At 70.6% G+C, this 55978-nt stretch carries 54 protein-coding genes, 1 tRNA gene and 1 pseudogene (2 of these 56 only partly in view); 38 read left to right on the top strand and 18 right to left on the bottom strand.

The window, feature by feature from the left end:
* Nucleotides 1-428 carry the 5' end (the start) of an EamA family transporter gene (locus AB0E78_RS25425; RefSeq protein ID WP_361836606.1) on the bottom strand. It extends 535 nt beyond the left edge of the window, so the window shows 428 of its 963 coding nt (coding positions 1-428); the start codon lies at nucleotides 426-428; the stop codon falls past the left edge of the window.
* Nucleotides 429-564: 136 nt separating this feature from the next.
* Here AB0E78_RS25425 and AB0E78_RS25420 point away from each other — a divergent pair, with 136 nt between their 5' ends.
* The 3 genes from AB0E78_RS25420 to AB0E78_RS25410 all read left to right on the top strand — a co-directional run bounded on the left by AB0E78_RS25420 (nucleotide 565) and on the right by AB0E78_RS25410 (nucleotide 3900).
* Nucleotides 565-1104, top strand: a complete 540-nt coding sequence (locus AB0E78_RS25420; RefSeq protein WP_361836604.1) for a MarR family transcriptional regulator — start codon at nucleotides 565-567, stop codon at nucleotides 1102-1104.
* Nucleotides 1105-1258: 154 nt separating this feature from the next.
* A complete protein-coding gene (locus AB0E78_RS25415) occupies nucleotides 1259-2617 on the top strand; it encodes a nitrate/nitrite transporter (protein ID WP_361836602.1) in 1359 nt (452 codons plus the stop codon).
* Nucleotides 2618-2748: 131 nt separating this feature from the next.
* The gene (locus AB0E78_RS25410; RefSeq protein ID WP_361836599.1) at nucleotides 2749-3900 is read left to right on the top strand and encodes a uroporphyrinogen-III synthase; all 1152 of its coding nucleotides are present in this window, start codon (nucleotides 2749-2751) and stop codon (nucleotides 3898-3900) included.
* Here AB0E78_RS25410 and AB0E78_RS25405 read toward each other — a convergent pair.
* Complete coding sequence (locus AB0E78_RS25405) at nucleotides 3852-4451, bottom strand: anthrone oxygenase family protein (protein ID WP_361836597.1); 600 nt, start codon at nucleotides 4449-4451, stop codon at nucleotides 3852-3854. The genes AB0E78_RS25410 and AB0E78_RS25405 overlap by 49 nt on opposite strands.
* Nucleotides 4452-4617: 166 nt before the next feature.
* Here AB0E78_RS25405 and AB0E78_RS25400 point away from each other — a divergent pair, with 166 nt between their 5' ends.
* The 6 genes from AB0E78_RS25400 to AB0E78_RS25375 all read left to right on the top strand — a co-directional run bounded on the left by AB0E78_RS25400 (nucleotide 4618) and on the right by AB0E78_RS25375 (nucleotide 11514).
* Nucleotides 4618-5205: an ABATE domain-containing protein gene (locus AB0E78_RS25400; RefSeq protein WP_361836594.1), complete on the top strand. Its 588-nt coding sequence runs from the start codon at nucleotides 4618-4620 to the stop codon at nucleotides 5203-5205.
* A gap of 96 nt (nucleotides 5206-5301) precedes the next feature.
* Entirely contained in the window at nucleotides 5302-5886 is a 585-nt protein-coding gene (locus tag AB0E78_RS25395) for a sigma-70 family RNA polymerase sigma factor (protein WP_344521853.1), read from the top strand.
* On the top strand, nucleotides 5883-6674 hold the full coding sequence (locus tag AB0E78_RS25390) for a zf-HC2 domain-containing protein (RefSeq protein WP_361836591.1): 792 nt from the start codon (nucleotides 5883-5885) through the stop codon (nucleotides 6672-6674). Before AB0E78_RS25395 ends, AB0E78_RS25390 begins: the two co-directional genes overlap by 4 nt.
* An 82-nt stretch (nucleotides 6675-6756) precedes the next feature.
* Nucleotides 6757-9123, top strand: a complete 2367-nt coding sequence (locus AB0E78_RS25385; RefSeq protein WP_361836588.1) for a UvrD-helicase domain-containing protein — start codon at nucleotides 6757-6759, stop codon at nucleotides 9121-9123.
* Between the two features lie 379 nt (nucleotides 9124-9502).
* The gene (locus AB0E78_RS25380; protein WP_361836585.1) at nucleotides 9503-10936 is read left to right on the top strand and encodes an NAD-dependent malic enzyme; all 1434 of its coding nucleotides are present in this window, start codon (nucleotides 9503-9505) and stop codon (nucleotides 10934-10936) included.
* 296 nt (nucleotides 10937-11232) lie between these two features.
* Nucleotides 11233-11514 (top strand): HU family DNA-binding protein, encoded by a 282-nt coding sequence (locus AB0E78_RS25375; RefSeq protein WP_016645140.1) that lies wholly within the window; start codon nucleotides 11233-11235, stop codon nucleotides 11512-11514.
* A gap of 69 nt (nucleotides 11515-11583) precedes the next feature.
* Here the strand turns inward: AB0E78_RS25375 and murA are convergent, their stop codons facing one another.
* Nucleotides 11584-12927, bottom strand: a complete 1344-nt coding sequence (gene murA, locus AB0E78_RS25370; RefSeq protein ID WP_361186749.1) for a UDP-N-acetylglucosamine 1-carboxyvinyltransferase — start codon at nucleotides 12925-12927, stop codon at nucleotides 11584-11586.
* Between the two features lie 244 nt (nucleotides 12928-13171).
* On the opposite strand from murA, the gene AB0E78_RS25365 reads away from it, so the two are divergent.
* The 13 genes from AB0E78_RS25365 to AB0E78_RS25305 all read left to right on the top strand — a co-directional run bounded on the left by AB0E78_RS25365 (nucleotide 13172) and on the right by AB0E78_RS25305 (nucleotide 25558).
* A complete protein-coding gene (locus tag AB0E78_RS25365; RefSeq protein WP_361836581.1) occupies nucleotides 13172-13780 on the top strand; it encodes a YqgE/AlgH family protein in 609 nt (202 codons plus the stop codon).
* 167 nt (nucleotides 13781-13947) lie between these two features.
* A complete protein-coding gene (locus tag AB0E78_RS25360; RefSeq protein ID WP_361836579.1) occupies nucleotides 13948-14262 on the top strand; it encodes a hypothetical protein in 315 nt (104 codons plus the stop codon).
* Nucleotides 14259-15557: a putative T7SS-secreted protein gene (locus tag AB0E78_RS25355; RefSeq protein ID WP_361836576.1), complete on the top strand. Its 1299-nt coding sequence runs from the start codon at nucleotides 14259-14261 to the stop codon at nucleotides 15555-15557. Before AB0E78_RS25360 ends, AB0E78_RS25355 begins: the two co-directional genes overlap by 4 nt.
* Before the next feature lie 13 nt (nucleotides 15558-15570).
* Nucleotides 15571-16152, top strand: coding sequence for a hypothetical protein (locus AB0E78_RS25350; protein WP_361836573.1), 582 nt, complete (start codon nucleotides 15571-15573; stop codon nucleotides 16150-16152).
* 32 nt (nucleotides 16153-16184) lie between these two features.
* Complete coding sequence (locus AB0E78_RS25345; protein WP_361836570.1) at nucleotides 16185-16922, top strand: hypothetical protein; 738 nt, start codon at nucleotides 16185-16187, stop codon at nucleotides 16920-16922.
* Complete coding sequence (locus AB0E78_RS25340; RefSeq protein ID WP_361836567.1) at nucleotides 16919-17470, top strand: hypothetical protein; 552 nt, start codon at nucleotides 16919-16921, stop codon at nucleotides 17468-17470. Before AB0E78_RS25345 ends, AB0E78_RS25340 begins: the two co-directional genes overlap by 4 nt.
* A gap of 3 nt (nucleotides 17471-17473) precedes the next feature.
* Nucleotides 17474-17629: a hypothetical protein gene (locus tag AB0E78_RS25335; RefSeq protein ID WP_361836565.1), complete on the top strand. Its 156-nt coding sequence runs from the start codon at nucleotides 17474-17476 to the stop codon at nucleotides 17627-17629.
* An 86-nt stretch (nucleotides 17630-17715) separates the two neighbouring features.
* Nucleotides 17716-18015: a DUF3039 domain-containing protein gene (locus AB0E78_RS25330; RefSeq protein WP_361186746.1), complete on the top strand. Its 300-nt coding sequence runs from the start codon at nucleotides 17716-17718 to the stop codon at nucleotides 18013-18015.
* Between the two features lie 94 nt (nucleotides 18016-18109).
* Nucleotides 18110-19780 (top strand): beta-N-acetylhexosaminidase, encoded by a 1671-nt coding sequence (locus AB0E78_RS25325; RefSeq protein ID WP_361836562.1) that lies wholly within the window; start codon nucleotides 18110-18112, stop codon nucleotides 19778-19780.
* A 297-nt stretch (nucleotides 19781-20077) separates the two neighbouring features.
* Nucleotides 20078-20980, top strand: coding sequence for an FAD binding domain-containing protein (locus AB0E78_RS25320; RefSeq protein ID WP_361836560.1), 903 nt, complete (start codon nucleotides 20078-20080; stop codon nucleotides 20978-20980).
* Complete coding sequence (locus AB0E78_RS25315) at nucleotides 20977-22716, top strand: 2Fe-2S iron-sulfur cluster-binding protein (protein ID WP_361836558.1); 1740 nt, start codon at nucleotides 20977-20979, stop codon at nucleotides 22714-22716. The genes AB0E78_RS25320 and AB0E78_RS25315 overlap by 4 nt, the downstream gene beginning before the upstream one ends.
* A complete protein-coding gene (locus tag AB0E78_RS25310; protein WP_361836556.1) occupies nucleotides 22713-25025 on the top strand; it encodes a molybdopterin cofactor-binding domain-containing protein in 2313 nt (770 codons plus the stop codon). Before AB0E78_RS25315 ends, AB0E78_RS25310 begins: the two co-directional genes overlap by 4 nt.
* An 8-nt stretch (nucleotides 25026-25033) precedes the next feature.
* Nucleotides 25034-25558 (top strand): AAA family ATPase, encoded by a 525-nt coding sequence (locus AB0E78_RS25305; RefSeq protein WP_361836812.1) that lies wholly within the window; start codon nucleotides 25034-25036, stop codon nucleotides 25556-25558.
* A gap of 71 nt (nucleotides 25559-25629) precedes the next feature.
* On the opposite strand, the gene AB0E78_RS25300 is transcribed toward AB0E78_RS25305, so the two are convergent.
* The 3 genes from AB0E78_RS25300 to AB0E78_RS25290 all read right to left on the bottom strand — a co-directional run bounded on the left by AB0E78_RS25300 (nucleotide 25630) and on the right by AB0E78_RS25290 (nucleotide 29543).
* Nucleotides 25630-28965 (bottom strand): S8 family serine peptidase, encoded by a 3336-nt coding sequence (locus AB0E78_RS25300; protein WP_361836553.1) that lies wholly within the window; start codon nucleotides 28963-28965, stop codon nucleotides 25630-25632.
* 169 nt (nucleotides 28966-29134) lie between these two features.
* Nucleotides 29135-29206 (bottom strand) — tRNA-Cys (locus AB0E78_RS25295).
* 91 nt (nucleotides 29207-29297) lie between these two features.
* Nucleotides 29298-29543, bottom strand: coding sequence for a hypothetical protein (locus AB0E78_RS25290; RefSeq protein WP_361836829.1), 246 nt, complete (start codon nucleotides 29541-29543; stop codon nucleotides 29298-29300).
* On the opposite strand from AB0E78_RS25290, the pseudogene AB0E78_RS25285 reads away from it, so the two are divergent.
* From AB0E78_RS25285 to AB0E78_RS25265, 5 genes and pseudogenes are all read left to right on the top strand, one after another.
* A pseudogene (locus tag AB0E78_RS25285) lies at nucleotides 29529-29915 on the top strand (hypothetical protein); the annotation flags it as partial. The gene AB0E78_RS25290 and the pseudogene AB0E78_RS25285 sit on opposite strands and share 15 nt — an antisense overlap.
* The gene (locus AB0E78_RS25280) at nucleotides 29851-31188 is read left to right on the top strand and encodes an MFS transporter (protein WP_361836810.1); all 1338 of its coding nucleotides are present in this window, start codon (nucleotides 29851-29853) and stop codon (nucleotides 31186-31188) included. The pseudogene AB0E78_RS25285 and the gene AB0E78_RS25280, both read left to right, overlap by 65 nt.
* Before the next feature lie 144 nt (nucleotides 31189-31332).
* Nucleotides 31333-33129: a DEAD/DEAH box helicase gene (locus tag AB0E78_RS25275; RefSeq protein ID WP_361836551.1), complete on the top strand. Its 1797-nt coding sequence runs from the start codon at nucleotides 31333-31335 to the stop codon at nucleotides 33127-33129.
* A gap of 392 nt (nucleotides 33130-33521) precedes the next feature.
* A complete protein-coding gene (locus AB0E78_RS25270; RefSeq protein ID WP_190080202.1) occupies nucleotides 33522-34163 on the top strand; it encodes a helix-turn-helix domain-containing protein in 642 nt (213 codons plus the stop codon).
* 49 nt (nucleotides 34164-34212) lie between these two features.
* Nucleotides 34213-35019 (top strand): S16 family serine protease, encoded by an 807-nt coding sequence (locus tag AB0E78_RS25265; protein WP_361836548.1) that lies wholly within the window; start codon nucleotides 34213-34215, stop codon nucleotides 35017-35019.
* Here AB0E78_RS25265 and AB0E78_RS25260 read toward each other — a convergent pair.
* The 7 genes from AB0E78_RS25260 to AB0E78_RS25230 all read right to left on the bottom strand — a co-directional run bounded on the left by AB0E78_RS25260 (nucleotide 34949) and on the right by AB0E78_RS25230 (nucleotide 40292).
* A complete protein-coding gene (locus AB0E78_RS25260) occupies nucleotides 34949-35155 on the bottom strand; it encodes a hypothetical protein (protein ID WP_361836545.1) in 207 nt (68 codons plus the stop codon). The two genes, AB0E78_RS25265 and AB0E78_RS25260, sit on opposite strands and share 71 nt — an antisense overlap.
* Nucleotides 35156-35169: 14 nt before the next feature.
* Nucleotides 35170-35769, bottom strand: a complete 600-nt coding sequence (locus tag AB0E78_RS25255) for a crosslink repair DNA glycosylase YcaQ family protein (protein WP_361836542.1) — start codon at nucleotides 35767-35769, stop codon at nucleotides 35170-35172.
* A gap of 106 nt (nucleotides 35770-35875) precedes the next feature.
* Nucleotides 35876-36847: a glycine betaine ABC transporter substrate-binding protein gene (locus AB0E78_RS25250; RefSeq protein WP_361836539.1), complete on the bottom strand. Its 972-nt coding sequence runs from the start codon at nucleotides 36845-36847 to the stop codon at nucleotides 35876-35878.
* On the bottom strand, nucleotides 36844-37749 hold the full coding sequence (locus AB0E78_RS25245; RefSeq protein ID WP_361836807.1) for an ABC transporter permease: 906 nt from the start codon (nucleotides 37747-37749) through the stop codon (nucleotides 36844-36846). The genes AB0E78_RS25250 and AB0E78_RS25245 overlap by 4 nt, the downstream gene beginning before the upstream one ends.
* Nucleotides 37750-37754: 5 nt before the next feature.
* The gene (locus AB0E78_RS25240; RefSeq protein ID WP_361836805.1) at nucleotides 37755-38963 is read right to left on the bottom strand and encodes a betaine/proline/choline family ABC transporter ATP-binding protein; all 1209 of its coding nucleotides are present in this window, start codon (nucleotides 38961-38963) and stop codon (nucleotides 37755-37757) included.
* A gap of 73 nt (nucleotides 38964-39036) precedes the next feature.
* On the bottom strand, nucleotides 39037-39684 hold the full coding sequence (locus AB0E78_RS25235) for an ABC transporter permease (protein WP_361836802.1): 648 nt from the start codon (nucleotides 39682-39684) through the stop codon (nucleotides 39037-39039).
* 137 nt (nucleotides 39685-39821) lie between these two features.
* Complete coding sequence (locus AB0E78_RS25230) at nucleotides 39822-40292, bottom strand: Lrp/AsnC family transcriptional regulator (protein ID WP_160505290.1); 471 nt, start codon at nucleotides 40290-40292, stop codon at nucleotides 39822-39824.
* 133 nt (nucleotides 40293-40425) lie between these two features.
* Between AB0E78_RS25230 and hppD the strand changes: the two genes are divergently transcribed.
* From hppD to nthA, 4 genes are all read left to right on the top strand, one after another.
* A complete protein-coding gene (hppD, locus tag AB0E78_RS25225; protein ID WP_361836537.1) occupies nucleotides 40426-41595 on the top strand; it encodes a 4-hydroxyphenylpyruvate dioxygenase in 1170 nt (389 codons plus the stop codon).
* Nucleotides 41596-41667: 72 nt separating this feature from the next.
* A complete protein-coding gene (locus AB0E78_RS25220) occupies nucleotides 41668-41955 on the top strand; it encodes a hypothetical protein (RefSeq protein ID WP_361836535.1) in 288 nt (95 codons plus the stop codon).
* Nucleotides 41942-42265 (top strand): SH3-like domain-containing protein, encoded by a 324-nt coding sequence (locus tag AB0E78_RS25215; protein ID WP_361836533.1) that lies wholly within the window; start codon nucleotides 41942-41944, stop codon nucleotides 42263-42265. Before AB0E78_RS25220 ends, AB0E78_RS25215 begins: the two co-directional genes overlap by 14 nt.
* Entirely contained in the window at nucleotides 42265-42852 is a 588-nt protein-coding gene (gene nthA, locus AB0E78_RS25210; RefSeq protein WP_361836530.1) for a nitrile hydratase subunit alpha, read from the top strand. Before AB0E78_RS25215 ends, nthA begins: the two co-directional genes overlap by 1 nt.
* A 510-nt stretch (nucleotides 42853-43362) precedes the next feature.
* Here nthA and AB0E78_RS25205 read toward each other — a convergent pair.
* Nucleotides 43363-44979 carry a tetratricopeptide repeat protein gene (locus AB0E78_RS25205; protein WP_361836528.1) on the bottom strand — a complete coding sequence of 539 codons (1617 nt, stop codon included), beginning with the start codon at nucleotides 44977-44979 and terminating at the stop codon, nucleotides 43363-43365.
* Nucleotides 44980-45077: 98 nt separating this feature from the next.
* Between AB0E78_RS25205 and AB0E78_RS25200 the strand changes: the two genes are divergently transcribed.
* Nucleotides 45078-46457, top strand: a complete 1380-nt coding sequence (locus AB0E78_RS25200) for an FAD-linked oxidase C-terminal domain-containing protein (protein ID WP_361836525.1) — start codon at nucleotides 45078-45080, stop codon at nucleotides 46455-46457.
* 70 nt (nucleotides 46458-46527) lie between these two features.
* On the opposite strand, the gene AB0E78_RS25195 is transcribed toward AB0E78_RS25200, so the two are convergent.
* Nucleotides 46528-47007, bottom strand: a complete 480-nt coding sequence (locus AB0E78_RS25195; protein ID WP_361836523.1) for an SsgA family sporulation/cell division regulator — start codon at nucleotides 47005-47007, stop codon at nucleotides 46528-46530.
* Nucleotides 47008-47229: 222 nt separating this feature from the next.
* On the opposite strand from AB0E78_RS25195, the gene AB0E78_RS25190 reads away from it, so the two are divergent.
* On the top strand, nucleotides 47230-48765 hold the full coding sequence (locus AB0E78_RS25190; protein WP_361836520.1) for an RDD family protein: 1536 nt from the start codon (nucleotides 47230-47232) through the stop codon (nucleotides 48763-48765).
* A 98-nt stretch (nucleotides 48766-48863) separates the two neighbouring features.
* On the top strand, nucleotides 48864-49541 hold the full coding sequence (locus AB0E78_RS25185) for an RDD family protein (RefSeq protein ID WP_361836517.1): 678 nt from the start codon (nucleotides 48864-48866) through the stop codon (nucleotides 49539-49541).
* 101 nt (nucleotides 49542-49642) lie between these two features.
* Here the strand turns inward: AB0E78_RS25185 and AB0E78_RS25180 are convergent, their stop codons facing one another.
* Nucleotides 49643-49936 (bottom strand): hypothetical protein, encoded by a 294-nt coding sequence (locus AB0E78_RS25180; RefSeq protein ID WP_361836800.1) that lies wholly within the window; start codon nucleotides 49934-49936, stop codon nucleotides 49643-49645.
* A gap of 474 nt (nucleotides 49937-50410) precedes the next feature.
* Between AB0E78_RS25180 and AB0E78_RS25175 the strand changes: the two genes are divergently transcribed.
* Together AB0E78_RS25175 and AB0E78_RS25170 are read left to right on the top strand one after the other, a co-directional pair.
* Nucleotides 50411-52822: an immune inhibitor A domain-containing protein gene (locus AB0E78_RS25175; protein ID WP_361836514.1), complete on the top strand. Its 2412-nt coding sequence runs from the start codon at nucleotides 50411-50413 to the stop codon at nucleotides 52820-52822.
* 156 nt (nucleotides 52823-52978) lie between these two features.
* The gene (locus AB0E78_RS25170) at nucleotides 52979-53308 is read left to right on the top strand and encodes a hypothetical protein (RefSeq protein WP_361836511.1); all 330 of its coding nucleotides are present in this window, start codon (nucleotides 52979-52981) and stop codon (nucleotides 53306-53308) included.
* A gap of 16 nt (nucleotides 53309-53324) precedes the next feature.
* On the opposite strand, the gene AB0E78_RS25165 is transcribed toward AB0E78_RS25170, so the two are convergent.
* Together AB0E78_RS25165 and AB0E78_RS25160 are read right to left on the bottom strand one after the other, a co-directional pair.
* The gene (locus AB0E78_RS25165) at nucleotides 53325-53909 is read right to left on the bottom strand and encodes an isochorismatase family protein (protein ID WP_361836509.1); all 585 of its coding nucleotides are present in this window, start codon (nucleotides 53907-53909) and stop codon (nucleotides 53325-53327) included.
* A 147-nt stretch (nucleotides 53910-54056) separates the two neighbouring features.
* On the bottom strand, nucleotides 54057-55385 hold the full coding sequence (locus AB0E78_RS25160; protein WP_361836506.1) for a nicotinate phosphoribosyltransferase: 1329 nt from the start codon (nucleotides 55383-55385) through the stop codon (nucleotides 54057-54059).
* An 80-nt stretch (nucleotides 55386-55465) separates the two neighbouring features.
* On the opposite strand from AB0E78_RS25160, the gene clpS reads away from it, so the two are divergent.
* Both clpS and AB0E78_RS25150 read left to right on the top strand, forming a co-directional pair.
* Nucleotides 55466-55780: an ATP-dependent Clp protease adapter ClpS gene (gene clpS / locus AB0E78_RS25155; RefSeq protein WP_361836503.1), complete on the top strand. Its 315-nt coding sequence runs from the start codon at nucleotides 55466-55468 to the stop codon at nucleotides 55778-55780.
* An 11-nt stretch (nucleotides 55781-55791) separates the two neighbouring features.
* On the top strand, nucleotides 55792-55978 hold the beginning of the coding sequence (locus AB0E78_RS25150) for a DUF2017 domain-containing protein (protein WP_361836500.1). Its footprint extends 410 nt past the window's final position; the window shows 187 of its 597 coding nt (coding positions 1-187); the start codon lies at nucleotides 55792-55794; its stop codon lies off the right edge, out of view.

Here is a 55978-nt window from a genome sequence, read left to right as displayed (position 1 = left end):
ACCTTGAGCACGCCGATCCCGAAGCCGGCCACCAGGAGCGGCATGACGGCGCTGACCGTCGAGGCGACACCTCCGGGGAGGTGGTACGCGCCGAAGAAGAGGAGCGGGAAGAACGCCCCGAAGTTCAGCACCCCGAGTACAGCCGCCTTCCACCACCAGTCGCCGCGCGGCAGCCGCCGGGTGAGCGCGAGGAGGATAAGCCCGGCGGGCAGCGCGCGCAGGGCCGCGGCGAGCAACGGGCGGTCGGCGGGCAGGAGTTCGGTGGTCGTGACGTAGGTGGTGCCCCAGGTCGCCGGGCCGATGGCCGCGAGGCCCGCGGCGGCGAGGGCGTAGGTCCGCGGCGCCGGGGACGCCGGAACCGCGGGGACGGGGCCGCCCTGGCCGGTCGGGCGGTGGGCGGTGGTTGCTCGCGGGCTGTGGATGGACATGGTTGCTCCCCCTCGACTCCTCAACGCTGTTATTCTCAACGTTGAGATAAATATGGACCCCAGGTCTGCGAACGTCAAGTATCTGAACGTTGAGGTATTGAGCGGGGCCGGTCCTGTCGAGAGAGGAACGCGGAAAATGGCTGAGCTTGAGCCCGAGCCGTCGAAGGAAGCCGACGCCATCGACGAGCTCCGCGGCCAGTGGCGGCGCGAGCGCCCGGACCTGGACCTCGCCGCGCTGGACGCGATGGCCCTGGTGGGCCGCATCAAGCGCGCCGATCACCTGTTGAGCAAGGGCATGAAGAAGGTCTTCGTGGAGTACGGCCTGGAGTTCGCGGAGTTCGACGTCCTCGCCACGCTGCGGCGGGTCGGCGCCCCGCACGAACTGACCGCGGGCGGCCTCCTGAAGTCCGCGATGGTGACCTCCGGTGCCATCACCAACCGCCTCGACAAGCTGGAGCGCAAGGGCCTGATCGAACGCCGCCCCGACCCGGCCGACCGCAGGGCCATCCGCGTCCGGCTCACCGACGCGGGCCTGAACCTGGTCGACCGCGCGGTGGTCGACCACATCACGAACGAAGAACGCATGCTCGCGGCCCTGACCCCCGAGGACCGCGGCGCCCTCGACGGGGTGCTGCGCAGGCTGCTCGTATCCCTGGGGGACACCCACCTGGGCTGAGCCCCTTCGCCACCGCGCCCCTCACCGCCCGCCCCTCACCGCCCGCCCCGCGCCCAGGTGAGAGCGAAGTTCCCCGGTGGTCACCGCGTGCCACAGGGCTGAAATGCGGCCTCCCTACCTTCGGGCCATCAGCCATCAGCCGCCGGCTGTGGAGATGCGGAGGTCTGGCATGTGGATCCAACGGTGGGACCCGGAAGACGGGAAATTCTGGGAGGAGGAAGGGGAGCGGGTCGCCCGGCGGAACCTGGTGTTCTCGATCCTGTCGGAACACATCGGGTTCTCCATCTGGACCCTGTGGTCCGTGATGGTGCTCTTCATGGGGCCCGAGTACGGGATCGATCCCGCCGGAAAGTTCTTCCTGGTGTCCATGGCGACCCTCGTCGGCGCCGTCGCCCGCGTCCCGTACACCTTCGCCGTCGCCCGCTTCGGCGGGCGCAACTGGACGATCATCGCGGCCGGCGCGCTCCTCGTCCCGACCGTCGCGGCCTTCCTCGTCATGGAGCCCGGGACCTCGTACACCACCTTCATGCTGTGCGCCCTGCTCACCGGCGTCGGCGGCGGCAACTTCGCCTCCAGCATGACCAACATCAACTCCTTCTTCCCGCTGCGGAAGAAGGGGTGGGCGCTCGGGCTCAACGCCGGTGGCGGCAACATCGGTGTGCCCGTCGTGCAGCTCGCCGGACTCGCGGTCATCGGAGCGGGCGGCGGACCCCGCGTGCTCCTGGGGATCTACATCCCCCTCATCTTCGTCTCCGCCCTCTGCGCGGCCCTCTTCATGGACAACCTCGCCACGGTGAAGAACGACACCGGCGCCGCGAAGGAGGCCGTCCGGGACGCCCACACCTGGATCATGGCGTTCCTGTACGTCGGGACCTTCGGCTCCTTCATCGGCTACAGCTTCGCCTTCGGGCTCGTGCTCCAGACCCAGTTCGGCCGTACGCCGCTGCAGGCCGCCGCCGTCACCTTCATCGGGCCGCTGCTCGGCTCGCTGATCCGGCCCGTGGGCGGGCGGCTCGCCGACCGGTTCGGCGGGGCCCGCATCACCCTGTGGAACTTCGTCGGGATGGGCGCGGCCACCGCCGTCGTCGTCATCGCCTCCATGCGGGAGTCGCTCGCCCTCTTCATCGCCGCCTTCGTCGTGCTGTTCGTGCTCACGGGGCTCGGCAACGGGTCGACGTACAAGATGATCCCCGGCATCTTCCAGGCCAAGGCCGGGCAGAAGGGGCTCCAGGGGGAGGCCGCCGCGGCCTACGGGCGGCGGCTCTCCGGGGCCTCCATGGGGCTCATCGGCGCCGTCGGGGCGCTCGGCGGGCTCGGGATCAACCTCGCCTTCCGGCAGTCCTTCCAGACCGTGGGGTCCGGGACCGGTGCCTTCGTCGCCTTCCTGGCCTTCTACGCCGCCTGCTTCTGCGTCACGTGGGCCGTATACCTTCGCCGCCCGGCGGCGACGCCGGACTCCGGGCAGACCCCGGACGCGGAGACGAAGCCCCAGCTCACGTACGCGGAAGTCTGACGGAGGGGTGGTCGTAGGCTGGTGTAACACGTACGACATCGTGATGATCCGGGGTTGTCACGGGCCGTTGGCAGGCTCGTCCAACCCCGGCCCATCCATCACGCGGTACTAGCGGGACGAGAGCAGCTGCCATGCACGCGACCCCTCAGAACGGTCACCAGAACGCCCCACTCGCCGGATTCACCGTCGGCGTCACCGCCGCCCGGCGCGCCGACGAGCTCGGTGCGCTGCTCCAGCGGCGTGGCGCCACCGTCCAGCACGCTCCCGCACTGCGCATCGTTCCGCTCGCCGACGACAGCGAACTCCTCTCCGCCACCAAGCAGTTGCTCGACCACGCGCCCGACATCGTGGTCGCCACCACCGCCATCGGGTTCCGCGGCTGGGTCGAGGCCGCCGACGGATGGGGCTTCGGGGAGGCGCTCCTGGGATGTCTGAGGGGCGTCGAGCTGCTGGCCCGCGGGCCCAAGGTCAAAGGCGCCATTCGCGCCGCCGGGCTCACCGAGAAGTGGTCGCCCTCGTCCGAGTCGATGGCGGAGGTGCTCGACCGGCTGCTCGCGGAAGGCGTCGACGGCAGGCGCATCGCGCTCCAGCTGCACGGCGAGCCGCTGCCCGGCTTCGTCGAGTCGCTGCGCGCCGGGGGAGCGGACGTCGTGGGCGTGCCCGTCTACCGGTGGATGCCGCCCGAGGACCTCGCACCCGTCGACCGGCTCCTCGACGCCACCGTCGCCCGCGCCGTCGACGCGCTGACCTTCACCAGCGCGCCCGCCGCCGCGTCCCTGCTGGCCCGCGCCGAGGACCGCGGGATGTCCGCCGAGCTCCTCGCCGCCCTTCAGCACGACGTCCTGTCGGCTTGCGTGGGGCCGGTCACCGCGCTGCCGCTCCAGGCCCTCGGCATCGACACCGTGCAGCCCGAACGCTTCCGGCTCGGGCCCCTCGTACAGATCCTCTGCCAGGAACTGCCGTCCCGCGCCCGTACGTTGCCCCTCGCGGGGCACCGTGTCGAGATCCGCGGCCACGCCGTCCTGGTCGACGACGAGCTGCGGCCCGTGCCGCCCGCCGGTATGTCGCTGCTGCGGGCCCTCTCGCGGCGCCCGGGATGGGTGGTCTCCCGCGCCGAACTGCTTCGGGCACTGCCCGGCGCGGGGAGTGACGAGCACGCCGTGGAGACCGCGATGGCCAGGCTGCGTACGGCACTTGGCGCCCCGAAGCTCGTCCAGACGGTGGTCAAGCGTGGCTACCGGCTCGCGCTCGACCCGGTCGCCGAGTCCAAGTACGCGGACTGACCGGGACGTTCACCCCTGCCGGACCTGCCGGACCTGCCGGACCTGCCGAACAGCACCAGCGCCCGCACGAGCAGTGCGGCCGAGAGGGTGCAGAGCACGGCCCGCACGATGTTCCACGCCACCCACGCGTCCTCGAACTTCTCGCGTACGGCGGCCGGATCGGCGATCTTCGCCGGGTCGCCGGCGTCCATGAGGTCGTCGTTCAGCGGCACGTTCACGAACGACGTGAGGGCGAACGCCACGACGTAGACGACGAGCGCCGCCACGACCCAGCGGTGCGGGCCCGTCCCGCGCAACTGCCAGGCGGAGACGGCCGTGAAGAGCAGTGCCCCCATGAAGCTCGCGAAGAAGACCGGGTTCTGGATCACGTCGTTGATGTTCTGCATGACCTCGATGTAGACGCGGTCACCGCTGCGCCCGAGGGCGGGCATCACCGCGCAGGCGAAAATGTAGAAGGCTCCGGCGATCAGCCCCATGGTGACGGCGGCCGCCCCCAGCACGACTCCGGCGGTGCCCCGTCCCCGACTGTCCGTCCCACGTGTGTCTGTCATGGGACCGAGTCAAGCGGGTGGGCGCGCCCTGGACCATGGTTGTGCGGCGCATTGCCATAAGCGGGCGTCTCACCCGGGCCCGGTGGCAGGGGTTCCGCACCCGCCCGAGGCGAGGCACTGTAAGGGGGAGCACTCACCGGTAACCCCACAAGGCGGTGACAGGCGCATGGCACTGGGCATGGACCCGGCCACGTACGAGCTGCGATTCGACTCCGGGCGGAGTTGTCTGGACCTCGTGGCGACGAACCATCCCGTGGAACGGCTCGACTCCGTGGACCGGCTGCGTGCCTGGCTCGCGGGTGCCGGGCTCATCCCGGATCGCACGGCCCTGCCGGGAGCGGCCCCGGTCTGGCTCGTCGCGTTCCGTGAACTGCGGGCGCACATCGAGCAGTTGGTGCTCGCCGAACTGGCGGGGCGGCCCGCCGACACCCCGCTGGCCAGGGTCAACGCCCTCGCCGTGCCGGCCCCGCCCGCCCCGCGCGCCGTCCGCACCCCCGAGGGCGGCCTCGTCCGCATCCTCGACGGCGACCCCGGGTGTGCGGCGCTGCTCGCCGTCGTCGCCCGCGATGCCGTCGACCTGCTCACCGACCCGGCCGCGCGCGCCCTGCTGCGCCAGTGCGAGGGCGACACCTGCCCCATCGTCTACCTGGACACGTCACGCGGGCGCCGCCGCCGCTGGTGCTCCAGCGAGGTGTGCGGCAACCGGGAACGGGTGGCCAGACACCGGCGGCGGGCGGCGCTCGCGCGGGCCTGATCAAAATTCTTCCGGGCGCGGCTGAACACGGCCGCTCCCGTGTACGTACATCCCCGGTGAGCCAGCCAAGACGAAGAGCGGACACCGGAGGCAGACGTGCGCAAGGATTCCGCCGTGGCCGATGAGCGCCCGCAGGAACGCCCGCACCGACATCGTCTGGTCCCGCAACGCAACGGACCGGACGAGGAGTTGATGCGCGCCCTCTACCGCGAGCACGCGGGGCCACTTCTCGCCTATGTGCTCCGTCTGGTGGCGGGAGACCGGCAGCGCGCCGAAGATGTCGTACAGGAAACGCTCATCCGTGCCTGGAAGAACGCCGGTCAGCTCAACCGTGCGACCGGTTCGGTACGCCCCTGGCTGGTGACGGTCGCCCGGCGCATCGTCATTGACGGCCACCGCAGCCGGCAGGCCCGGCCGCAGGAGGTCGATCCGTCGCCGCTGGAGGTCATCCCCGCGGAGGACGAGATCGATAAGGCGCTGTGGCTGATGACACTCTCGGATGCGCTCGACGACCTGACTCCCGCCCACCGGGAGGTACTTGTCGAGACCTATTTCAAGGGGCGTACGGTCAATGAGGCGGCCGAGACACTGGGTATACCGAGTGGGACGGTGCGCTCGCGGGTCTTCTACGCGCTGCGTTCGATGAAGCTGGCGCTCGAGGAGCGGGGGGTGACGGCATGAACGAGTCCGACTACACCAGTCATGGCGCGCAGGGCGACGTGCACGAGACCGTCGGCGCCTACGCCCTCGGCATCCTGGACGACGCGGAGGCCACGGCCTTCGAGGCACATCTGGCGGGCTGCGAGTTCTGCGCGCACCAGCTGGAGGAGTTCTCCGGGATGGAGCCGATGCTGTCCGCGCTCGCGGACTTTCCGGAGGCACGCGGCGTACCGGCGATCGGCGAACAGCTCGCCGCGAGGCCGAGCCCGCGCCTCGCGGACCGGCTCGTGGACGAGGTCTCCGTCAGGCGCGCGCAGAAGCGCAGGCGCGGCATGTACCTGGTGGCGGCAGCGGCGGCACTGATCATCGGCGGGCCGCTCACGGTTCTCGCGGTGAGCGACGACGGCGGTTCGAAGGACGTGGCGGGCGAACCGCACCCCACGAGTCCCGCCGAGGACGCCTTCTTCAACCACATGAGCGACAAGATGAAGGCCACGGACCCGAAGACCAAGGTCAGCGCCACGGTCGGCACGGAGGAGAAGGCCTGGGGCACGCACGCGGTCCTGGAGCTGAAGAACGTGAAGGGCCCGCTCAAGTGCTCCCTCGTCGCCGTCGGCAAGAACGGCGAGAAGGAGACGGTCACCAGCTGGTCCGTCCCGAAGTGGGGCTACGGCATCAAGGACAGCCCGAACAAGTGGGCGCGCAGCCCCCTGTACGTCCACGGGGGCGCCGCGATGGACCGCAACGACATCGACCACTTCGAGGTCACCACCTTCGACGGCAAGCACCTGGTGAAGGTCGACGCGTAGGAGAAGTGCACAAGGGGTCCCCCTTTCGCGTACGGTAGACGGCTGCTCAATAGAGCAGCTGCACGTCCGGAAAGGGGCCTCGGTGGCCGACGTACGCGACCGTGAGATCAGCGTCGAACAAGAACATCTCGACCAGGTCTACCGGCGTCTCGAGGAGAAGATCCACGAGGCCGAGTTCCTCATGACCGACGCGGCCAAGCGCTCGCAGGTCGGCACGCCCGGCGCGCTCGCCGAGCGGGACGCCCAGGTGTTCCGCGCGGGAGTGCATCTGAACCGCCTCAACAGCGAGTTCGAGGACTTCCTCTTCGGGCGGATCGACCTGCTCCTCGGCAAGGACGGCAAGAAGGGCCCGGACGGGGCCTACACCTCGGTCGAGCCGGCCGAGGACGCGATCAGCGCGAACAACACCGCCGAGATCGCCGAGACCCTGCACATCGGCCGTATCGGCGTCCTGGACGCCGACTACTCCCCGCTGGTCATCGACTGGCGGGCACCGGCCGCGGCGCCCTTCTACCGCTCGACGCCGGTCGACCCGGGCCGTGTCGTGCGCCGCCGGGTCATCCGCTCCAAGGGCCGCAAGGTCCTCGGCGTCGAGGACGACCTCATGCGCCCGGAGCTCAAGGCCACCCTGAACGGCGACTCCCTCTCGGTCATCGGCGACGGCGCACTGATGGCGGCCCTCGGCCAGGCCCGCAGCCACACCATGCGCGACATCGTGGCGTCGATCCAGGCCGAGCAGGACATGGTGATCCGCGCCCCCGCCGCCTCCGTGACGTACGTCGAGGGCGGCCCCGGCACCGGCAAGACCGCCGTGGCCCTGCACCGCGCGGCCTACCTGCTCTACCAGGACCGCCGCCGGTACGCGGGCGGCATCCTCATCGTCTCGCCGACGCCGCTGCTCGTGGCCTACACCGAGGGTGTCCTTCCGTCGCTGGGCGAGGAGGGGCAGGTCGCGATCCGCGCGGTGGGCGCGCTGGCCGACGACGCCTCGGGCACGGCGGAGGCGACCGTCTACGACTCTCCCGCGGTGGCCCGGGTCAAGGGCTCGTCCCGGATGCTGCACGTCCTGCGGAAGGCCGCCCGGGGCGCCCTGGAGGGCGGCGCGGGGACGGCGCCCAAGGCCGCCTCGCAGGACGGCCAGCTCGCCTTCGGCGACGAGGACGACGAGGACTCAGCCGAACGGTCCCAGGCCCCCGCCGAGACACCCACACGGCTGCGTGTGGTCGCCTTCGGGCGCCGCCTGGAACTGGAGGCCGACGCGCTGGGCCGCATCCGCCGCAACGCGCTCAGCGGCACCGCTCCCGTCAACCTGCTGCGCCCGCGCGCCCGCAAGCTCCTCCTGGACGCCCTGTGGTCCCAGTCGGGCTCCGCGGGCCGGCACAGCGACCCGGAGCTGGCCGCCGAGCTGCGCTCGTCCTTCGACGAGGACATCACGTCCGAGGACGACTTCATCCGCTTCCTCGACGCCTGGTGGCCCGAACTCACCCCGCGGGCCGTGCTCTCCGCGATGGGCGACGAGCGGCGCCTCGGCCGCTGGTCGCGCCGCGTCCTGAACCCGGGCGAGGTCCGCAAGGTCGCCCGCTCGCTCAAGCGGGACGCCCTGTCCGTGCACGACGTGGCGCTCATCGACGAGCTCCAGTCGATCCTCGGCACGCCGCCCAAGCCCCGCAAGAAGAAGGATCTGGACCCCCTCGACCTGCTCACAGGGCTCGACGAACTGATGCCGCAGCGCGAGGAGTCCCAGCGTGAGCGCGCCGAGCGGCTCGCCGCCGAGCGCACCGAGTACGCGCACGTCATCGTCGACGAGGCGCAGGACCTGACCCCCATGCAGTGGCGCATGGTCGGGCGCAGGGGCCGGCACGCCACGTGGACGATCGTCGGCGACCCCGCCCAGTCCTCCTGGTCCGACCCGGACGAGGCCGCGGCGGCCCGTGACGAGGCCCTGGGCACCCGCCCGCGCCGCCGCTTCACCCTGACCGTCAACTACCGCAACCCCGCCGAGATCGCCGATCTCGCCGCGAAGGTGCTCGCGCTCGCGATGCCGGGCTCCGAGTCGCCATCGGCCGTCCGGTCCACCGGAGTGAAGCCCCGCTTCGCCGTCGTACGCGACAAGGACCTCGCCGCTTCCGTGCGCGAGGAGGCGGCACGGCTCCTCGACCAGGTGGACGGCACCATCGGCGTCGTCGTGGCGATGAACCGCCGCGAGCAGGCGGCGAGATGGCTCGACGGCCTGGGCGACCGCGTGGTCGCGCTCGGCAGCCTGGAGGCCAAGGGACTTGAGTACGACGCGACGGTCGTCGTCTCTCCGGCGGAGATCGCGGACGAGTCCCCGGCGGGCCTGCGCGTCCTGTACGTGGCGCTGACCAGGGCGACCCAGCAGCTCACGGTGCTGTCGGGGGAGCGCGACGAGCCCGACGCGGAGGGCGTGCCGGACCTGCTCCGCGAATGACTTGAATGACTTTGCGGTACGGGAATTGCCTTGCGGGGATCGTTTGTTACCGTTGATGTGGCACCGGCCCGATCCAAGCCCCCGGGCCCAACCTTCGTCGCTACGAGCGACCACTTGCCGCGAGGCGAGCATGGCGGGTCGGTGTCATAAGCGTCAGAGAGAGGCCCTCGTCACCACGTGACGGGGGCCTCTTCCGGTTTTCAACCACCGGTTTCCGTTTCCCCCTACCGACTGCCGCCAACTTCTCGTATGGTGGAAACTAGTTTCCGAAAACCTGGTGAACGAAAAGTTCGCAATCCGAGGCGGCTACCACGTACTCAGTGGTAGGTGCGACGATCGGACGGCAAGAGCAACACGGTGAAAGCAGAGGAAGTCGGCCATGGCAACGGCGCCCAGCGTCTCCTACTCGAACACGGTCCGGTTGGAGGTGCCCGCGAGCGGCACCGCGGTCTCCCAGATCACCACGGCCGTCGAGTCCCACGGAGGCTCGGTGACCGGCCTCGACGTCACGGCCTCCGGCCATGAGGCGCTCCGGATCGACGTCACGATCGCGGCGACCTCCACGACGCACGGCGACGAGATCGTCGCGCAGCTGCGCACCATCGAGGGTGTCACGGTCGGCAAGGTCTCCGACCGTACGTTCCTGATGCACCTCGGCGGCAAGATCGAGATGCAGTCGAAGCACCCCATCCGGAACCGCGACGACCTCTCCATGATCTACACCCCGGGCGTGGCCCGCGTGTGCATGGCGATCGCCGAGAACCCCGAGGACGCACGCCGCCTCACCATCAAGCGCAACTCCGTTGCGGTCGTAACGGACGGTTCGGCCGTTCTCGGGCTCGGCAACATCGGCCCGAAGGCCGCGCTGCCCGTCATGGAGGGCAAGGCGGCGCTCTTCAAGCGCTTCGCCGGCATCGACGCGTGGCCGCTCTGCCTGGACACCCAGGACACGGACGCGATCGTCGAGATCGTGAAGGCGATCGCCCCCGGCTTCGCGGGCATCAACCTCGAGGACATCTCGGCGCCGCGCTGCTTCGAGATCGAGGCCCGCCTTCGCGAGGCCCTGGACATCCCCGTCTTCCACGACGACCAGCACGGCACCGCCATCGTCGTACTGGCCGCTCTCACCAACGCACTTCGCGTGGTGGGCAAGGGCGTTGGTGACGTACGGGTCGTCATGTCCGGTGCGGGCGCGGCCGGTACGGCCATCCTGAAGCTGCTCATCGCGGCGGGCGTCAAGCACGCCGTCGTCGCCGACATCCACGGCGTCGTGCACGCGGACCGCGAGGACCTCGTGGACGCCGCGCCGGACTCGCCGCTGCGCTGGATCGCCGACAACACCAACCCCGAGGGCGCCCGCGGCACCCTCAAGGAAGCGGTCGTCGGCGCGGACGTCTTCATCGGCGTCTCGGCCCCGAACGTCCTGGGCGCGGACGACGTCGCGGCCATGGCCGACGGTGCCATCGTGTTCGCGCTCGCGAACCCCGACCCCGAGGTCGACCCCGCGATCGCCCGCCAGACGGCGGCGGTCGTGGCCACGGGCCGCTCGGACTTCCCGAACCAGATCAACAACGTCCTGGTCTTCCCCGGCGTCTTCCGCGGCCTGCTCGACGCCCAGTCGCGCACCGTCAACACGGAGATGATGCTGGCGGCGGCGGGCGCCCTCGCGGACGTCGTCGCCGAGGACGAGCTCAACCCGAACTACATCATCCCCAGCGTCTTCAACGACAAGGTCGCGGGCGCGGTCGCCGATGCGGTGCGCAGCGCGGCGAAGGCCGCCGGGGTGACTGTGACAGCCGCCACGGCCCAGTAGTACGGCGCGTCGCGGAACGCGGGGCCCGCGAAGGCCCTCTAGGGTGGCGTGGAAGCGCGCCCCCGACTGCCACCTTCCAAGGGGCGGTGAAGCTTTTCGTGTGACCCCAAGGGGCCCGGATTGGCTTTCCCGCCGCAGGTGGGGGCAGGATGCCTTTCTGGGCGCGAGGGTCCGGATGACCGGACCCGGGTCCGGGGCCTGACCGAGGACCCTGGCAGCATCGGCTTCGCTGTGCCCATCATGCGGCTCCGCCGCGTGGCACGCCTCAACGGCAAGAAGAACACGGGAGTACAAACATGAACCGCAGTGAGCTGGTGGCCGCGCTGGCCGACCGTGCCGAGGTGACCCGCAAGGACGCCGACGCCGTGCTGGCCGCGTTCGCCGAGACCGTCGGCGAGATCGTTGCCAAGGGCGACGAGAAGGTCACCATCCCCGGCTTCCTGACCTTCGAGCGCACCCACCGTGCCGCTCGCACCGCCCGGAACCCGCAGACCGGCGAGCCGATCAACATCCCGGCCGGCTACAGCGTCAAGGTTTCGGCGGGCTCCAAGCTCAAGGAAGCCGCCAAGGGCAAGTAGCCTGAAGCAGCTATAGAAGGGGCGGCCACCCGGTTGGGTGGCCGCCCCTTCGGCGTGCTTGGTGTGGCGTCAGCCGAGCGTCGCCCGTCCCGGCAGTTCCACCTTCGCGCCGAGCTCCACGAGCTTGTCCATGAAGTTCTCGTAGCCGCGGTTGATCAGGTCGATGCCGTGCACGCGGGACGTGCCCTGTGCCGCCAGAGCCGCGATCAGGTACGAGAAGCCGCCGCGCAGGTCGGGAATGACCAGATCGGCGCCCTGGAGCTTCGTGGGGCCGCTCACGACCGCCGAGTGGAGGAAGTTCCGCTGCCCGAACCGGCAGTCGGAGCCACCGAGGCACTCACGGTAGAGCTGGATGTGTGCGCCCATCTGGTTGAGCGCGGAGGTGAATCCGAGCCGGGACTCGTAGACCGTCTCGTGGACGATCGAGAGGCCCGCGGCCTGCGTCAGGGCCACGACGAGAGGCTGCTGCCAGTCCGTCTGGAAGCCCGGGTGCACGTCCGTCTCCAGGGCGATCGCGTTGAGCGAGCCGCCCGGGTGCCAGAAGCGGATGCCCTCGTCGTCGATCTCGAAGGCACCGCCCACCTTCCGGTAGGTGTTCAGGAACGTCATCATCGACCGCTGCTGGGCGCCGCGGACGTAGATGTTGCCTTCGGTCGCCAGGGCCGCGGAAGCCCAGGAGGCGGCCTCCAGGCGGTCCGAGAGGGCGTGGTGGTTGTAGCCGCCCAGGCTGTCGACACCGGTGACCCTTATGGTCCGGTCGGTGTCCATCGCGATGATCGCGCCCATCTTCTGCAGGACGCAGATGAGGTCCTCGATCTCGGGCTCGACGGCGGCGTTCGAGAGCTCGGTGACGCCTTCCGCGAGGACCGCGGTCAGCAGGACCTGCTCGGTGGCGCCGACGGACGGGTACGGCAGCTTGATCTTCGTGCCGCGGAGCCGCTGCGGGGCCTCCAGGTACTGGCCGCCCTCGCGCTTCTCGATGGTCGCGCCGAACTGGCGGAGCACCTCGAAGTGGAAGTCGATCGGCCGGCCGCCGATGTCGCAGCCGCCGAGGCCGGGGATGAAGGCATGGCCCAGGCGGTGCAGGAGCGGCCCGCAGAACAGGATCGGGATCCGCGAGGAGCCCGCGTGCGCGTCGATGTCCGCGACGTTGGCGCTCTCCACGTGCGAGGGGTCCATGACGAGCTCGCCCGGCTCCTCACCGGGGCGGACCGTGACGCCATGCAGCTGCAGGAGTCCGCGTACGACGCGGACGTCGCGGATGTCGGGGACATTGCGCAGCCTGCTCGGAGCGCTGCCGAGCAGCGCGGCGACCATGGCCTTGGGCACGAGGTTCTTCGCGCCGCGGACACGGATCTCGCCCTCCAGCGGGGTTCCGCCGTGGACAAGCAGTACATCGTCGGTGACGGTCATGAATCTCGCGTTCCGATTGGATGGACGGGTGGACCAAAGGGCAAGGGTAATGGGCGCGTACCCCCCTTCCGTAAGGCTAAGGACGCGCAAACCGCGTCAGGAGTTCGCGACAACACGAAATGTTCGGAACCGGACACTCCGGGTCACTGCCCCGGGTGTGCGCTCGGGGCGCTTCAGTGCGCCCTGAGCTGCATTCACTCCCGTACGGGCATTGCCTCCCCCCGCGGGGCAAAGATGCGGGATCATGTCGTTCATGACGGAGGTGTCCTCGCTCACAGGGCGGCTGCTCGTGGCCACGCCCGCCCTGGCGGACCCGAACTTCGACCGCGCGGTGGTGCTGCTCCTCGACCACGACGAGGAGGGCTCGCTCGGCGTGGTCCTCAACCGGCCCACGCCGGTGGACGTGGCGGACATCCTGGAGGGCTGGGGCGATCTGGCCGGCGCCCCGGGAGTCGTCTTCCAGGGCGGCCCCGTCTCGCTCGACTCGGCGCTCGGAGTGGCCGTCATCCCCGGCGAGGAGGGGCCCGCGGCGGGTGCCCGGACGCGCTCGGGAAGGGGCGAGCCGATCGGCTGGCGCCGCGTGCACGGCGCGATCGGCCTGGTCGACCTGGACACGCCTCCCCAACTCCTGGCCCCCGCGCTCGGCTCGCTGCGGATCTTCGCCGGTTACGCGGGCTGGGGCCCCGGCCAGCTGGAGGACGAGCTCGTCGAGGGCGCCTGGTACGTGGTCGAGTCCGAACCCGGCGACGTCTCGTCACCGGACCCCGAGCGGCTGTGGCGCGCGGTCCTCCGACGGCAGCGCAGCGAGCTGGCCATGGTGGCGACATATCCGGACGATCCGTCGCTCAACTGACGGTCCCGCGCCGCACGATGGATCACAGTGGCGCAACCACGAGTCACACGGTTACCGTCCTGACGCGTACCTGACGTCTTGCATACGGGGGTTGACCGTGAAGCGCCGCTATCCGCCCAAGTTGCCTGCCCTCGCGGCGGCTTCGCACGAGCGGGAGGTCTGATCCCGTGTCGGACAGAACCAGGTACGACCTCGACCTCATCAAGGACTGCTCGGAGTCGCTCTACCGCATCCACCGCGAGTTCAAGGACAACGGCGACCCCTCCGACGGCTACGAGAAGGACTTGGGCAGCGACAAGCTGCGCGAGATCTTCGACGACTTCTCCAGCACGTGGAAGAAGACGCGCAAGAAGCTGAACAAGGACATCGAGAACCTCGCCAAGATCACGGCCGACGCGGCCAAGGCGTACGAGGACATCGACCACGAGCTCGCCAACGCGCTTCGTGACGCGAAGAAGAGCGACAAGAAGGGCGCGAAGTGAGCGGGCGGCCGACCGACTGGACTCCTCTCTACGACTCCGATCCCGTGCCCGGCGACCCGTACGAGGTCGCGCGCCTGGGCAAGAAGCTGCGCGGCATGGCCGAGGAGATCGACAAGCAGGCGCGCAACATCAAGGCGCTCGCGTCGGTCGAAAGCTGGGACAGCGATGCCGGACGCGCCTTCCACGAGGTCGCGGGCGACACCGCGGGACGCCTGAAGAAGGCGTACGACCGCTATGACGAGGCCTCCAACGCCCTGGGCACGAAGGTCAGGGAGGGCGAGTCGAAGGAGTACGCCAGCGAGCTGCACCGCGCGCAGCGCATGGCGGACAAGGCGCTCGAGGAGTTCCGCAAGGCGGAGACGGAGCAGAAGGCCGCGCTCAAGGAGCTGGACAAGACCGAGGGGACGGTGCCCTCCTCCAAGGAGGACTCCGTCGACCGGACGAAGCAGCAGAAGAAGCGCGACGACGCGACGACGATCATGGCCCAGCACCGCGGCAAGATCATGGAAGCGATCGAGATCCGGGACGACGCGGCGAGCGCGGCGGCCAAGAAGATCAAGAACGTCATCCACCACGACGGGGTGCGTGACCCCGGTGGGTTCATGAACTGGATCGCGGACCACGCGGACTGGTTCACGGCCGCGGCGACGGTCCTCGCGGTGGCGGCGCTCGTGGCGGCGATCGTCCTGTCGGGCGGCACCCTGGCGATCGTCCTGGTCGGCGTCGGGGCCGCGATGAGCGCGACCGCCCTGTCCGGACGGCTGTACGACGTCTTCGCGCGCGGCGGGAAACTCGACCTCCTTGCCATCGGCATCGACGTGCTCGGCATCATCCCCGGACTCGGCGCCCTGAAGGGCCTCACGGCGGCCGCCAAGGGCGCGCGCCTCGCCGGTGCGGGCAAGGGCGTCTGGGGCGCCTTCACCAACGGCTTCGCCGTGAAGAACATCAACAAGGGCGTCGGCTTCGCCTCCAAGATGCTGGCCAAGCGCGGCATCGTCACCCCGAAGCTGCCGGCCGGCGGCTGGAACCCGGAGGTCGTCACCCGCTACATCAAGGGCGCCGCCCTGGGGAACCTCTACGTGAAGTCGATCATGCGGATGAAGGAGGCCATGGGCGACCCGTCCAACGAGCCTCACCCCATCACCCCGGCTCCGGGCCCCGGCCCCAGGCCGAGCGCCCCGCCGACCACGCCGGGCAACCCCCACACGCCCACGCCGACGCCGTCCCCGAGGCCGGGCCCGAGCCCGACCCCCTCCTCCACGTCGTTCCACTCCTCGCTGGCCCCGGCCGGGTAAGGAGCAAGGGCGGATGAGCGACTACCACGCCCTGGGGCGCGGCACGTTCGTCGACGACAGCGGGACCGGGCACGAGCTGGTCCCGTCGTCGGTCATCGCGGCCGTGCCCGCGGCGCGGGAAGCGGCCGAGGCGTACGGGCGTGCGGTGCGGTTCGACTTCCTCGACGACCGGGCCGTGCACTGGCTGCTGTACCAGCGGCGCAGGGACACGGAGAAGGGGAGCCTCGTCGGGTGTTTTCTCGCCGTCCCGCTCTTCGTGTTCGGCGTCGGCGCGTGGCCCTTCTGGGATCTGGTCGCAGCCCAGCGGTCCAGGCCGTTCCAGATCGCCTTCTTCTGCGTGGACGCGCTGATCATCCTGGCGTCCGTCCTGGTGGCCTACCGTCTGCGCGGCCCCGATGTGAGTGATCCGACCCTGCGGAACATGCGCTGCAGGGTCCGCCTCTACCGGAAGATCGCCGGCATCGCCCGCAGGGGCGGCGCCGACATCCCCGCCCTCTACCCGTACTACGGCATGTACGCGACCTCTCGGAAGTTCTTCCCCGAGGCCCCCGAACTCCCCATCCCACCGCTCCCGGAAAGCAACGGCGCCAAGTGACCACGGAATCCCCAGCAGCCACGGCCTCCCCAGTGGCCCCTCCCTACGAGCCGTTGCGGTTCGAGGCGACGACCCCGGCGATCCCGGCGCGGAACGCCGGGCCCGATTCCGGATCCGCCACCCGCATCGACCGTGACGGCATCCACGTCCGCTGGGTGATGCCGGAGATCTTCCACGACCTGCCCCTCCACGAGGAGGACGAGGACGAAGGCGCCCGCCTCCTGGAGGAGCTCGCGGCGAAGGCGCTGCCCGGCGCCGAGGACGAGGACCTGCTCAAGCTCGCGGTCATCTGCGCGCTCGGCATCGACGACCTGCTGGAGTCCGGGGCCGAGTACGCGGCCATCGCGGTGGGCGCGGTCGGCGACGCCCCGTGCAGCGCCACGGTCTACGCGGCCCTGGTCGACAGCCCCGAGGACGAGGACGCGGACCCCCTCGCGGCGATCGCGTCCAGCCTTCGCCGTGAGGACGCGGGCGAGGTCACGGAGCTCCTGCTGCCGTGCGGCCCCGCGGTGTCCTGCATCGGTACGCGCGTCGACAAGGTCACGGGTGAGCTGACCGAGTCCCCGGACGGCATCCGGATCCCGACCTGGTTCATCCGCGTCTACGTCCCGCTGCCGAACGGCACGACGCTCGTGATGGAGCTGGGCACGCCCACGCAGGTGGGCTGGGACGAGTTCTCGACGATGTTCGGGAACATAGTCAGCAGCATCCGCCTGTTCGAGGCGGACGGTGAGCCGCTGATCGTCCCGGACCGGGATGCCGCCGCGTGAGCGACGACGCCGTGGCGCCGCCGTCCGACTACCGCCTGCTCGTCCCGCGCGACTGGTTCCGCGTCGACCTGACGCGGGAGCGGTGGCGCGGCCAGCTGAAGACGTTCGTGGACCGCGAGGCCGCGGACAGCGGTGCCTCCGCGGAGACCCGGCGCGGCATCTGGACGACCCTGCGCAACACCGCCGAGGTCGGGGTCGCGCAGGGGGCCCTGGAGTTCTTCCTCAAGACGGAGTCGCCCCAGGACTCGGCCTACCCCGCGTCGCTGTTGGTGTCCCTGCTGCCCACGCCGCCGGGGCTCGCGCCGAAGACCGCCGAGCTGGCCGGGACGCTGGCCCGGCGCAGGGGCCCGGACGCGCGGATCTCGACCGGTGAGCTCCCCGCGGGGGAGACGGTCCGTGCCGTCACGGACACGACGTCGGACTTCCACGTACGCATGCCGGGCGGCGTGGGCTATCTGGTACTCGCGTTCTCCATGCCGCTCAGCGGTACGGAGGGCGCCATGGGTGACCTGTGTGAAGCGATCGCGTACTCGTTGAGATGGGTGTGAGGCATGGCCGAGGAAATGGACGACACGACGGGCGAGGGAAGAAGCGAGGGGAAGACCGCGAAGTCCCCGGCATCCGAGGGATTCACCTTCACCGACTGGCTGGAGGGCGCCGTGATCCTCGTGATGGTCGGGGCGCTGATCTACAAGTTCGTGGGCTGACTTCCGGTGGTCTTCCGGGGATGCCGGGCAGGCACCGCCCGGCGGACGATGCCCCCAACCGGCAAGCGTGGGTACCCTTGGATGCCATGAGCACTCTTGAGCCCGAGCCCGAGCGCGGGGCAGGTACGGGGACCCTCGTCGAGCCGACGCCGCAGGTGTCGAGCGGTGACGGTGACCACGAGCGCTTCGCGCACTATGTCCAGAAGGACAAGATCATGGCGAGCGCGCTCGACGGTACGCCCGTCGTCGCCCTCTGCGGCAAGGTGTGGGTGCCGGGCCGCGACCCGAAGAAGTACCCCGTCTGCCCCATGTGCAAGGAGATCTACGAGTCCATGAGCGCCGGTGGCGACAAGGACAAGGGCGGCAAGGACGGCGGCAAGAAGTAGCGCGCGGCGCGGCCCATGACCCTCCTCGCGACGGGGCGTTGCGTGTACCGCAACGCCCCTTTTGCGATGTGCCGTCGCGTGGCAGCCTCCGGGCATGACCTTTGAGCGCCCACCCGTCGCCCACCACCGCCCTGCTCGATGGCCCTCCGGGCCGCTGTCTCACCTCATCCCGGCGCCCGCACGCGCCGAGGGACCGCATTCCGAAGGCTTCGTCCTCGATTCGTCGACCGTGCTCCGGGCCGGTCCCGGCACCGAGTCCACCGAGCGCTGGCTGCGTGCCGCGCTCGGCGGCGCGCTCGGCCTGCCCCTGGCGCCCGGCGAGGGCAGCGGCATCTCGCTGGGCATCGACGACTCCCTCGCGCCCGAGGCGTACCGCCTCACCGCGTGGGAGCGCGGCATCGAGATCGTCGGCGGCGCCGCCCCCGGCGTCTTCTGGGGTGCGCAGACCCTGCGCCAGCTCATCGGCGCGGAGGCGTTCCGGCGGGCCCCGCTGCGGGCGGCCGGGCGGTATGCCGTGCCGGGGTGTCTCATCGAGGACAGCCCACGCTTCGGGTGGCGCGGCATGATGCTCGACGTGGCCCGGCACTTCATGCCCAAGGACGGCGTGCTGCGCTATCTCGACCTCCTGGCCGCCCACAAGCTGAACGTCTTCCACTTCCACCTCACCGACGACCAGGGCTGGCGCATCGAGATCAAGCGCCACCCGAAGCTGACGGAGGCCGGTTCGTGGCGGCCGCGCTCCAAGTGGGGACACCGCGCGTCCGAGCTGTGGAACGACACCCCGCACGGCGGCTTCTACACGCAGGACGACATCCGCGAGATCGTCGCGTACGCCCATGAACGGCACATCGCCGTCGTACCCGAGATCGACATCCCCGGGCACTCGCAGGCTGCCATCCACGCCTATCCGGAGCTCGGCAACACCGACGTCGTCGACACCTCGGCGCTCGGCGTCTGGGACACCTGGGGCGTCAACCCCAACGTCCTCGCCCCGACCGAGAACACCCTCCGCTTCTACGAGGGGGTGTTCGAGGAAGTGCTCGACCTCTTCCCCTCCACCTTCATCCACGTCGGCGGAGACGAATGCCCCAAGGACCAGTGGAGGGAGTCGCCCACCGCGCAGGCCCGCATCAAGGAGCTGGGGGTGGGCGACGAGAACGGGCTGCAGAGCTGGTTCATCCGGCACTTCGACTCCTGGCTGACCGAGCGGGGGCGCCGGCTCATCGGCTGGGACGAGATCCTGGAGGGCGGCCTCGCGGAGGGCGCCACCGTGTCGTCCTGGCGCGGCTACGGGGGCGGCATCGCGGCGGCCAAGGCGGGACACGACGTCGTCATGTGTCCCGAGCAGCAGGTGTATTTGGACCACCGGCAGGACGAGGGACCCGAGGAGCCCGCGCCCATCGGCTTCGTCCGCACCCTGGAGGACGTCTACCGCTTCGAGCCGGTGCCGCCGCAGCTCACCGAGGACGAGGCCCGGCACGTCCTCGGCACCCAGGCCAACGTCTGGACCGAGGTGATGGAGTACCACGCACGCGTGGACTACCAGGTGTTCCCGCGGCTCGCCGCCTTCGCCGAGGTCGCCTGGAGCCCGCTCCCGGCATCCGCCGATCGCGACTTCGCGGACTTCGAGCGGCGAATGACCCCGCACTACGCGCGACTTGACGCACTCGGTGTCGACTACCGCCCGCCCGGCGGCCCGTTGCCGTGGCAGAAGCGCCCGGGAGTGCTCGGACGCCCGATCGACGGGGCGCCCCCGAACGTGTGAGGCGTACCCCATGGTCCGCGTGTCGTGCCGTCCGCGCTGGCAGCGTGGGCGGTTCGACGAAAGCCGTACAAGAGTCACCGAAGAGTGGCAATTCCCGCTGACCGGCGAGGGTGTGTGAAAACGGCACATCCCCCAGGTCTGCGGACGAAAGACTCCTAGCGGACCCCCGCGCCGGGGGCCGGGGAAGATGTGCCAGAGTTGCCACGTCCGGGCTGTGAACACGTACCGTACGGCGGAACAGGCGTAACGGTGAGAACGGCGAGAGAACCGCCGGGCATCGGGAAGGGGCAGCCGGTTTTGAGCACGCACGCACCGCAGGCGGCGCAGCACGCGCAGACGGCGAAGCTGCCTGGGACGTTGGACGAGGCCGTGGAGGCACTCGCCGCGATGCCCGCCGCCGTGCCCGTGGCCGGTGGCACCGACCTCATGGCCTCCGTCAACGCGGGCCTCCTGCGCCCCGCCGCGCTCGTCGGCCTCGGCCGCATCAGCGAGATCCGCGGCTGGCAGTACCAGGACGGTCACGCGCTGCTCGGCGCGGGCCTCACCCACGCACGCGTCGGGCGGCCCGACTTCGCCGCCCTGATCCCGGCGCTCGCCGCGGCCGCACGGGCCGCCGGGCCCCCGCAGATCCGCAACGCGGGCACCCTGGGCGGCAACATCGCCACGGCGGGACCGACCGGCGACACCCTGCCCGTCCTGGCCGCCCTGGAAGCCGTCCTCATCATCGCGGGACCGGGCGGCGCGCGCCGCGAGGTTCCCGTGTCGCACCTGCTCGCGGGGATGGACATGCTCCGCCCCGGCGAACTCATCGGCTTCGTACGGCTGCCGCTCCTGCACGCCCCGCAGGTCTTCCTGAAGGCCACCGGGCGCACGGGCCCCGGCCGCGCCACCGCGTCCGTCGCGCTCGTCCTGGACCCCGCGCGACGCGGCGTGCGCTGCGCGGTCGGTGCCGTCGCGCCGATGCCGCTGCGGCCCCTGGAGGCCGAGCAGTGGGTCGCGTCGCTGATCGACTGGGACGGCGAGCGGACGATCGTGCCGGAGGCGCTCACCGCCTTCGGCGAGTACGTGGCCGCCGCCTGCATCCCCGACCACCCGCCGGCGGAGGACGGCTCACCGCAGCCGCTGCCGCCCGCCGTACTGCACCTGCGGCGCACCGTCGCCGCGCTGGCCCGACGAGCACTGGGGAGGGCCCTGTCGTGAGGGACGACCGGACCGACGGAAACGCCGCGGACGCCACCAACGGCGGCTGGCAGCCGCATCCACAGGGCGAGTACGACTCGGACGCCACGGCCTTCGTGCAGCTGCCGGAAGGCGCCCTGGACTCCTTCGACCACTCTCCGCTGGCCGCGCCCGGCCACGGTTACGTGCCGCCGCAGATAACGGTCACCCCCACGTCGGCCGACGCGACGGACCCGGCCGCCACCGGTGTCTGGGCCATGCCGCCCGAGGTGACCGGCGCGAACGCCGGTGTCCAGAACGTCCAGTGGCCCGACGCGGGTGTCATGCCCGAGCCGTCCGGCCACGAGGACTACGAAGGCCACGACAGCCACGACAGCCACGGCGGCCACGGTGGCCGTGACGTACAGGAGCACGCCTACGACCCCCGGTCGACCGGGCAGTGGAGCTTCCACGAGGGGGAGGGGCACGTGCCCGCCGCCCCTGCCCCGGCCGATGTCACCGGGCAGTGGTCGATCCCCGTCGCCAATGGTGATCTTCCGGACGAATCGGGTGAGTTCACCGCGTCCTCGCTCGCCGCGAATGGGGTCTCCCCTGCTCGAACGGAGTTGAGAGCTTGGGGAAGGGGCGGTACGCCGCCCGCGACACTGCCCGGCGGCGCCGCGGCGCCGTGGGCGACCGGTGGCGCGGGCGCGGGTGCGCCGTGGTCGGAGCCGGCCCAGCAGCCGTACGCCGAGCCGCATGCGCAGCCGCACGCCGACCCGCAGGCGCACGCGCAGCAGTACGCCGGGCACGCCGACCCGCAGCAGCACCACGAGCCCGTGGTGCCCCCGGAGGCGTTCGTCCCGACGGCACCGGTGGCTCCCGAGATGCATGTGGTGCCCGAGGAGATCGTGGCGCCCGAGGTGTCCGAGGCGCCCGACGCCGTGGCAGAGCCGGAACCGGAGCCCGAGCCTGAAGCGGCGCCGGAGCCCGAAGCCGAGGCCGCCCCCGTCGACGAGAGCCCCGAGGCCGAAGCGGACGCCGAAACCGAGGCCGAGACGGAGGCCGAAGCCGAGGCTGAAGCCGACCCCGAAGCTGAAGCCGACCCCGACCCCGACGCGGCCCCCACCGCCACCGCCCTCTCCGACGAACACCCCCTCTGCTCGTACGTCCTGCGCGTCAACGGCGCCGACCGCCCCGTCACCGACGCCTGGATCGGCGAGTCCCTCCTCTACGTTCTGCGCGAGCGCCTTGGCCTCGCGGGCGCCAAGGACGGCTGCTCGCAGGGTGAGTGCGGTGCCTGCAACGTCCAGGTGGACGGCCGTCTCGTCGCCTCCTGCCTGGTGCCCGCGGCCACCGCCGCCGGGAGCGAGGTGCGCACCGTCGAGGGCCTCGCCGTCGACGGCAGGCCCTCCGACGTACAGCGGGCGCTCGCGGCCTGCGGTGCCGTCCAGTGCGGCTTCTGCGTGCCCGGCATGGCGATGACCGTGCACGACCTGCTCGAAGGCAACCCCGCCCCGTCCGACCTGGAGACCCGCCGCGCCCTGTGCGGCAACCTCTGCCGCTGCTCCGGCTACCGGGGTGTGCTCGACGCCGTCCAGGAGGTGGTCGCCGAGCGCGAGGCGTCCGCCGCGGCCGCCGAGCCTTCGGCGCGGGACGACCAGGCGGGCGAGGCCCGCATTCCGCACCAGGCGGGGCCCGGCGCCGGAGGGATCAACCCGGCGGCGCAGGACGGAACGTACGAAGGGCCGTACGGCCAGGACGGAGGCCAGGCGTGAGCAGCGAAGCCGCGGGGAACGGGAACACCGCGACCGCAGTGGAGCCGCAGCCCGGCCCCGAGCCGCTGCCGCACGGCATCGGCTCCTCGCTGCCGTCCGCCGAGTCGCGCGCCAAGACGGAGGGCACGTTCCCGTACGCGTCCGACCTGTGGGCGGAGGGGCTGCTGTGGGCGGCCGTCCTGCGCTCACCGCACGCGCACGCGCGCATCGTCTCCATCGACACCTCCCAGGCGCGCGAGATGCCGGGCGTGCGGTCCGTCGTCACGCACGAGGACGTGCCCGGTGAGGCCCTGCACGGCCGCAAGACCCCGGACCGCCCGGTCTTCGCCTCCGATGTCGTACGCCACCACGGCGAGCCCATCGCCGCCGTGGCCGCCGACCACCCCGACACGGCGCGGATGGCCGCCGCGGCCATCTTCGTCGAGTACGAACTGATGGACCCGGTCACCGACCCGGAGAAGGCCTTCGCGGCCGAACCCCTGCACCCCGACGGCAACTTGATCCGGCACATCCCGCTGCGGCACGGCGACCCGGAGGCGGCGGGCGAGCTCGTCGTCGAGGGGCTCTACCGCATCGGCCGCCAGGACCCGGCGCCGATCGGCGCGGAGGCCGGTCTCGCGGTGCCGCGTCCCGACGGGGGAGTGGAGCTGTACATCGCCTCCACCGACCCGCACACCGACCGCGACATGGCCGCGTCCTGTTACGGCATCGACCCGGGCATCGTGAAGGTCGTCGTGACCGGCGTCCCCGGTGCCACCGCCGACCGCGAGGACGCCAGCTTCCACCTGCCGCTCGGCCTGCTCGCCCTCACCACGGGCTGCCCGGTGAAGCTGACCGCGACCCGCGAGGAATCCTTCCTGGGCCACGCCCATCGCCACCCGACGCTCCTTCGCTACCGCCATCACGCGGACGCCGAGGGCAAGTTGGTGAAGGTCGAGGCGCAGGTCCTGCTCGACGCGGGCGCGTACGCGGACACGTCGTCGGACGCGCTCGCCGCGGCCGTCTCCTTCGCCTGCGGTCCGTACGTGGTCCCGAACGCCTTCATCGAGGGCTGGGCGGTCCGCACGAACAACCCGCCGTCCGGGCATGTCCGGGGCGAGGGCGCCATGCAGGTGTGCGCGGCGTACGAGGCTCAGATGGACAAGATCGCCAAGAAGCTGGGCATCGACCCGGCCGAGGTGCGGCTGCGCAACGCGATGGCCACCGGCGACATCCTGCCCACCGGACAGACGGTGACCTGCCCGGCCCCGGTCGCCGAACTCCTCGGCGCCGTACGGGACTTCCCCCTTCCCGAGCTGCCCAAGGACACCCCCGAGGACGAGTGGCTGCTGCCCGGCGGGCCCGAGGGCGCGGGCGAACCGGCCGCGGTGCGCCGGGGCGTCGGCTATGGCCTCGGGATGGTCCAACTCCTGGGCGCGGAGGGCACGGACGAGGTCTCCACGGCCACGGTGAAGGTCCATGACGGCATCGCGACGGTGATCTGCGCGGCGGTCGAGACGGGCCAGGGTTTCACCACGCTCGCCCGCCAGATCGTCCAGGAGACGCTCGGCATCGACGACGTCCGCGTGGCCCCCGTCGACACGGACCAGCCCCCGGCGGGACCGAGCTGCCACGGCCGCCACACGTGGGTATCGGGCGGGGCAGTGGAGCGCGCGGCGAAGATGGTCCGCACCCAGCTCCTGCAGCCCCTGGCCCACAAGTTCGGGATGTCCACGGAGCTCCTCCAGATCACCGACGGCAAGATCACCTCGTACGACGGGGTGCTGAGCACGACGGTGACGGAGGCGATGGACGGCAAGGAGCTCTGGGCCACGGCCCAGTGCCGCCCCCACCCCACCGAACCCCTCGACGAGGCGGGGCAGGGCGATGCCTTCGTGGGCATGGCGTTCTGCGCGATCCGCGCGGTGGTGGACGTGGACATCGAGATCGGTTCGGTGCGGGTGGTGGAACTCGCGGTCGCGCAAGACGTGGGCCGCATCCTGAACCCGACCCAGCTGAGGGTGCGTATCGAGGCGGGCGTGACACAGGGAGTCGGCGCGGCGCTGACGGAGAACCTCCGTACGCCACGCGGCCTGGTCCGCCACCCGGACCTGACGGGCTACGCCCTGCCAACGGCCCTGGACACCCCGGACATTCGCATCGTGAAGCTGGTCGAGGAGCGCGACGTGGTCGCCCCCTTCGGCGCGAAGGCGGCGAGCGCGGTACCGGTCGTGACGACCCCGGCCGCGGTCGCCTCAGCCGTACGGGCGGCCACCGGACGCCCGGTCAACCGCCTCCCGATCCGCCCCCAGGCGGCGGTCGCGACGTGACGGCACCCTTGGCCGGTGTCGTCGTCATCACCGGCATCATGGCCTCGGGCAAGTCCACGGTGGCGCAGGCCCTGGCCGAGCGGCTGCCGCGCGCGGCGCACGTGCGGGGCGACGTCTTCCGCCGGATGATCGTGTCGGGCGGCCAGGAGTACGAGCCTGGCGCATCGGACGAGGCGGCGGCCCAACTCCGGCTGCGCTACGGCCTGTCGGCCTCGACCGCGGACGCGTACGCGTCGGCGGGCTTCGTCGCGGTCGTCCAGGACGTCATCCTGGGCGAGGAGTTGAAGACGTACGTGGACCTGCTGCGTACGCGCCCCGTACACGTCGTGGTGCTCGCCCCGAGGCCGGACGCGGTCGAGGCGAGGGAGGCCGGTCGCGGGAAGACCGGCTACGGCGCGTGGACCGTACAGGACCTGGACGCGGGGTTCCGGTCCACGACCCCGAGGCTCGGCCTCTGGCTCGACAGCAGCGACCTGACGGTCGACGAGACGGTGGACGCGATCCTCGCGGGGCTGGACGAGGCGCGGGTCTAGCGGGCCGGGCCGCCACCACCTGGCGGCCCACCGGAACGGAGCGTCCCGGCGAGCCGCCCGGTCAGGCCGCGCTACTTCCCGAAGTACGCGTCGTAGATCGAAACGGTGGACTTGTTGCCGTCCTTGTCCGTGATCTTCGCGTGGAACGAGACGGCCTTGCCCGCGCGCGGGGTCTTGACCTTGACCCTGCCGCCGCTGACGGTGACCTTCTTCCAGCTCTGCCCGTAGTCGTAAGACACGTACACAGCGAGGGACTTGAGGTTCCCCGCACTCGCCGCCGAGCCCTGCACCTTCACCGGTACGGACTGGGTCCGGCCCGCCGGAGCCGTGCTGTCCAGCGCCACCTTCGGCGCGAATCGCACGGTGGAGGCCGGGAGTTGGGCGCTCTGTACCCGCGCCGAGCGGAACGTCCAACTCGCGTCCACCCGTGACGTCGCCCGCGCGACCTTCCCGCTGCGCTTGGCGGATGCCGTCAGCCGGTACTCGGCGTCACCCGGAGGGATCTTGAACGTCTCGGCCCCGGTCACCGGGTCGTCGTTCTCTGCGATCTTCGTGCCGTCGCGGTACAGCGTGGACTTCGCCGACGCGTAACTGGACCAGCCCGCATGACCCTTCCCGTCCGCCATGACGGGGATGCGGCCTCCCAGCTCGTCGCCCTTACGGAAGACGCCCGTGCCGGAGCCGCCGAGAGCTGGGCCGAAGACGCCGGTGTTGAACGTCTTCCCGTACGTCTGCCCCGCCTTGAAGGTCTGCGGCGGGGAGATCGCCCAGGCGCCCTCCAGGACCGGGTCGCCCTCCTCGTCGTTGTCGCCGTACTGCTCGAAGCCGATGCCCCACTTCGTCGCGCCGAGCGCCGACAGGTGCAGCGTCCGGGTGCGCGGCAGCTTCTGCTCCGGCATGATCCGCGAGATGCCGCCCGCCTCCGGGAGATATCCGGCGGGGGACAGCGAACCCTTGCGGCTTGCGGCCGAAGCCCCCATGCCGACCTTCACCGTGGCGAAGTCGTCGGGCCCGAGATGCTTGGTGTAGCCGGTCGCGAGCTTCTTGACCTTGCCGCCGATCAGCATGTCGTACTGCGTGTCCGCGCCCTTCGTCCAGGTCCCGAGCCACTGCTGGCCGAGCCCTTCGGGGACCTCCGGGCCCAGGTGCGCGGTGCGCAGGCTCTTGAAGGAGTCGGTCATCGGACCTGACTCGTAACCCTCGTAGGTGTAGCGGGGGTCCGCGGCGATCAGCTTCGTGCCGGGCACCGCGACGTCGATGTCCACCGGCTTCGCCTTGCGGGCATCGAGCGTCACCGTCATCTTCTTGTCGACGGTCAGCTTCGGCTGGACGAGCCAGTCGGTGCCCTTGTCGCTGTCGTCCGGGTCGACGTAGATCGACCAGTCCATGAGGTAACTGCCCTTGGCCACCCGTACCTTGGCGGTGCCGGACGTGTCGTACGGGAAGAGGTTGAGGCCCTTGTCGGCCCCGGTGATCGCCGAGAACATCGGCTCGTAGTGCGGCGCGGGCCGTCCGTCGCGGCCGATCGTCTTCAGGGTGACGTCGTACCGCTCGACCTCACGCTCGACCACGGCTGCCGTGCGCACGGACTGGCCGCCGCCGGTCGCGACGACGTACGCCGAGTACGTGCCGTCGACCGCCCCGCCCGGCTTGGTGTCGGCCGTCAGGTCGACCGCGGCCGTGGAGCGGGCGGGGACCTCGACCGTCTTCGCGCCCAGCGTGAAGAGTCCGGACGGTGCCGGGGCGCCCTTCGGGTTCGTGGCCGCCACCGCGAGGTCGAGGGTGACGTCCTTGTCGCCGAGGTTGCGGTAGGTGACCTTCTTGGTGACCGGCTTGTCATCGGTGTGCGGCCACTGCTGTGTGCCGTAGTTGAGGGATACGGGCTCCGCGATCACCGTCTGCCCGATGGCCTTGTCGACGGCGATACGTCCCGAACCCTGCTGATAGGGCGCGTAGTTGCCGCCCTTCGTGGACGACATCAGCACGCCCTTGAGCTCAGCCGACTTCCAGTCCGGGTGCTGCTGCTTCAACAGGGCGGCGGCGCCCGCCACGTGCGGGGCCGCCATCGACGTCCCGGAGATCGTCAGATAGCCGTCGGGCTGCTGGCCGACCTCCTTCTCGATGACACTGCCGGGCGCGGCGGCGGCCGTGATGTCGACGCCGGGCGCCGTCACGTCGGGTTTGATCGCACCGTCCGTGTTGCGCGGTCCCTGGCTGGAGAACTCGGCGAGCTTGTCGGCGCCGTCGACCGCGCCGACGGTGAGGGCCGCGTCCGCGCTGCCGGGTGAGCCGATCGTGCCGGGGCCGCCGTCGTTGCCCGCCGAGACGGCGAAGAGGATTCCCTTGTCCTTGGAGAGCTTGTTCACGGCGGCTTCCAGCGGGTCCATGCCGGGCTCGTCACCGCCGCCGAGGCTGAGGTTGACGATGTCGGCGCCTTGGGCCGCCGCCCAGTCCATGCCCGCCAGGATTCCGGAGTCTTCTCCCGAGCCCTCGTCGTCCAGGACCTTGCCGTTCAGGAGCTCGGCGCCGGGGGCCACTCCCTTGAGCGTGCCGCCGGACTTCGCGCCGGTGCCGGCGCTGGTCGATGCGACGTGCGTGCCGTGGCCGTAGTGGTCCTTGGCGTCGGCGGCGGGCGTGAAGTTCTTCTCGGCCGCGATCCGGCCCTTGAGGTCGGGGTGGGTGGCGTCGACGCCGGTGTCCAGGACGGCGATCTTGACGCCCTTGCCGTCGAACCCGGCTTCCCACGCCTTGTCGGCGCCGATCTGCGGGACGCTCTTGTCGAGGTTCACCTTCCGGGTGCCGTCCAGCCAGACGCGGCTGATGCCGGAGGCGGTGTCCTGCTTCCGGGTCACGGCGTCCCACAGGGCGGCGGCGTCCCGCGTGGGTGTCGTGATGGCGTCGGCGTTCAGGGTCTTCAGGCCGCGGCGGACTGTCGTGCCGCCGACGGCACGGACGTCCTGCCTGATGGCGGCGGCGTCCGCGTCGCCCTCGTAGCCGACGATCAGCTTGATGCCCTTGCGCTGGGCGGCGCGATTCGCCTTCTTGTTCAACTCGGTCACGTCGAACAGACGTTGATCGATTTTCCCGGTGGTTATCAGGCGCCGAGCGTCGGCCGGGACCACCAGCGTGTGGCCCGAGGACGTGCGGTGCGTCTGTACGGGTATGCGCTCGCGCCCCGCGCCCCGTTCGAATGCGGCGAGGCGGCCGGTGGAGTCGACGGTTACGCGGTCGCCGGTGATGAGCGTGAGGCGGTGCTTGGCCGCCGCGGAGGGCGTGAACGCCTCACCGGCTGCCGTGGCGGCGCGGTCCACCTTCGCCGACGCCGGGCCGGTCATGCCCGCCGCGAGGGCCACGGCGGCTGCCGTGGCGATGGTGGCCGCGCACGCTCTCTTCGCGTGGATACGCAATTCTCCCCCTGGAGTCGAGGTGCTGAAGTGCTGCCCTCGGAGTATGTGGGGGAGTGGTGGCGGGAGTGAACTCTGTTACGTGACTGTGCAGTTGGGGCTATTCGGTCTTATGGGCCCAGGACGAAGGGGTGGCCCCGGACGGGACCACCCCTTGATCTCTTGCTCGCCGAGGCCGTGGCGGGAATCGAACCCGCGTAACTGGCTTTGCAGGCCAGCCCCTAAGCCACTCGGGCACACGGCCAAGTCGTCGACCTGACTCCTCGAACGTAGCCGTGACCGGCGGCTTCACTCAAGGGATCTACGGGTGCCGCAACGGGACTGCCATACCGCGTTCATGATTCAGGGGGACGGGGTCCGAGGAAGAGCGTGGGTTGCCCCGTGCAGCGCGCGATCGTCTCGAAGCCGTGGTCACGGTGGAGCAGCGTGCGCTCGGTCGGGGTGGTGGGGAGCGCTGCGGTGAGCGTGCGGCGCACTGCTTCCTGGGTGATGCCGCGCTCCAGCCAGGCCGTGGCGGACGGTGCGAGAACGATTGCGTCGAGATCGCCACCACCCCCGCCACCACCCCCGCCACCATCCACCTCCGCGATTCCAAGAACCCCCAGGGCCCCCAACTTGCCTCGCCCCCGCCGCATGGGGCGACTTCGTGGCGTACACGTCCGGGAGCTGACGGACCCGGAGCGAGCCGGAGACGTACGACCAAGGGACCAGAGGGCCACCGCCCCCGGACAGGGGTCAAAGCCCGTCACGCCCCTTACGCTGGCGGGCATGACCGCCCTGGAACCACGCGACGCCGAAGTCGCTGCCGCCCCGATAGTCCCGCCGTCCGAGCTCCAGGGCGGAATCCTGCGCGCCCCCTATCGCGCGCTCAGCTTCGGCATCGTCTCCGTGGTGCTGCTCATCGCCTTCGAGGCGACCGCCGTCGGGACCGCGATGCCGGTGGCGGCCCGTGAGCTGGACGGCGTCTCCCTCTACGCCTTCGCCTTCTCCGCGTACTTCACGACCAGCCTCTTCGGCATGGTGCTCTCCGGGCAGTGGGCCGACCGGCGCGGGCCCATGGGCCCCCTCGCCACCGGCATCGGCGGCTTCGCTGCGGGCCTGGTCCTGTCCGGGACCGCCCAGGCTATGTGGATGTTCATCCTGGGCCGTGCCGTGCAGGGGCTCGGCGGCGGGCTCGTCATCGTCGCGCTGTACGTCGTCGTCAGTCGCGCCTACCCGGAGCACCTGCGCCCGTCCATCCTCGCGGCGTTCGCGGCCAGCTGGGTCGTGCCGTCCGTGGTCGGGCCGCTGGTCTCCGGGACCGTCACCGAGCACCTGGGGTGGCGGTGGGTCTTCCTCGGAATCCCGGTGCTCGTCGCGGCGCCGCTCGCGCTCGCCCTGCCGCAGATCCGGCGCATGGCCGCCGGTCCTGTCGACTCCGATGTGCCCGTCGGTCCCTTCGACCGGCGCCGCATCCGGCTCGCGCTCGGGATCTCGATGGGCGCCGGGCTCCTCCAGTACGCCGGTCAGGATCGGTCCTGGCTCTCGCTGCTGCCCGCCGTGCTCGGCGCGGCCGTGCTCGTGCCCGCCGTCCTGGGTCTGCTGCCGCGCGGCACCTACCGGGCCTCGCACGGCCTGCCCTCCGTGGTGCTGCTGCGCGGTATCGCCGCCGGATCGTTCATCGCCGCGGAATCCTTCGTACCGCTGATGCTCGTCACCCAACGCGGGCTCTCGCCGACCATGGCGGGACTCTCGCTCGCCGTGGGCGGTGCGACCTGGGCGCTCGGCTCGTTCGTACAGTCGCGGCCGGCCATGGAGCCGCACCGGACCCGGCTCACGGTCGTCGGGATGCTCCTGGTCGCCGCCGCCATCGCCACCGCGCCCACGGTCCTGATCGACGCCGTCCCGGTGTGGATCGTCGCGGTGGCCTGGGCCTTCGGCTGCCTCGGCATGGGCACGGTCATCGGGTCCACCAGCGTCCTGCTGCTGCGGCTCTCGCCGCCCGAGGACGCGGGCACCAACTCCGCCGCCCTGCAGATCTCCGACGGCCTCTCCAACGCCCTGCTCCTGGCCGTCGGAGGCGCCGCGTTCGCCGCGCTCGGCGGCGGCACGGTGGGCGCGGGGCACGCCGCGGGCGAGGCGAGCGGATCCCATCCGGGGGCTTTCGTCGTCGTGTTCCTGCCGATGGCGGCGGTCGCGCTGGTGGGGGCGTGGGTGGGGACGCGGCTGAAGGAGCGTGGCGCCTGAGGGGCCGGTGTGAGACGGGTCGCACCCGTCCCGGGCCCCGTGCCGTTCGCCGCGACGCGTCAACCGGCACCGGTAGGGTGGCCCGGTTGTCGTACGTACTCGTACGCGCTTTGTCGTCCGTACCCGAGCGTCAAACCGGAGACCGTGACTACCACCGCCGCCAACTCCGCATCGCACCACCTCTCTCCCGCCTTCCCCGGCCGCGCCCCCTGGGGCACCGCCAACAAGCTGCGCGCCTGGCAGCAGGGGGCGATGGAGCGGTACCTCCAGGAGCAGCCGCGTGACTTCCTGGCCGTCGCGACACCCGGCGCAGGCAAGACGACGTTCGCGCTGACGCTCGCGTCCTGGCTGCTGCACCACCACGTCGTGCAGCAGGTGACGGTGGTCGCGCCGACCGAGCACCTGAAGAAGCAGTGGGCGGAGGCCGCGGCCCGCATAGGGATCAAGCTGGACCCGGAGTACAGCGCGGGCCCGCTCAGCAAGGAGTACCAGGGCGTCGCCATCACGTATGCCGGTGTCGGCGTGCGGCCGATGCTGCACCGCAACCGCGTCGAGCAGCGCAAGACTCTGGTGATCCTCGACGAGATCCACCACGCCGGTGACTCGAAGTCGTGGGGCGAGGCCTGCCTGGAGGCGTTCGAGCCCGCCACGCGGCGGCTCGCGCTCACCGGTACGCCGTTCCGGTCCGACACGAACCCGATCCCCTTCGTCGCGTACGAGGAGGGGAACGACGGCATCCGGCGGTCGGCCGCCGACTACACGTACGGATACGGGAGCGCGCTCGGCGACGGCGTCGTGCGGCCCGTCATCTTCCTCTCCTACTCCGGCAACATGCGCTGGCGCACGAAGGCCGGCGACGAGATCGCCGCCCGGCTCGGCGAGCCGATGACCAAGGACGCCATCTCGCAGGCCTGGCGGACGGCCCTGGACGCGCGCGGCGAGTGGATGCCGAACGTCCTCAAGGCCGCCGACCAGCGGCTCACCGAGGTCAGGAAGGCCATTCCGGACGCCGGTGGGCTCGTCATCGCCTCCGACCAGGACTCCGCCCGCTCCTACGCCAAGCTGATCCGCGAGCTCACGGGGGAGAAGGCCACCGTCGTCCTCTCCGACGACACGGGCGCCTCGAAGCGGATCGACGACTTCACCGCGAGCAACGACCGGTGGATGGTCGCGGTCCGCATGGTGTCCGAGGGCGTCGACGTGCCGCGCCTCGCGGTGGGGGTGTACGCGACCACGATCTCGACGCCGCTCTTCTTCGCCCAGGCCGTCGGACGCTTCGTGCGGTCCCGGCGGCGCGGCGAGACCGCGTCGGTCTTCCTGCCCACCGTCCCCGACCTCCTCGGCCACGCCAACGAGATGGAGGTCGAGCGCGACCACGTCCTCGACAAGCCGAAGAAGGAGGGCGAGGAGGACCCCTACGCCGAGTCCGAGAAGGAGATGGACGAGGCGAACAAGGAGGAGGACGAGGACACCGGAGAGCAGGAGCAGTTCTCCTTCGAGGCCCTCGAATCCGATGCCGTGTTCGACCGCGTGCTCTTCGACGGCGCCGAGTTCGGCATGCAGGCCCACCCGGGCAGCGAGGAGGAGCAGGACTACCTCGGTATCCCCGGGCTCCTCGAACCCGACCAGGTGCAGATGCTGCTCCAGAAGCGGCAGGCCCGGCAGATCGCGCACAGCAAGAAGCGGCCCGACGACGAGGCCGATCTCCTCGAACTGCCCGCCGAGCGGCGGCCCGTGGTCTCCCACAAGGAGATGCTCGAACTGCGCAAGCAGCTCAACACGATGGTCGGCGCGTACTCCCACCAGAGCGGGAAGCCGCACGGCGTGATCCACACCGAGCTGCGCCGCACCTGCGGCGGGCCGCCGAGCGCGGAGGCCACCGCCGGGCAGCTGCGGCAGCGGATCGCGAAGGTCGGCGAGTGGGCCACCCGCATGAAGTGACCACCCGCATGAAGTGACCACCCGCGTGACGTGACACCCGCGTGACGTGACCCCGCACGACGTGACCACCCGCAGGAAGTGAGCGTGCGGGCTCCGTTACGGGAGGAGGGGTGGGTTCCGTGTGCGGGAGTCGTGCACACCTCCGTCGGCGTCCCCCGCGTATGGGGCATTGCGCCCCTAACAACCGGTCTCGTGCCCGGATTCTGGACGGAGTCTTCCGCTGAGCGGGACGGCCTCGCTAATGTCCCCGCAACGTACACGCCCCGTGGCAGCGCCGCCGCGGAGCGCAGCCGGAGTTCCGACCGGCGGCCTCTGACGCGCGTCGCCCACGGGACCGGCGACGCAACCGCCGCGTAAAGGGGCCGTCGACCCTCACCTAAGGAGTGGGCGTCGTGACCGCGGAGACTTCCCAGACCCTCGACCGAGGACTGCGTGTCCTCAAGTTGTTGGCCGACACCGATCACGGGCTCACCGTCACCGAGCTGTCGAACAAGCTCGGTGTGAACCGCACCGTGGTGTACCGCCTCCTCGCCACGCTGGAGCAGCATGCCCTGGTCCGCCGTGACCTCGGCGGCCGGGCCAGGGTCGGCCTCGGGGTGCTCCGCCTGGGCCGCCAGGTGCATCCGCTGGTGCGTGAGGCCGCGCTGCCCGCTCTCCGTTCCCTCGCCGAGGACATAGGGGCCACCGCGCATCTGACGCTGGTCGACGGCACCGAGGCCCTCGCGGTGGCCGTCGTCGAGCCGACCTGGACGGATTACCACGTCGCCTACCGGACCGGCTTCCGGCACCCCCTCGACCGGGGCGCCGCCGGCCGCGCCATCCTCGCCGCCCGGCAGGGGCTCGCCACCGACCCCGGCTACGCGCTGACCCACGGCGAGCTGGAGGCCGGCGCGAGCGGGGCCGCCGCCCCGCTGGTGGGGGTCACCGGGATCGAGGGGAGCGTGGGGGTCGTCATGCTGTCGGACTCCGTGCCGGAGCGGGTGGGGCCGCGGGTGGTGGACGCGGCCCGGGAGGTCGCCGACGCCTTGCGGTGAGCCCTGTCCGCTGATCCGCTCACGGAACCGGTCACGTTAGATTGATCCCGTGTTCTCCCTCTCTCGCCTCACGCGCCCCAAGGCCCTCGCCGTCTGTGCCGCCCCCGTGGTCGCCCTGCTCGCCGTCGCCTGCCTCGCGCCGCTGCCGTTCGCCGTGGCCCAGCCGGGCACGACGGCGGACGTGCTCGGCGAGAGCGGGGGCAAGCCGGTCATCACGATCACCGGGGCGCCCACCCGTGAGCCGAAGGGGCAGCTGCGGATGACGACGATCGTGGCCACGGGGCCCGACATGGACGCGAGTCTGGGCGACGTGCTGGACGGCTGGTTCCGTACGGACCGTTCCGTGATGCCCAAGGACTCGGTGTACCCCACGGGCAACAACGTGAAGGAAGTCGAGAAGCACAACCTCGGCGACATGAGGGAATCGCAGGACACGGCCACCAAGGCGGCGCTCTCCTACCTCGACGCGAACGGCGTGGACGGCACCGGCAAGGTGAAGGTGAAGGTCGACCTCGGCAAGATCGGCGGCCCCAGCGCGGGCCTCTTCCTCTCGCTCGGCATCATCGACCTGATCGACGGCAACGGCAGCGGCGGCGACCTCACGGGCGGCCGGAAGATCGCGGGCACCGGCACCATCTCCGCCGACGGCGAGGTCGGCCCGGTCGGCGGTGTCTCGATGAAGACACAGGCCGCCAGGCGGGACGGCGCGAGCGTCTTCCTGGTCCCGGAGGACGAGTGCTCGGACGCTCAGGCGGAGCTGCCGAAGGGCCTGCGGCTGATCCCGGTCACGACACTGAAGGGCACGGTCGACGCGCTGCGTGCCCTGGACCGAGGCGGGAAGGTCCCGAGCTGCTGACCAGGCGCAGGCCCAACTCGACCAGGGCCCAGCCCAGTTGAGTACGGAGCCGGGGCCGGCGCTGCTGTAAGGGTGCCGCGCGGTGGAGTTCGGCGGCGCGGGTGTGGTGCAGGCGCAGATGGATGTCCGGGTGCATGGCCGGGGCCTCTCTCACTCGGTGGGGTGCGTCGGGAAGACGTGGGTGTGCAGGCGGACCTTGGCGGAGCCCGGGGTGTCGTCATCGACCGCCAGGGGGCGATAGCTCTCGATGAGGCGGTCGATCTTTCCGGCCAGCTCGGCGGTGAGCTCGGGCGTCAGGCGCAGGGTGTAGTCGCTGAGGTCGGAGCTCTCGATCCACTCCGCGGACCAGTCGTGCTGGGTGCCGATCCAGGTGGAGACCTCGGCGGCGTGGAACGTCGCGACCTCGTGGAGGTAGACGCTGACCGCGCCGCGCACCGTGGGGTCCGGGTCGTTCATGAGCCCCTCGTCGAGGCGCGTCCCCTGGTGCGCCGCCTGCCACCAGCGCTCGCGGCCCTTGCCCCGCCCGGGGGCGTCCTCGACGAAGCCGTGCGCCGCGAGCTGGCGCAGGTGATAGCTCGTCGCGCCGCTGGACTCGCCCAGGCGGGCGGCCAGTTGGGAGGCGGTGGCGGGACCGTCCTTCCGCAGCGACTTGAGCAGCGCCATGCGCAGCGGATGCGCGAGTCCCCGCAGCGAGTGTGGGGTGAGGGTGTGGACCTTGTGGGCCTCTGGTTCCGTCGTGCCGTCCGTCATGGCTCAACCGTAGACATGCAAAGACTCCGTTGCAACACCTTCTTTGCAACGGAGTCTTTGTAACTTCTGGAGGCTGCGACTCCGGATGACGCCCCGCCAGGCGGCGCTACCCCTCCTTCACGAAGCCCTCCTGCACCATCCAGTCCAGCGCCACCTCATGCGGATCCTGACCCTCCACATCCACCTTGGAGTTCAGCTCCTGGGCCACCGTGTTGTTCAGCTTCTTCGTGATGGGGTCCAGGACCTCCGCGATCTTCGGGTGCTCCTTGAGCGCCTTGCTGTTGATCTCCGGGGCGACGTTGTAGTTGGGGAAGAAGTGCTTGTCGTCCGCCATCACCGACAGCTTCATCGCCTTGATGCGGCCGTCGGTGGTGAAGACCTCGCCGAACGTGCACGACCCCTTGGACACCTGGGTGTAGATGATCCCGGTGTCCATCTTGGTGATGCTGGAGTTGGGGATCTTCATCCCGTACTCCTTCTGCATGCCCGGCAGGCCGTCCTCGCGCGAGGAGAACTCGCTCTCCACGCACAGCGTGACCGCCTTCGGGTCCTTCTTCGACAGGGCCGCCACGTCGGAGAGTGTCTTCGGCTTGTACTTGGCCTCGTTCTTCTGGTTGATGGCCAGCGCGTACGTGTTGTTGAGCTCGGCGGGCGGCAGCCAGCTGACGCCGTTCTTCGCGTCCGCCTTGCGCACCGCCTCCCACTGCTTCCGCGGGTCGTCGATGGGATCGGAGTTGCCCAGGTACGTGATCCAGGCGGTGCCCGTGTACTCGTACATGGCATCCGCGTCACCGCCCTTGACCGCCTCGCGCGCGCCGATCGAGCCCTGGATGCCCGTCCGGTCGAGGACGTCCGCGCCCGCCGCCTCGAAGGCGATGCCCATGATCGCGCCGAGGACCAGCTGCTCGGTGAACTCCTTCGACGTGACGGTGAGGTCGACGCCCTTCAGGGGCTGCCCCCTGCCGATCGTGCCCGGCTTCACGTCGTCCACCATCGGGCTGCCGCTGGTGAGACCGCAGCCCACGAGCAGGGCACCGCCCACCACACCGACCGCCGCCGTACGCACCGTGAGCCTCATGAGCCGACCTCCAACCCGCGTGGACGCAGGACCAGTTCGGCCAGCGAGGCCAGCCAGTCCACCAGGAGCGCGAGCGCGATCGTCAGGATCGAGCCGAGCATGAGCACCGGCATCCGCTGGTTGGTGATCCCGGTGGTGATGAGGTCGCCGAGCCCGCCGCCACCGCCGAAGGTGGCGAGCGTCGCCGTGCCGACGTTCAGCACGAGCGCGGTGCGCACCCCCGCTAGGATCAGCGGCACGGCCAGCGGGAGCTCGACCTTGCCGAGGACTCCCCAGGACGACATGCCGATGCCGCGCGCGGCCTCCAGGAGGGTCGGGTCGTTGGCGTTCAGGCCCGCGATCGTGTTGGAGAGGACCGGCAGGACGGCGTAGATGATGATGCCGATCAGGGCCGCCTTCTCGCCGATGCCGATCCAGATCACCAGCAGGGCGAGGAGGCCGATCGCCGGCGTCGCCTGGCCGATGTTCGCCAGGGCCATCGCGCCCGGCGCCGCCTTGCGGAGCTTCTTGCGGGTCAGCAGGATGCCCAGCGGGATCGCGATGATCAGCACGAAGAAGGTGGAGATCACCGTCAGCTGGATGTGCTGGCGGAGCCTGAGCCAGACGTTGCCGTCCGCGAGGGCGTTCTTGCTGATCGCGTCCAGGTCGGCCTGCTCGAACCACCACCAGGTGAGCAGCAGGATGAGGGCGAGGAAGGCGGGCAGGACGGTGAGCTTCTGCCAGCCGATCCGCCGCGTCCGGCCCGTGGCCACAGCCCCCGCCGAGGGCGGCGGCTCCGGCTCCGCCTCGCCCGTGTCGCGGAAGAGGTGGCCCTTGACCTCGTGCTCGCCGTCCGGCCGTGGACCGGGCCCGCCCTCGGGGGCCGGTGTGCGGTCGGGGATCCGGGGGTTGCTCCCGGGGATGCCGCTCACGCCTTCGCCGCCCCTCCGTCGCCCTCCTGCTCGTGGTGGGTCAACAGGGCGCGCTGTTCCTGCAGTTCGTGCTGGTGCTCCACCGCGTCGAGCCGGTCGGCCTCCAGCATCTCGTGCACGGAGTTCATCAGCGTTTCCATGTCCACCACGCCGGTGTACTCGCCGCGCCGCCCGGTGACCGCGACCCGCCCTGCGTTGTCCGTGAGGACCGCTTCGAGCGCGTCACGCAGGGTGGCGTCACGGGTGACCGTGTCGTGGACGAGCGTGCCAGCGCGGGCCAGCGAGCCCTTGGCGCGCATCAGGTCGCCGCGCCGCAGCCACTTGTAGGGGCGGCCGCGCTTGTCGAGGAGCAGCAGTTCGTTCGTGCCGCTGGCCCGCAGCCGGTCGAAGATGTCCTGGAGCGGGTCGTCGACGGTCACCGTCGCGAAGTCGGCGATCTCCACGTCGCGTACGCGGGTGAGGTTGAGCCGCTTCAGGGCCGCGCCCGCGCCCACGAAACCGGAGACGAAGTCGTCCGCCGGGTTGGTGAGAATGGCTTCCGGGGTGTCGAACTGCGCGATGTGCGAGCGCTCCCGCAGGACCGCGATGCGGTCGCCGAGCTTGATGGCCTCGTCGAAGTCGTGCGTGACGAAGACGATCGTCTTGTGCAGCTCGTGCTGGAGCCGGATCAGCTCGTCCTGGAGGTGGTCGCGGGTGATCGGGTCGACCGCACCGAACGGCTCGTCCATCAGAAGGACGGGTGGGTCGGCCGCCAGCGCCCGAGCCACGCCGACGCGTTGCTGCTGGCCGCCGGAGAGCTGGCGCGGATAGCGGCCGTGGAACTCGGCCGGGTCGAGCCCGACGAGGTCGAGCATCTCCTCGACCCGGGACTTGATCCTCGTCTTCCCCCAGCCGATCATCCTCGGCACGAGGGCGATGTTCTGGGCGACCGTCATGTGCGGGAAGAGCCCGGACGACTGGATCGCGTAGCCGATCTTGCGGCGCAGCTTCACCGGGTCCATGTCGGTGACGTCCTCGCCGCCGATGCGGATGCGGCCGCTGGTCGGCTCGATGAGCCGGTTGATCATCTTCAGCGTGGTCGACTTACCGCAGCCCGAGGGGCCGACGAGGATGACGATCTCGCCCGCCTTGATCTCCATGCTGACGCTGTCCACCGCGGCGTCGCCGCTGCCCGCGTACCGCTTGGTGAGGTTCTCCAGCTCGATCGTCGCGCCCGTGGTGGCGTTCGGGGCCGCCGCGCCCCCGGCCGTCGCCCCGTCGGTGGAAGTCGCGGTGGTCTCAGACACGGATACCCCTCGAAATGGTCAGGCGGCCGATCAGGACGTACGCGGCGTCGAAGAGCAGGGCCAGGATGATGATGCCGAGCGTGCCCGCGAGCACCTGGTTGAGCGCGTTCTTGCTGCCGAGCGAGCCGATGCCGCGGAAGATCTCGTTGCCGAGGCCCGGACCCGACGCGTACGCGGCGATGGCCGCGATGCCCATCAGCATCTGCGTGGAGACGCGGATGCCGGTCAGGATCGGCGGCCAGGCGAGCGGCAGCTCCACCCTGACGAGGCGTGCGGCACGCGACATCCCGATGCCCTTCGCCGCGTCGACCAGCGAGGGGTCGACGCCGCGCAGGCCGACGATGGCGTTGCGCACGATGGGGAGCAGGCCGTAGAGGGTCAGGGCGATGACCGTCGGCGCGACGCCCAGGCCCACGATGGGGATCAGCAGACCGATCATGGCGAGCGACGGGATGGTCAGAATGGTGGAGGTCGCGGTCGTGGCCAGGTTGCCGGCCCACTCGCTGCGGTACGTGATGACGCCGATCAGTACTCCGATGACGGTCGCCACGACCATGCACTGGAAGACTGCGCTGGCGTGCTGGTACGCGTCCGTCAGCAACTGCTGGTGGCGGTTGCCGAGGTAGTCCCAGAAGTTCACTGAACTGCTCACCTGCCCAGGCGCGGTTCAGACGGCGCCGGGAGTCTCCCGTCGCCCGCGTGCGTGCTGCGTCGTGCGGCCCTGTGGTGCCGGGTCTGTTTCGACTGTTCGGCTGTTCGCTCTTCTATCTACCCGCGTCAGGTGTCTTCTGACGCCTGTTCGACCAGCGGGATGATCCGCAGCGGAACAGGGTTCTCCATGACGATCGCCGTGGAGGCCCGGACGATGCCATCAAAACCCACGACCCGGTCGATCACACGTTGGAGATCCGCGTTCGAACGGGCCACGAGACGGCACAGCATGTCTCCGTGACCGGTGATCGTGTGCAGTTCGAGCACCTCGGCGACGGTCGCCAAATGTGCCCGTACGTCCGCGCCCTGGCCCTGTTTGATCTCCAGCGTGGCGAAGGCGGTGACGGGGTATCCCAGCGCCGCCGGGTCGACCTCCGGGCCGAAGCCGCGGATGACTCCGTTCGACTGAAGGCGGTCCATCCGGGCCTGCACGGTCCCGCGCGCGACACCGAGTCTGCGGGACGCCTCCAGGACGCCGATGCGGGGTTCGCGGGCGAGAAGCACGATGAGCCTGCCGTCCAGATGATCGATCGTCATGGTGCGCTCAGCTCCGCTCCCGAGGTGGTCATCATGTACAGATAGCCCGCCCATCCTGGCCTACGGCTATGCAGATTGCCCACTGAATACGCAAACTATTGCGCACCTTGCGATACGGCGGGAGCCTGCGGACATGGCAGCTACCGCGAACACCCAGCACACGTCGGTTCTCTCTGGCACCCCCCACACCGCGCGCGAGGCAGATCCCTTCCCGGTCAAGGGGATGGACGCGGTCGTCTTCGCCGTGGGCAACGCCAAACAGGCGGCCCACTACTACTCCACGGCCTTCGGCATGAAACTCGTGGCGTACGCGGGACCGGAGACCGGCAGCCGTGAGACCGCCTCGTACGTCCTCACCAACGGCGCGGCCCGCTTCGTGCTCACCTCCGTCATCAAGGCCTCCACGGACTGGGGCCAGTTCGTCGAGGGCCACGTCGCCGAGCACGGCGACGGCGTCGTCGACCTCGCCATCGAGGTGCCGGACGCGCGCGCCGCGTACGCGTACGCCGTCGAGCACGGCGCCCGCGGCATCACCGAGCCCTACGAGGTCAAGGACGAGAACGGCACGGTCGTCCTCGCCGCCATCGCCACGTACGGCAAGACCCGCCACACGCTCGTCGACCGCAGCGGCTACGACGGCCCCTACCTGCCCGGCTTCAGGGCCGCCTCGCCGATCGTCGAGCCGCCCGCCAAGCGCACCTTCCAGGCGATCGACCACTGCGTCGGCAACGTCGAGCTCGGCAAGATGAACGAGTGGGTCGCCTTCTACAACAAGGTCATGGGCTTCACGAACATGAAGGAGTTCGTGGGCGACGACATCGCGACCGAGTACAGCGCGCTGATGTCGAAGGTGGTCGCGGACGGCACCCTCAAGGTGAAGTTCCCCATCAACGAGCCGGCCATCGCCAAGAAGAAGTCCCAGATCGACGAGTACCTCGAGTTCTACGGCGGCGCGGGCGTCCAGCACATCGCGCTCGCCACGAACGACATCGTGGAGTCCGTACGCACCATGCGCGCGGCCGGAGTCCAGTTCCTGGACACCCCGGACTCGTACTACGACACGCTGGGGGAGTGGGCGGGCGAGACGCGCGTCCCCGTCGACACCCTGCGCGAGCTGAAGATCCTGGTCGACCGTGACGAGGACGGCTACCTCCTGCAGATCTTCACCAAGCCGGTCCAGGACCGCCCGACGGTCTTCTTCGAGATGATCGAGCGGCACGGCTCGATGGGCTTCGGCAAGGGCAACTTCAAGGCGCTGTTCGAGGCGATCGAGCGGGAGCAGGAGAAGCGGGGCAACCTCTGAGGGGCTCCGGGGAAGCTCCGAGGGGGCTCTGTTTCTGGTCCGCTTCGGGCGCTCGCTGGTTAGAGTGCGGGCATGGCCAGGATCAACGACGTCGGCGGGATGACGGGCTTCGGGCCCATCGACACCACCGACGACACGGAGCCCTTCCACGCGGACTGGGAGGCGCGGGTCTTCGCGCTCAACAGTGCGCTGGTGCGTGAAGGCGTCTACAACCTGGACGAGTTCAGGGACGCCGTGGAGACGATGCCGCCGGGTGAGTACCTGGCGGCTTCGTACTACGAGCGGTGGTTCCACGCGATCCGGGTGCTGCTGGTGCGCAAGGGTGTCGTGACGGCGGGTGAGCTGGATGCCCTCGTCTGACGACCGGTTCGCCGCGGGCGCCCGCGTCCGCACCGTCCACCATGACCCGCCGCACCACACCCGCCTGCCGCGGTACGCCCGTGGCAAGCGGGGCGTGGTCATCGAACCCGAGGGCCGCCACCCGCTGGCGGACGTCAGCTCGCAGGGGCGGGGCGACGCGCCGGTGGAACAGGTCTACGCGGTGCGGTTCGCGGCGCGGGAGCTGTGGGGCGAGGGGGAACACGGGGTGGTGCTGGACCTGTGGGAGAGCTACCTGGAACCGGAGAGTTACTCGGACCTGGAGAGTTACTCGGAAGCGGAGGGCAACTGATGTCCGGTACGCACTCGGATGCGGCGATCTCCCGCCAAGTACGCGGCCTGGAAGCTCTGTTGGAGGAGCGGGGGATCGTCGCCGGGGCGGCCCTCGACGAGGCCCTCGACGCGTTCCTCGCGGGATCGTCCCCGCTGAACGGGGCGCGGGTGGTGGCGCGGGCGTGGACGGACCCCGCGTTCAAGGAGCGGCTCCTCGCGGACGGTACGGCTGCCGTGGCGGAGCTGGGTTACGCGGCGGGCGGGGTCCAGCCGCAGCGTCTTCGGGTGGTGGAGAACACCGCCCGCACGCACAACGTCATCGTCTGCACGCTCTGCTCCTGCTATCCGGTACGGCTCCTTGGGCCTTCGCCCAGTTGGTACAAGAGCGAGGCGTACCGGTCGCGGGTGGTGCGGGAGCCGCGGGCGGTGCTGGCGGAGTTCGGGCTCTCCCTGGCGCCCGATACGGAGGTCACGGTCTGGGACTCCAGTGCGGAGACCCGCTACATGGTTCTGCCCCGCCGTCCTCCCGGCACGGAGTCCCTGCCGGAGGCGGAGCTCGTGACCCTGGTGACCCGCAATGCCTTGATCGGCACAGCCGCGCTGTAGTCCCCGCCTGCGGGGCCCTTCCGCCCACTCCGCGGTGTGCCCCCTGCCCCGCCGCTTCGCGCCGGATGTCCCCCACCCACCCACCCGTTCACCCGGCAGCGCGATCCTGGACGTGACGGGCCCTGTTCGTCGGTTGTCTGCGGTGGTCACGGGGTTGCCCTTGTCCCGCCGCTTCGCGCCGGATGTTTCCCACCCACCCGTTTGCCCGGTAGCGCGCTCCTGGACGTGTCGGGTCCTGTTCGTCGGTTGTCTGCGGTGGTCACGGGGCTGTCCCTGTCCCGCCGCTTCGCGCCGGATGTTCCCCGCCCGCCCGCCCGTTTGCCCCGTGGCGCGGTCCTGGGCGTGATGGGCCCTGGTGGTGGGTTGATCCTGTCCCACCCGCCCTTTTGCCCCGCAGCGGGATCCGCGTCCCACCCGCCCGTCATCACGGCGGTCCTACCCGTACTTCTGTGCTGCGGGGTGATCGGGTGGGTGGGTGGGGGGGATCCGGCGCGGAGCGCCGGGACGGGGTCAGGATTGTTGGGATGTTGATGTTCCGCTTCGGGGTGCCGTTGGTTTGGGGGTGGGGCGGGATGTGGTGGGAGGGGGTGTTGGGGGCTCTGGGGGTTTTGCTGCGTACATTTCGGCGGGTCCGCCCTCTGGGGGGTCGCCCAGGGAGTCCAGCGCCTCGCGCGCCTTCGGGGCCAGGAGCGGGGAGAAGTAGGGGTTGAGCAGGAGAGCCTCGCCGATGTGCCGGCGAGCAGCCCCGTACCGCTCCAGGTCACGCTCGATCTCACCCCGGTGGTAGGAGAACGCGGCGATCCGCGGCCCCTTGTCCGTGGCCCGCGTCGCGTACTTCAGGGCCTCCTCGTCCTCACCGGCCCGGTGCAACGCCCAGCCCAGCGCATCCGCCGCCTCAGGACTCCCATGCCGCTTGAACTCCGCCCGGAGGCGGTCCACCGCCTCATCCGCGTCCCCGTGGTCCGCCTCGAACAGGCCGAGGATCCGTTCGTCGTTGACGCCGTTGACCCCCTCCTGCTTCACCCGGGCCCGCAGCACGTCGTACTGCGCCCGGGCGGCAGGGGTCAGCCGCAGCGACTCGTACAACTCGCCGAGGGCGAGCGCGTACTCCGGAGCGGGCTGCCTGACGAGCGCGCTCTGGTAGGAGCGCAGGGCCTCCGACGTACGGCCGAGTGCCGCCAGCGCGCGGCCCTTCCCGGCGAGGGACGGGTGATGGTCGGGGTCCGAGCGCAGCGCCGCGTCGTCGTAGCGCAGGGCCTCCTTCGGCTCACCCCGCTCCCACGCCAGCTCGCCCACCCGGTACAGGCATGCCGCCTTCTCCGCGGACCCCTCCGCGAGCGCCGCCGCGTCCATCAGCTTCGAGGCCGCGTCCTCGCGCCAGCCGCGGTCCCGGTAGACCTGCCCGGCCCGCGCCATCACGGACGTGCCCGAGTTCAGCTCCTTGAGCGTGTCCAGGGCCTTGCCCACGCCCTTCGCGTCCCCCAGACCGCTGTACGCGTCGATCAGGACGGGATACGTCGACCACCGCTTCGGCGCCTGCGCGACCGCTTTCTGGGCCCACTTCTTCGCCCCGCGGAAGTCGTGGCGCGCGTTCGCGAGCGCCGCCATGCCCGTCAGCGCCTGCGCGTTCCCCTCCGGCCGCGTCTTCAGGGACGTACGCAGCGCGTCCTCCGCCCTGGGGTAGTACGCGGAGTCCGCGGTCCGAAGGCCCCGCTCGACGTAGGCGGCCCCGAGCACCGCCCACGACTGGTCGTCCCCGGGGTGCTTCTTCAGATGCGCCTCCCGCTCCCCGATGAGCACGGTGAGGTCGGGCAGCGCCGCCGGCACCCCGGCACCCGCCGCCGCCATCGCCCGCCCGGCCGGTCCGAGGGCGGGCGGCGCCGCCTTCCCGCCCGCGTCGGGCCGCAGCACCACCACCACACCCCCGAGCACCACACACCCGGCGACGGAGGCGGCAAGCACCCGCCGCAGGGAAGGGGAGCGGCGCGCCCCTCGCGGCGACTCGCTCCAGACGGCCGACGTCGAGGCGGCCGTCGACCCCGACCCCGACGCGGGCGCAGGCGCGGGCTCCGGAGGCGGGCGCTGTTCCTTCTGGGTCACGGACTCGGACCCGGTCTCGATCTCCATGGCGCTCACTGTGCGTCAATACGAAGAGCACACCCCGGCATACGGACGGGCGTCGCACACGGGTTCACACCGATGGCCCCGGGTGCGAGGCTGTGATCATGAGCCGCACACTCATCGAACTCCTCCGTGGCGGTACCGACGCCCTCCCCGGCGACGCCGTCCTCACGGACCCCGACATCACGTCCTCGTACGCGAACGACATGGCGAGCTTCTGCGACGCGGGCACCCCGGCCGTCGTCGTCATGCCCCGCACGGTCGAACAGGTCCAGCACGTCATGCGCACGGCGACCGAGCTACGCGTCCCGGTGGTCCCGCAGGGCGCCCGCACGGGCCTGTCGGGCGGCGCGAACGCCACCGAGGGCTGCATCGTGCTGTCCCTGGTCAAGATGGACCGCATCCTGGAGATCAACCCCGTCGACCGCATCGCGGTCGTCGAGCCGGGCGTCGTCAACGCCACGCTCTCCCGGGCCGTGAACGAACATGGTCTCTACTACCCGCCGGACCCGTCCAGTTGGGAGACCTGCACCATCGGCGGGAACATCGGCACCGCGTCGGGCGGCCTGTGCTGCGTGAAGTACGGCGTGACGGCGGAGTACGTGCTCGGCCTCGACGTCGTCCTCGCCGACGGACGGCTCATGAGCACCGGACGGCGCACGGCCAAGGGCGTCGCCGGCTACGACCTCACACGCCTCTTCGTCGGCTCCGAGGGCAGCCTCGGCATCGTCGTCGGCGCGACCCTCGCCCTGAAGCCGCAGCCGCCCCAACAGCTGGTCCTGGCCGCCGAGTTCGGCTCGGCCAAGGCCGCCTGCGACGCCGTATGCAAGATCATGGAGGGCGGGCACGTCCCCTCACTCCTTGAACTCATGGACCGTACGACCATCAGGGCCGTGAACGCGCTGGCCCACATGGGCCTGCCGGAGACCACCGAGGCGCTGCTCCTCGCCGCCTTCGACACCGCGGCCCCCGCCGCGGACCTCGCGGCCGTCGGTGCGCTCTGCGAGGCCGCGGGCGCCACCCAGGTGGTGCCGGCCGAGGACGCGGCGGAGTCCGAACTGCTGCTCCAGGCAAGGCGGTTGTCCCTCACCGCGCTCGAAGCCGTCAAGGGCACGACGATGATCGACGACGTGTGCGTGCCACGCTCCAGGCTCGCCGAGATGCTCGAGGGCGTCGACCGCATCGCCGATAAGTACGGCCTCACGATCGGCGTCTGCGCGCACGCGGGCGACGGCAACACCCACCCCACCGTCTGCTTCGACGCGGCGGACGCCGACGAGGGCCGCCGCGCCCGCGAGTCCTTCGACGAGATCATGGCCCTCGGCCTGGAACTCGGCGGCACGATCACCGGCGAGCACGGCGTGGGCATCCTCAAGAAGGAGTGGCTGGCGCGCGAGATCGGCCCGGTGGGCGTGGAGATGCAGCGCGCCATCAAGGCGGCGTTCGACCCGCTCTCCCTCCTCAATCCCGGCAAGCTGTTCTGACCCGGGGCCCGGCACAGCGTGCCCCGGGCTCCCTGCGGCGTCTCCGCGATCGCCCCCGTGGCGGCGGAGCTCACTCACCGTCCTTGGACTCGTCCGAGGGCCAGGGGTCGCGCAGCCACAGGTCGTCGGCGCGGCCCGTGGTGGGGGTGAGCAGCTCGGCGAGGCCGTCGTCGATGCCGAGCCGCTCAGCCTCAGAGCCCGGAGGGACCACCCGCAGCGTGCGCTCGAGCCAGGCGGACACGGCGGGCGCCGGCGCCTCCAGAAGGGCGTCACCGTCGGGTGAACTCAGCGCCATCAGGACGACGCTGCGCCCCTCGACCTTGGTCGGCCAGACCCGGACGTCGCCGTGCCCGCAGGGCCTGAACACCCCCTCGACCAGCAGTTCGCGGGCGAAGGTCCAGTTCACTGGGTGCTCGGAGCCGATGTGAAAGGCGATGTGGACGGCGTAGGGATCGTCGGTGCGGTAGGTGAGGCGGGCCGGAACGGGGATCGCGCGTTCCGGCGAGAGGACGAGATTGAGCTCAAGCTCGCGTTCCACCACGGTGTGCATGTCGGTGCTGTTCCTTCCTTGTCCTTGGACCCTGGAGCGGGCCCGTGCAAGGAGAGAGCGGGACGGGCGCGAAGCATTACGCGGGTTCCGGAAAGTTTTTCCGTACGCGGCCGAACTGTGCCCGGAAAGTGGTCTGTAGGGCAGGAGCCGCACAGGCGGGCGCAAGGGTCTGATAGATGTGGAGCCTCAAAAAGACCCCCGAGCAGATACGGGACGACGGACATGAGCGCCCCAACTCCGGCCCCAGGCGACGACAGGCCCCGCGAAGGCTACTACCCCGATCCGTCCATTCCCGGATATGTCCGGTACTGGAACGGCGCGGCCTGGGTGCCCGGGACCAGCCGTCCCGCCCCGACCGACGGCGAATCGCTCCCCGCGCCTCCGGGCGCGGGTGGGGGAGCGGGCGCGGGAGCGGCGGCGCCGCTGCCCACGGAGGAGACCGGGCCGCACTTCTTCGACGAGGAGCCCATGCCGTCGTCCGAGCCGTCGGGCGGCGCGGCCGATGCCGATGTCTCGCAGCACGGGGCGAGGCCCGAGCCCGCCTCCGCGTGGCAGGCTGACGCGGCCCGGCAGACGGGGCTCGGCGGTGAACAGGAGCGCCGGATCTCCTGGGGCGGGCCCGAGCAGCGGAGCGCTTCGGGGGCCGGAGAGCCGAGGGACCCGCGGGACCCGCGCACGCCGAGCGGCCCGACCCCGGCGGAATCCCCTCCCGCCGCCTCCGCCGCCCCTTCTGCTTCCTCTGCCGCTTCCCCCTCTGTCCCGTCTCCTTCTCCGGCGGCGAACGGGCCCGGCACGGTGCAGATCCGGGCGATCAAGCCGGGCGCGTCAAACACTCCGCCGAAGCAGGAGAGGCAGGAGCAGCCCTCGACGGAGGGCACCGTGACGTTCCGCAGGCCCACGGGGCCCGTGCGGCCCGCCGCAACCCCACCCGCCACCGAAGGCACCATGGCGATCCGGGCACTGCGCCCGAAGTCGTCCGGCGCGGCAGCGCAGACCCCGGCGCCCCCGCAGGCCGCCGTACCACCCCAGGCCGCCGCCCCCGCCCCTGCTCCGGCCCCTGCGCCCGCGCCTGCCCCCGTCCAGCCCACCGTCCCGCAGCAGGGCGGTGCGCCCGGTGGCGCGGCCTCGCCGGTGACCTCGGGACCCGGTGGCGGCTCGCCCTCGTGGGCGCAGCAGGTGCACCAGCTCGCCGAGGGGGACGGCCAGCAGCAGCCCGTCGTGCCGTGGAAGCCGGTGGCCAGCGACCCGTTCCTCGCGATGGCGCAGAACCAGGCCGCGGGACGGCCCGCGGGCCTCGGCAGGCGGTTCGCCGCGCGGCTCATCGACACGGTCGTCCTGGTGGCCGTGACCGGGGCCGCGGCGCTGCCGCTCGGCACGAAGGCCGCCGACCACGTCGACAGCAAGATCGACGCGGCGAAGCTGTCCGGCGAGAAGGTCACCGTGTGGCTGCTCGACGGCACCACGGCGGGGTACCTGGGCATGGTCCTGGCCGTGCTGCTCCTCTTCGGCGTCGTCTACGAGGTACTGCCCACGGCCAAGTGGGGGCGGACGCTCGGCAAGAAGGTGCTGGGGATCCAGGTGCGGGACATGGAGGAGCACGAGACGCCGACGTTCGGGTCGGCGCTGAAGCGGTGGCTCGTCTACGCGGTGCCGGGCGTCCTGCTGATCGGTGTCGTCGGCGTGCTGTGGGGGCTGTTCGACCGCCCGTGGCGCCAGTGCTGGCACGACAAGGCTGCGGGAACGTTTGTGGCGGGCTAGGGCCCCCCGCACGCGTTCGAGGACGTTTGCGCGAGGGGCTTAACCCGGACAGCCGCTCGCCGGATGCGCCCCCGGCACACTCGCGGTCGACTCGGCCCATGAGCACCGAACCGCCGCAATACCCGCCGCCCCCCGACGACGACAACGACCCCTTCAAGAAGCAGCCCCCGCAAGGCAGCGGCGGCTCTCCCTACGACACACCCCCGCCCGGCGGCGGCTCTCCGTATGGCACACCGCCGCCGCCCCCGCCGTACGGCGGCGGTGGAGATCCCTACGGGGGGAGCGGCGGCGGAGGTGCGTACGGCGGAGGGAACGACCCTCTCGCCGGTATGCCGCCCCTGGCGGAGAGCGGCAAGCGGGTGCTCGCCCGCATCCTCGACATGATCCTCGTCGGGGTGGTCGTCTGGCTGCTCTCCTGGGGCTTCGGCACCAACGAGTTCGACGTGGACCCGGACAAGGTCCAGTACGGCAAGAGCTTCGGGCAGTCGCTGCTCGCCGCCGTGCTCTACATCGCGTACGACAGCTTCATGATCTCCAGGACGGGCCAGACCCTGGGCAAGAAGTGGCTGGGGCTGCGGGTCGCGAACCTCAACGACGGGGCGACCCCCACCCTGCAGACCGCGCTCGTCCGCGCGGCCGTCCTCTGGCTGCCGTTCGCGTTCTGCTGCGCCTGCATCTGGACGGCGATCTGCGGCGGCTGGAGCTTCTTCGACAAGCCCTACAAGCAGGGCCTGCACGACAAGGCGGCCAAGACGGTGGTGGTCAGCACCGGCTGACGGCGACCGCCGGCGGCGATCGGCTGACGGCGAAGGAAACGGCTACCGCGGCGGCAACAGGTGCGGCAGCAGAAGCGGCGGTTCCGGCGGGCTCGTGTTCCTCACGGGCCCGCCGGCTCGCGTACGGACTCGGCCAGCAGGGGAGCGGAGGCCCGCTGGGCCGGGACGCGCTCGTCCGTGGCCCGGGTGGCGGGAGCGACACGTGCGGCCGGTGAGGCCGCGGGTTTCGGCTGGGGCACCGTCATGGCCACCAGTAACCCTAGGCCGAGCGCGGCGACGGCTATCACCGCGACGCCGACCCCCGAACTCGTCTGCGAGAGCAGCAGCATGGCGAGCGTCGAGAAGATGACCGTCAGCGTGCCGTAGGTGACCTGAGCAGGGGTGGGACGAGGCAGCGGCATGGGACGAGGCATGGCGTAATCCGTCCTCGGGACAGCGGATGCGGGGGTAGTCGAGCCCAATGTGAAGCTGTAAACGAATCAAAGGGTGCTCGGCTGCGCCGACTTGAGAAGTGCCGCCTCGCGCTGTAGAGCACCGTCGATTGACTCTATTCCGCTGCATGCCCGACGGGAACGGGCGGTAAGCGTGACCTAACCCACGGTGCGGCAGCACAGGGGGCGCACGGGTTCATGACGTCCACCAAGTGGACGGTGGGACGCGCCTGTTGACCATGCCGACGGGCGGGCGCACGTGTCCGGATAACGGATCCACGGGCCTGCATAGTGTACTTGGCCTGTTCAAGTCAAGGTCTGTCTTTTCTCCCGCATCTCCGGTCCAATGTCGTCACTTGTGACGCGTATCGCGCGCGGACCTCCTCCGACCGGGACCTCGGCCCGCCTTCGCGCGGACGCGGGGGAGGACAGCATCAAGTGACAGTCAGAAGACGGACGTTCAGAGCCACCGCGGCTGCCGTGGCGATGGCCACGGCAGCCGCCACGTTCTCGGCAGCCGCCGCATCGGCCGACAGCGGGCCGACCGGAGCTCCCGCCATCGACCGGCAGGACCCGGGCAGGACCAAGGCGCAGGTCGACCACGACCTCGACGGGCCCTTCAGCAAGCAGCAGGCCCAGGAGCGGCAGGCGGCCCTTCAGCAGCTCGTCAAGGGCGACGCCAAGGTCCAGAAGCGCGGCGGCTCCCAGGTCGTGAAGCTCGACGACAAGAAGTACGTCGAGCTGGGCCGGGAGAAGACCGACAAGATCTTCACGATCCTGGTCGAGTTCGGGGACAAGGTGGACGACACCACCATGTACGACCCCGACGGTCCGGAGGGTCCTGAGGCGCCGGTCAAGAAGTACGGAGGCGCACCCGGGCCGGCGCACAACAAGATAGCGAGGCCGGACCGTGCGAAGGACAACAGCACGGCCTGGCAGAAGGACTACAACAAGAAGCACTTCCAGGACCTCTACTTCGGTGAGGGCAAGGACTCCACGGGCAAGAAGAAGGAGTCCCTGAAGACCTACTACGAGAAGACCTCGTCCGGCCGTTACTCGGTCGACGGTGAGGTCTCCGACTGGGTCAAGGTCGACTACAACGAGGCCCGTTACGGCTCGAACTACTGCGGCGACACCAACTGCCCGAACGTCTGGGACGCGGTCAAGGACGGCGTCACCGCCTGGACCAAGGACCAGAAGGCCCAGGGCCGCACGGACGCCCAGATCAAGGCGGACCTCGCCAAGTACGACCTCTGGGACCGTTACGACTTCGACGGCGACGGCAACTTCAACGAGCCGGACGGCTACATCGACCACTTCCAGCTCGTGCACGCGGGCGAGGACGAGTCGGCCGGCGGCGGCGCCGAGGGCGAGAACGCCCTGTGGGCGCACCGCTGGTACGCGTACGGCAACGACGCGGGCAACACCGGCCCCGGCAACAACAAGGCCGGCGGCACGCAGATCGGTGACTCCGGCATCTGGGTCGGCGACTACACGATGCAGCCGGAGAACGGCGGCCTCGGCGTCTTCGCCCACGAGTACGGCCACGACCTGGGCCTGCCCGACCTGTACGACACCTCGGGCAAGGGCGAGAACTCGGTCGGTTTCTGGTCGCTGATGTCGGCCGGTTCCTGGCTCGGCACCGGCAAGGACGCCATCGGTGACCTGCCCGGCGACATGACCGCCTGGGACAAGTTCCAGCTGGGCTGGCTCGACTACGCCAAGGCCAAGGCCGCGACGACGTCCGAGCACAAGCTGGGCGTCTCGGAGTACAACACCCGCCACCGCCAGGCGCTCGTCGTCGACCTGCCGAAGAAGGCCGTCACCACCAAGGTCACCAAGCCCACCGAGGGCTCCAAGCAGTGGTGGAGCGACCAGGGCGACGACCTCAAGAACACCCTGACGCGCCCGGTCGACCTGACCGGCAAGTCCAAGGCCGAGCTCACGCTCGACGGGTGGTGGGACATCGAGGCCAACTACGACTACCTCTACACCGAGGTGTCGACGGACGGCGGCGCCAACTGGACGCCCGTGGACGGCACCGCCGACGGCAAGCCCATCACGCGCGACGCCGGTGACAAGCCCGCGTTGACCGGTGTCTCGGGCGCGTACAAGAAGCTCGCGTTCCCGCTCGACGCGTACGCCGGCAAGAAGATCGACGTCCGTTTCCGTTACTCGACGGACGGCGGCGCGGGCGGCAAGGGCTTCGCGGCCGACGCGCTCGCGGTCACCGCGGACGGCGCCAAGGTCTTCGAGGACGGCGCCGAGGGCGACGACAACGGCTGGACGGCGAAGGGCTTTTCGCGCATCGGCGAGTCCTTCACCAAGAACTACGACCAGTACTACCTCGCCGAGAACCGCCAGTACGTGTCGTACGACAAGACCCTCAAGGCCGGCCCGTACAACTTCGGCTTCTCCGCGTCCCGTCCGGACTGGGTGGAGCACTACCCGTACCAGACCGGCCTCATGGTCTGGCAGTGGGACACCTCGCAGAAGGACAACAACACCAGCGCGCACCCCGGCCAGGGCCTGATCCTGCCGGTGGACGCGCACGCCAAGCCGCTGAAGTGGAAGGACGGCACGCTCCTCCGCAACAAGATCCAGCCGTTCGACGCGCCCTTCAGCAAGTTCGCGACGGACAAGTTCACGCTCCACAACGCGGACGTCGCGCTGAAGATCAAGTCCCAGAAGGGTGTCCCGGTCTTCGACGACCACAAGGGCACCTACTGGTACAAGGAGAACGGCACGGGAAGTGTCAAGGTCACTGACACCAACACCCAGATCAAGATCATCAAGCAGCCGAAGGATGGCTCCTCGATCACGGTCCAGGTCGGCCCCTCCAAGAAGTAATTAGCGTTTTCGCAGGTCAAGCCATGATCGGCCGTCGCCCTCTAGCGGGCGGCGGCCGATCGTGTTTAGGTGCGTCCTGTGGATTTCTTATTGACACGAGGCTCGGCTGTATCGGACCTGGGCCTCGTGCGACGTCTCACGGGGGTGTGACCAGCCATGTCCGCAGGAGGTTTCAGCAAGCTGCCGAACGGCAGCGTGGTGGTGGCCCTGACCCTGCCGAGCCCGGTCATGGGCGGCGGCAACGTCCGGATGATCGTCCACGCGGTGAACCGCGCGAGGGCGCTGACCCGGCTGCGGAACCTGGGCATGCGAGCCGTCTATCTGCGGGGCAACGCGGAGCCGCCCACGCCGGACGAGATCACGGCGGTGCTGCACCACCCGGACGGCCTGATATGGCGTACGGCGCCGGACGGCGCGGCCGAGCTGTGGCACCCCATCAGGGCCCTCAAGCGCCAGAGACCGGGCGTCAGCCCTTCCGAGGTGTGAGGGCGGCACCGCGGGGCTAGACGACCGGCTTCCCGGTCAGCTCGACCCCGGCCGCCCGCAGTTCCTCGATGGTCCGCTCGGTGGACTTCTCGGAGACCCCGGCGGTCAGGTCGAGCAGGACCGTGGTGGCGAACCCCTCCCGGACCGCGTCCAGCGCCGTGGCGCGCACACAGTGGTCGGTGGCGAGCCCCACCACGTCCAGCTCGGTGATCTTCCGGTCCCGCAGCCAGTCGGCCAGCGACACGCCGTTCTCGTCGGCCCCCTCGAAGCCGCTGTAGGCGGCGGAGTACGCCCCCTTGTCGAACACCGCGTCGATGGCCCCGGACGCCACGACCGGCGCGAAGTTCGGGTGGAACCCCGTCCCCTCGGTGCCCGCCACGCAGTGCGGCGGCCAGGAGCGGACGTAGTCGGGCTGGTCGGAGAAGTGGTCGCCCGGCTCGATGTGGTGGTCACGGGTGGCCACCACGTGCCGGTAGCCCGCCGGCGCCTGGCCGATCAGCTCGGTGATCGCGGCGGCCACGTCGGCACCCCCCGCGACCGCGAGGCTGCCGCCCTCGCAGAAGTCGTTCTGCACATCGACGACGATCAGGGCGCGGCGCATCGGGTGTCCTTCGGCTCGGCAAGGCTCGTAGGTGTGGGGGGAGGTCGGGGAGGGGGAGGGGACTCGGCCGGATGAACCGAGCGTAGAGACTTCGCACGCGATGCGGGAGAGGGCGTTCGAACGCCCTCTCTCCGCTCCGGCGCACAATCAGACGTATTCCGTCGGAATGACGGGCTCGCCCTTCGACAGCTGCGTGGCCGACAGGGGAAGCCGCCCCCGCGCCGCCGCGTGCCGCTCGCGCACGGTGTCCAGCGGCTCGCGCGCCACCACCTCACCGCCCTTGACCAGCTCGACGAGGAGCTGGTGGTCGGCGAGCTCCACGGGCACGGCGCCCGTGCCGATCACCTCGGCCTCGGCGACCCCGTGCTCGTCGGGCCGCCGGGCGGACCACTTGCGGCCGCCCACGGACGATTTGGCGCCCAGCGACTTCTTGGCCACCGGCTCAAGGGGGGCCTTGGGGTCCGCCGAGTGGGCGCGGGCCACCAGTTTGTAGACCATCGAGCAGGTCGGGTGCCCGGACCCGGTGACGAGCTGCGTGCCCACGCCGTACGCGTCCACGGGCGCCGCGGCGAGCGAGGCGATGGCGTACTCGTCGAGGTCGGAGGTCACGACGATCTTCGTCTTGGTCGCGCCGAGCTCGTCCAGCTGGTCGCGCACCCGGTGCGCGACCAGGAGCAGGTCACCGGAGTCGATGCGCACGGCGCCGAGCTCGGGCCCGGCCACCTCGACGGCGGTACGGACGGCCTCGGTCACGTCGTACGTGTCGACGAGCAGGGTCGTGCCGGGGCCAAGGGAGTCGACCTGGGCCTGGAAGGCGTCACGTTCGTTGTCGTGCAGGAGGGTGAAGGCGTGGGCCGACGTGCCGACCGTGGGGATGTCGTAGCGGAAGCCGGCCGCCAGGTCGGACGTGGTGGTGAAGCCGCCGACGTACGCGGCGCGCGAGGCGGCGACGGCCGCCAGCTCGTGCGTGCGGCGGGCGCCCATCTCGATCAGCGGGCGCTCCCCGGCGGCCGAGGCCATCCGGGATGCGGCGGCCGCGATCGCCGAGTCGTGGTTGAGGATGGAGAGGATCACCGTCTCCAGGAGCACGCACTCCGCGAAGGAGCCCTCGACGCGCAGGATCGGCGAGCCCGGGAAGTAGACCTCGCCCTCCGGATAGCCCCAGATGTCGCCGCCGAAGCGGTACGAGGCGAGCCACTGGAGGGTCTCCTCGTCCACGACACGGCGCTCGCGCAGGAATCCGATGACGTCGGCGTCGAAGCGGAAGTTCTCCACGGCATCCAGGACCCGGCCGGTTCCGGCCACCACTCCATAGCGGCGCCCCTCGGGCAGTCTGCGCGTGAAGACCTCGAAGACGGAGCGCCGGTCGGCGGTGCCGGCCTTCAGCGCGGCCTGCAGCATCGTGAGCTCGTAGTGATCCGTGAAGAGCGCGGTCGACGGAACATCCACCGGCAGCCCAAGGTCCGCTGTGTTCATACGAAGGATGCTACCCCGCATCTCGTCACTCTGACGATTTCCTGAGTCCATTTGTGCGAGGCCCCCCTGCGGGTGGCAGCATGGGACAGGTGAGTACGGCTCCCGCAGAGATCACCCGCCCCGAATCGGCCGAAGAGACCTTCGCCGTCCCGGAGCCGGATGTCCCATGGATCACGCTCGTCCATAACGACCCCGTCAATTTGATGAGTTACGTGGCCTATGTGTTCCAGTCCTACTTCGGGTACTCGAAGGAGAAGGCCACGAAGCTGATGATGGACGTCCATCACAAGGGCCGCGCGGTCGTCTCCACCGGCTCCCGCGAGGAGATGGAGCGCGACGTACAGGCCATGCACGGATACGGTCTGTGGGCCACCCTCCAGCAGGACCGGAAGTAGCGACGCATCTGATGCCAGGACAATTCGAAGCCATTCCCGGGGGCGGCGCGGCCGTCGCGCTCGACGAGGTCGAGATCTCGATCATCCGGTCGCTCGCCGTGCAGCTCCTGGAGCTGATCGGCCCGGGCCCCGCCGAGGACGCTTCCGACGACCCTCTCGCGGAGCTGTTCGCGGAGGGCCCCAGCGAGCCGCCCACCG

The organism is Streptomyces sp. NPDC032198 (genome assembly GCF_040636975.1).
Lineage (GTDB): Bacteria > Actinomycetota > Actinomycetes > Streptomycetales > Streptomycetaceae > Streptomyces.
This window is presented reverse-complemented; position numbering and strand designations above follow the sequence as displayed.

What these genes read in the sequence shown, in the direction of transcription:
- AB0E78_RS25420 (WP_361836604.1), top strand. Translation starts at nt 565, where the DNA reads ATGGCTGAGCTTGAGCCCGAGCCGTCGAAGGAAGCCGACGCCATCGAC.
- AB0E78_RS25415 (WP_361836602.1), top strand. Translation starts at nt 1,259, where the DNA reads ATGCGGAGGTCTGGCATGTGGATCCAACGGTGGGACCCGGAAGACGGG.
- AB0E78_RS25410 (WP_361836599.1), top strand. Translation starts at nt 2,749, where the DNA reads ATGCACGCGACCCCTCAGAACGGTCACCAGAACGCCCCACTCGCCGGA.
- AB0E78_RS25405 (WP_361836597.1), bottom strand. Translation starts at nt 4,451, where the DNA reads ATGACAGACACACGTGGGACGGACAGTCGGGGACGGGGCACCGCCGGA.
- AB0E78_RS25400 (WP_361836594.1), top strand. Translation starts at nt 4,618, where the DNA reads ATGGCACTGGGCATGGACCCGGCCACGTACGAGCTGCGATTCGACTCC.
- AB0E78_RS25390 (WP_361836591.1), top strand. Translation starts at nt 5,883, where the DNA reads ATGAACGAGTCCGACTACACCAGTCATGGCGCGCAGGGCGACGTGCAC.
- AB0E78_RS25380 (WP_361836585.1), top strand. Translation starts at nt 9,503, where the DNA reads ATGGCAACGGCGCCCAGCGTCTCCTACTCGAACACGGTCCGGTTGGAG.
- AB0E78_RS25375 (WP_016645140.1), top strand. Translation starts at nt 11,233, where the DNA reads ATGAACCGCAGTGAGCTGGTGGCCGCGCTGGCCGACCGTGCCGAGGTG.
- murA (WP_361186749.1), bottom strand. Translation starts at nt 12,927, where the DNA reads ATGACCGTCACCGACGATGTACTGCTTGTCCACGGCGGAACCCCGCTG.
- AB0E78_RS25365 (WP_361836581.1), top strand. Translation starts at nt 13,172, where the DNA reads ATGTCGTTCATGACGGAGGTGTCCTCGCTCACAGGGCGGCTGCTCGTG.
- AB0E78_RS25350 (WP_361836573.1), top strand. Translation starts at nt 15,571, where the DNA reads ATGAGCGACTACCACGCCCTGGGGCGCGGCACGTTCGTCGACGACAGC.
- AB0E78_RS25335 (WP_361836565.1), top strand. Translation starts at nt 17,474, where the DNA reads ATGGCCGAGGAAATGGACGACACGACGGGCGAGGGAAGAAGCGAGGGG.
- AB0E78_RS25330 (WP_361186746.1), top strand. Translation starts at nt 17,716, where the DNA reads ATGAGCACTCTTGAGCCCGAGCCCGAGCGCGGGGCAGGTACGGGGACC.
- AB0E78_RS25325 (WP_361836562.1), top strand. Translation starts at nt 18,110, where the DNA reads ATGACCTTTGAGCGCCCACCCGTCGCCCACCACCGCCCTGCTCGATGG.
- AB0E78_RS25260 (WP_361836545.1), bottom strand. Translation starts at nt 35,155, where the DNA reads ATGCACCCGGACATCCATCTGCGCCTGCACCACACCCGCGCCGCCGAA.
- AB0E78_RS25255 (WP_361836542.1), bottom strand. Translation starts at nt 35,769, where the DNA reads ATGACGGACGGCACGACGGAACCAGAGGCCCACAAGGTCCACACCCTC.
- AB0E78_RS25250 (WP_361836539.1), bottom strand. Translation starts at nt 36,847, where the DNA reads ATGAGGCTCACGGTGCGTACGGCGGCGGTCGGTGTGGTGGGCGGTGCC.
- AB0E78_RS25230 (WP_160505290.1), bottom strand. Translation starts at nt 40,292, where the DNA reads ATGACGATCGATCATCTGGACGGCAGGCTCATCGTGCTTCTCGCCCGC.
- hppD (WP_361836537.1), top strand. Translation starts at nt 40,426, where the DNA reads ATGGCAGCTACCGCGAACACCCAGCACACGTCGGTTCTCTCTGGCACC.
- AB0E78_RS25220 (WP_361836535.1), top strand. Translation starts at nt 41,668, where the DNA reads ATGGCCAGGATCAACGACGTCGGCGGGATGACGGGCTTCGGGCCCATC.
- AB0E78_RS25215 (WP_361836533.1), top strand. Translation starts at nt 41,942, where the DNA reads ATGCCCTCGTCTGACGACCGGTTCGCCGCGGGCGCCCGCGTCCGCACC.
- nthA (WP_361836530.1), top strand. Translation starts at nt 42,265, where the DNA reads ATGTCCGGTACGCACTCGGATGCGGCGATCTCCCGCCAAGTACGCGGC.
- AB0E78_RS25205 (WP_361836528.1), bottom strand. Translation starts at nt 44,979, where the DNA reads ATGGAGATCGAGACCGGGTCCGAGTCCGTGACCCAGAAGGAACAGCGC.
- AB0E78_RS25200 (WP_361836525.1), top strand. Translation starts at nt 45,078, where the DNA reads ATGAGCCGCACACTCATCGAACTCCTCCGTGGCGGTACCGACGCCCTC.
- AB0E78_RS25195 (WP_361836523.1), bottom strand. Translation starts at nt 47,007, where the DNA reads ATGCACACCGTGGTGGAACGCGAGCTTGAGCTCAATCTCGTCCTCTCG.
- AB0E78_RS25190 (WP_361836520.1), top strand. Translation starts at nt 47,230, where the DNA reads ATGAGCGCCCCAACTCCGGCCCCAGGCGACGACAGGCCCCGCGAAGGC.
- AB0E78_RS25185 (WP_361836517.1), top strand. Translation starts at nt 48,864, where the DNA reads ATGAGCACCGAACCGCCGCAATACCCGCCGCCCCCCGACGACGACAAC.
- AB0E78_RS25170 (WP_361836511.1), top strand. Translation starts at nt 52,979, where the DNA reads ATGTCCGCAGGAGGTTTCAGCAAGCTGCCGAACGGCAGCGTGGTGGTG.
- AB0E78_RS25165 (WP_361836509.1), bottom strand. Translation starts at nt 53,909, where the DNA reads ATGCGCCGCGCCCTGATCGTCGTCGATGTGCAGAACGACTTCTGCGAG.
- AB0E78_RS25160 (WP_361836506.1), bottom strand. Translation starts at nt 55,385, where the DNA reads ATGAACACAGCGGACCTTGGGCTGCCGGTGGATGTTCCGTCGACCGCG.
- clpS (WP_361836503.1), top strand. Translation starts at nt 55,466, where the DNA reads ATGGGACAGGTGAGTACGGCTCCCGCAGAGATCACCCGCCCCGAATCG.